The sequence below is a fragment of the Lutibacter maritimus genome (assembly GCF_900116115.1).
GTDB classification, from domain to species: Bacteria; Bacteroidota; Bacteroidia; order Flavobacteriales; family Flavobacteriaceae; genus Lutibacter; species Lutibacter maritimus.
Window position 1 is genome coordinate 246,675 of sequence record NZ_FOZP01000004.1, and the last position, 57,671, is coordinate 304,345.

Below are 57,671 nucleotides of genomic sequence, written 5' to 3' on the forward strand. Positions count from 1 at the left end.
CGTCAGTTCGAGTGTTTCAATGTAGCTCAGCGGAATTGAAATGTATCGAGAACCTGTACGGAAAGCTTCTCAATATAATTTTAGTTCGCTATGCTACTTAATTTTTTGTTTTTTTAGTAACAGATTCCCTTTTGCAAGGGAATGACGGTGCGTCACCCTCAGCTTGACTGGGGGGCTGTTGGTTTCAAAAGCAACAGATTCCCGCTTGCGCGAGAATGACGGATGCAAGGGAATGACGTTTTGTGTTCGTCACCCTCAGCAAAAAGAACGTCACCCTCAGCTTGACTGGGGGTCTCAACTACAGAGTGAAAGATTCCCGCTTACGCGAGAATGACGAATGCAAGGGAATGACGATGTAAAGGATTGATGCAATCAGTTAGCGTAAAAACTATGTAATTATAGCTATGTTTCTAACTCAAATTCCAGCTTTTGATATTCATGTAACAAAGCGTTCCACACCATTTTTTGTTCAAATTTAGTCGTGATTATTTTACGAGTATTGTTCCTCATTTCCTTTAATACTTCAGGGTTTTCTAAACAATAAAGCATCGCTTTATACACTGCCGCTGCATCTTTTACAGGAATAATCCACCCATTTTTACCAGCTTCAATAATTTCATTGCAACCATTAATATTGGTTACAATACTTGGTAATTGCATAGCGCCTGCTTGTAATACTACATTTGGAAAACCTTCTCTATAACTAGGAAAAACTAATACATCTGCAATGGCAAAATAAGGTCGCACATCATCTTGATAGCCTACCGAAATAATGGCGCTATTGGTTTTAATTTCTTGCAACGTTGCCGGTAATAATGGGTCTAATTCAGTTTCTAAAGGCCCTACCAGGATAAGTTTTGAGTGTTGACTTTTGTTTGAGTTTTGTAATGTTTTAAAAGCAGCAATTAATTCATTGATGCCTTTATCTCCCACCAATCTACCTACAAAAATAAACACAACATCCTCCTTTAAAATTCCTAATTCCTTTTTTAAATCTTCATTTTGGTTGGATGCACATAGTTGAGGATTAAAATAGGAAGTGTCAATGCCGTTAATATTGCCATTGGCCAACACTTTTAGTGGTTTTTGAGTAATTTTATATTGTTCCAAATCACTTTTAACGCCTTGTCCTTCTGGATAAATATGGGTAGCACATTTACATAATAGTTTATCCATTGCAACTAAAACAAATTGTAGCCACCCTTTTTTATTAGGAAATATAAGTCCGGTAAAGGTATGCATTCGAATAGGAACTTTTGCAAAATAAGCCGCTACCATACTTAATAACCCAGCTTTTGGTGTGATAGAATGTACAATATATGGTTGTTCTTTTTTAAAACATTGGTACAGTTTCCATAAAGATATTACATCTTTGATAGGTGAAATAGCACGTTGTATTTCAATAGGAATTACGTCTACCTGTTCGCGCTCTTGCACTTTTAGCAATGCATCATCTCCTCCAGAAATCGCAATTATTTGGTAATAATCATTTAAAAAATGAAGTTGTCCCTTTAATAAAACATCAAGCGATAATGAAACTGTTGTTGTTCTAATTAATTTTTTTTTCATTCTTTAAATTTACTATGGTTATAAAAAAGTAAAAGAGATACGGATAAAACATCATTCTCATTCTATTTCCAAGTCCTAAATTGTATAAATAAGATGCAAATAGCACTATTAAAAGTAAACTTGATAGCAATGCAAATTTTAAACCGTTATCTAATCTTTTAAAACGTATCTGTTTTTGAAAGGAAATGTAAATAAAATACATGAAAGAAATTAAAAAATATACACCTTCTACTGAAACCACCATTTGAAACAGATTTTTAATTTCAAAAAACACTGGCAATGGCATATATAATAAATACCATGTGCGACTTAAAATTGTTGTGTTGGTTAAGCTTATAGCAGTATTCCCTTTGTTAATGGTATAATTCAAAAAACTATCATAATAGTTTTTTATGGCGGTAAAATCCAAACCATCAATTTTTAAAAAATACAATGCACTTAATGGTAAACATATCAACATAAATAGCATTGCATACACCATTAATTTTTTTTTATACTTAGCTGTAATTGTGGTATCTGTACTTAAAACAATTAAAAGTGAAACAACTAATACAAAAAACACGTGCGGTCTAATTAAAAAGACTAGTATACACTGAAACCAAAACCAATTATCATACTTTTTATGAGTAATACTTTTAAGTATGTTAACCATAAAAACCAAAAGCAATGCTTCCTTACCTACAAAACCAGTCCAAAAATGTACTGAAGGCACTATAAAAAATAACAAAAACCAATTGATCTTATTTGTTGATTTTTGAAAACTCAATAACTTAAAATATTGTATAAAAGCAGTATAACTTATTGCAGCAAAAAAGGCGAACAACACTGGTAATGTTATTCCTAGTTTTACAAATGGGTATATTAAAAAAGAAATAAAGGAACTTCCAAAATTACATAAACTAAGCCAACTATTAGCATATAAAGCATTTACATAAAAGTTTGTTGCATCATTTTCAGGTAGTTTATCAAGACTTAGAAAAAACACTACCGATGCCACAAAATGCAGTAGCGTTACAGTTACAAAAAATAATTTTTTAGGTGTTATTTTTAGCATTTTAAAGTACTTATAAAATACAATTAAAACACTGCCAATAACGCCTATTAAAAACGCACTATTTATAACTATTTGCACTATTATTTAATTATTTAGTTGTTTTAGCTCCTTTAGCTTGACCTCTTTATTAAAAAATACAAACGAGAAGAGCGCTATAATTCCTCTTACCATCAACAAAAATAAAGCACCTCCAATAAATGTATATTGTACCACCAATACAAAGCCTATAATTAAACCAATACCAGTGGCTATTAATGTAATTTTACTTAAAATTTGATCTTTGTTAAAAACCAACAGCCCATTTACCCCAAATGCTGAAATAATTGCCATTAATAAAGGTGTTGGACTTAAAATTTTTATAATAAAGATAATATCATTTAATATATGAGTATCTTCAATTTTTACCCAATGTTTAATAATATAATCTGCACTTACAAACATCACAACAGACAGTACCAATCCTACACCCATTAATACCGCAAAAGATAATTTAATTTTATGTATCCGTCTATTTACCATAGCATAAAATACTTGTGACAAAATAGTATTTACTGTTGAAAATGCATTTGAAATTTTTACCCCTAACTGCATAATACTCACATGGGTTGGAATACTAAATAAACCTACTAAAAACACAGCTGTATTAGATAAAATTGATGGTATTAATAAATTTATAAACGAACTAAAATTTGCATATAAATAGTTATATGCCTTTTTAACTGAAATAATTTTAATTTCAATAGCATACTCTAATACAATATAAAAAAAACTAATGCCATTGGCTATTAATAATCCAATAAATTCAAATAAAATTATATAGGTATAATGTTTGGGTTGTTGGATAAAAATAACCACCAATAACACATAAATTAAAGTAGCAACTAAACTTATTACTGGTAAAAATTTCATTTTTTCAATCCCTAAAAAAAACCATCGGATTGAAAACACATCACTAATTAATAATAATGATGCCAAACCAAATAACAACTTATGTGATTGAAATTTAGGCACTAATAGTATTAAAAAAACTAAAATTAAATATAACACACACGTAACATATACTTTTACTGAAAACACCTCATTAAATACTTTGCTGATATTTTTTGTTGTTTTAGGTTTTTTTGATAGTTCACGAACAGCTGCTAGATTAAATCCATAATTTGCAATATTTACAAAAAACAACACTAAAGATAAGGCAAAGGCATACAAACCATAATTTTGAACCCCTACTTTATAAATTAAAAAAGGGATTAGAAAAATAGCCAAAGCTAAATCAATAGATTTTAAGGAGAATAAAGAAACTACATTCTCAAAAAAATGAAAAATTTGTTTTTTTCGTAATAAATTCAAGATACTACTTGTTTGTATAAATTTATATGCTTGTTTACCATAGTATCAATATCATATTGCTGTGCACGTTGCATACAAGCCTTAGCTGTAATAGAATATAAGTTGATATCATTCAATAAGTTATTTATTATTTCCGCTAGTTTTTGGGCATCACCCAAAGGAAATAAAATACCAGCACCACCTACAATATCCCTTAAACCTGGAACATCTGATGCCACAAATGGTTTTCCTGAAGCCATTCCTTCAATACTTGCTAATGACAATCCTTCATATTTTGAAGATAATACCACAATATCCGCTGTTTTTAATAATTGAGGTACATCTAACCGAACACCTAAAAATAATACGCGTTTATTTAAACCTAGCCTACTAACCAAGTGCTCACATTCTTGCCGTAATGGTCCATCACCTACCAATACTACGTATACATTTTCAGGCAAGTATACTAATGAATGAATGAATGTTTTTTGGTCTTTAGGTTCTTGAAATGAAGAAACTTGAATAAGTAATTTTGCATTTTTATCTTTTATCCCAAATGTTAATTCTTTATTTAACATCTCGTTTAATTGAATTTTTTTTAGATTAACACCATTTTCAATTAAAACAAGTTTGTTTTTTCCAACTTTCGAGTGGTTAAGAATAATTTTAAAAACATCATTTGTAATACAAACAATTTTGCAATACTTTTTATAAAAGAACGTATCTAAAAAGCCAAAAAAACTATTTCTAATTCTTCTATTAGATGTGCTATGCTCCGTAAAAATTAATTTCGTTTTAGAAAAGGAAATTACTTTTGCAAGTACAACCCAATACTGCGCTGGAAATAAATGTACATGTACAATGTTGTATTTTTTCAGATAGGAAACCAATTTAAAAATTAAGAACGGATTGTATACAGTACCATTACCTAAACTAAATATTTTACAGCAATTATGTTTTTCTAAGGCTTCCCAAAATTGTGTTTTTGTTCCGTTTAAAACTAAAACATCCATTTTTAACCCTTGTTGTACATATAAAGGAACAGTATCTATCAATAATTTTTCAGCCCCCCCTGTATGTAGGCTATTTATTACTTGCAATACACGTATGTTATTTTTTTTTATCATTCAAGTACATTAAAAACCCTAAAGGTAGCATAGTTACATAAAAAAAATGCTTAATATATTTCATTTTTTGAAGCAAGGAAAGTGACGAGTTGTAAGAAAAACGCCAAAAATTAATAGCTGATTTTAATTTTATTAGCAAGGGAACATTGTAATTTGCCAGCTCAGCATAATGGAGCATACTGGCAAATGGTGCTTGCATTCTAATTTTTACAATATTATGTGTTAAACCATCAGGTAAATATTCTGCAACATAAATAGCTTCATTAAAAAATAAGAGGTCGTATTTTTGTGCAATTCTATTCCAAACCAACGCTTCTGGGCAAAACTTTTCATTTTCAATTTCAGGAAAGGGAAAATCTTTTAACACCGCTGTTTTAAAAACCTCTGCTAAATCACCCTGCACATTGTATTTAAACCGTATATCTAAAGAATTACTTATTGTGTTTTCTTTAAATTTTGTAAGTATAAGTTGTTTATTAACAAATGTTTTACGACCAACTACACCCCCAATATTTATAAACTGCTTAGCATACTCAATCTTTTCTTTTAAAATTAAAAGGGCGTTTACAGGTAAATAATCGTCTGAATCTAACATTAAAAAGTAAGTGCCCTGCGCTTCTAAAACACCTTTATTAATGGCAACATGCTTCCCTAAATTTGGTTGCTTAAAATATTTAATTGCAATTTTTCCTTCTACAATAAATGAACGAACCACATTTTCAGTAGCATCGGTACTGCCATCATCAATTAACAACCATTCAAAATCAGGCATTTGTTGTTGCAATAAACTTTTATACACTCTTTTTAACAAGTGCGCTCTGTTATAGGTTGGTGTAAATACAGTTATTAACATGTTACAAAATTAAATTTAACGATATTCCATAAACTCCCATTGCCCATTTCTATTAAAATCTTGAAAAATAGATTTGTATGGCATAAAATCGCCACCATCAAATACTGTTAATAATCTAAAAAACACAAAAGTATAATATACAAAAATGGCGATTTTAAAAGTGCGTTGTAGTTTAAAATCGGTAATAAAGGTATACATATAAGGTAATGCCACTACTACAAAAATAAAAAACACCCAAGCCAAGCGCACAAAAGTGGCATTTGTTAAACTTATTAATATAATTAAAACATATAATAAAAATCCATTAAAAATAACTATTGTAGGGGTTGATTGGTAAAAATGTTTTCTAAATTTTAATGCTAAATACGCTAATAAAACCGCCTCTAATAAGTAAAAAACATTAATAGCAGTAAATTTTTCGCCATATATATTTAGTTTCGCATAATCAATACCCTCTATAAAATAATTTAAAATTAGCTGCCCTAACGGACTTATAGCTATTATAAAAGATGCTGTGGTAATTAAAAATAACTGGTAAGGTCCTAATTTTTTATGCGCAATAACTATAAACGGCAAAAACAAAATGGCACTTTTGTGCATAAAAAAGGCTAAAAGTACTATACATACAAAAGGCATATACCTTTTTTGAATTACATACCTAATACTTAACCAAACCAACCCCATTGCTAAGCCTTGCCGTAAATACACAAAAGACATTAAAAAGAATTTACAAAAAAAAATAAACGCAGACATATAGAGGATTGGACTGTATTTTTTTATGGTGTAAAAATGTAACAATACCATAATAAGTGCGGTTATAAAAAACATAAACTCACGTTGCCCATTTATATAGTTTAAGCCTATAAAGTAGGCAATAAACCCTTTTTCAAAAGTAGAACGTAAGTAGGTATATTTATTAATATATTCATATACTTCACCATAAATGTACACATCATACCCACCAATCATATCTCTAAACCCACTTACCAGTATTAGTAAGCCTATAAATATATAATACCCTATACTGGGTGTTTTTCTGTTAGCAGAAAAATACAGTATGGTTGCTATTAAAAAAAGGGTTAAGTAAATGATCATTTTGTTTTCAATTTCTTAAAAAAAGAAACAGTTAAAAATAGCATTTTGCTATTTACAAACTTTTCAAAGATAAAAAATTTGAAATTAGCCGACTTTATGTTCGTTGGTAAAAGTGTATTGTTTAAATAAATAGAATAGTAGTACTTTACTTCACTAAATGAATAATCAAATTTAAACAAACTATAAAAAAATCCAATAATACTTTTATCCAATATATCTGTAACAATTTGCTTAGAGACTAAGTTACTTATAGTGCAAGTTGTTTTTTTTATGCTTTGATGAACAATCAACGTATCTTTTGCTATTTTGACTAAGTTACTTTTAGTTAAATTTCTAGATGTTGAAGTTTCATTCTCGCAATAATTATATAAACGTTGGTTTATATATACTACCTTATTAGCATGTATAAAATATTTGATTGAAAACTCTAAATCTTCTAAATTTTTTATACCATTTATAAATCTTACATTAAAAGTATCTATTGTTTTTTTATCAAATAATAGTACCCATAAAAAATAAGGCTTATTACTTGATGGGTTTATAAAGTTTACACCGCTAAAAACCTCAAAACCTTTATGAATTATTTGTTTATCAGGTATGTTTATTTCATCCCTATTATTTCTTTTAAAATAATTAAATGCGAATGTATTCTTTTCTCCACTATTAAAAAAATACTTCTCAATAACTTTAAATGCCCCTTGCTGAATATAATCATCAGAGTCTATAAACCAAATAAAGTCTCCTTTTGCTATTTCTAAACCAACGTTTCTCGCAGCTCCTGTACCAGAATTCACTTGATTAACAATTAATAAGTTTGGATGTAATAGTTCATAACCCTTTAAAATAGCCCAAGAATTGTCTAAAGAACCGTCATTCACAACTATTACATCAACAATGAAAGAAAAATCAGTTTGACTAAAAATGCTTTCTAAGCATCTTTTTATAACCTTTTCTCCATTAAACACAGGAATTATTATTGATAACGTTGTCATTATTTTACTATTTTACAAATTTCACCAATACATGAATACCAAACCACCTAAGAACAATAGCAAAACCTAAAAGTAAGTTTTTTTGAATGCTGTTTTTTGAAATTGAAATAGAATAATATAGCTTATTCAACAACTTTCTATGTCTAATTAATAAGTCAAATCTCCTATTTGTATATTCACTTATTTTATCCAAAAAAAACAATGTATTCTCTTTAGCTTTTAAAGGATTTACAACATGGGAAACACTTGCTCTATGGACACGATAAACAGAAAACACTTCGTTAAAATATTTAATTTTTTTATCATCAGCTGCTAAAACAAAAACAGATTGATCACCTGCATGAACTTTTTCAATCCAATTTGGTAACTTAAAATTGTTTCTAAATAAAAATGTTGAGGTATGTGCAAAATTAAAAGCAATGTAATCTTTCAATTTTAATTCTTTATTTATATTAAAAAGTTCTTTGTTCCTCTTTAGTTTATTCGTTGCTTCATAATAAAAATTGTACCTACCAACTGTTATGTTAAAATCTAAATTACTTTCTAAAAAATCAACTTGCTTTTGAAGTCTTAACGAGTTCAACCAATAGTCATCTCCTTCACAAAAAGCTATATATTTTCCTTTAGCCATATTATAAATATTTATAAAATTTGGCATCATTCCTATATTTTGCTCATTATGAATATATTTAATATCTATATTTGAATTAGTATTATTGGCAATTAAACCTAAAATAATTTGATGCGAACCATCTGGTGAGCAATCATTACCTATCACCAATTCACATTTAAAACTAATTTTTTGTTTTAACACACTTAAAATAGCTTCTTCAATATATTTCTCTTGCCCATAAGTTATCATTAGTACAGATACTAAAGGAGTATTTCCATCTAATATTTCAGTTACATTATCCATTTAATGGCTTTTAAACTTGTAAAATAGTTTCAGTAGTGTTTCTACATTAAAAAACAGACAGGTTATTCGTTGAAATCTTGTTTTTAATGCTCCTTTTATTGGATATAGTTTTTTATTTGAAAGTTCATGTATGCATTTTACTTTAAACGGATAACTAACTTCTTTAGGTTTAACTATAAAACGCCACAGCAAATTCCAAATTACACTGTTGTAATTTTTTTGAATTGTTTTAATTACATCTTTATCTTTTATATCATAATTTTTGATATTACTTTTAATCAATTCAGCTACTATAATGGCGTCAGAAAGGTATTTTTCTAATTTCTCTTGACTTTGAGGCAAAGAAATCGTACCAAAATTTCTAAAATAATTATATCCAATTAACTCTGAAAAATAACCACGATGGGCACACAACATTAGTCTTACTGTAAATTCAACATCTTGTTGTGATATTTTAGGTGTAAAAAGCAAGTTATTATCAATTATAAAATTGCGATTTAATAAAAATAAACATGAAGATGAAGGCTGATAACCTTGTGTTAAAAATTCAATTCCTGTATGTATCTTATTATAATTAATCGGGTGTAGTGGTCTTGGAAATGAATCGTCATTATTTTCAAAAAAATAACGCATACCAAAACTTAAAAAATCTAATTTATTATCAAATGTCAAGGTTAGTTGTTTTAAAATAACATCTAAATCAATCCAGTCGTCTGAGTCTAAAAAAAGTAAATACCTGCCATTTGCATTTTTAATTCCTGTATTTCTAGCTTCTGACAAACCTAAGTTCGGTTGTGAAATTATTTTTACATAATTGTAACTATTCCTAAATTCAACTAATTTTAGTAAACTATTATCTGTAGATCCATCATTAATAAAAACAACTTCTATTTTAATTTTATTGTTTGACTTATATACATTAGAGATAGCATTAAAACATCTTTCAATGTACTTTTCCACATTGTAAACAGGAATAATGATACTTAAATCAGTTATTTGATTATTTTCTGAATAAGTCATTTATAATAATACTTTTTAAAAAAATTAATGATTTAAACTTGAATATATAAGCTGTAAAAATATACATTGAACTAAACATTACAAAGCCAATTACTACTCTATAAAAAAGGTTTATATTTATTAATATACTATCTAAAAAAGACAAACCTAATGATAATAATAATGATGTTAAAATAATTGGAAGAATATGTAATACTTGCTGTTTTATTCCATACTTTATTACTTTATTACTGTAATATATGCTAATAATATATTCAATAACTGAAAATATAACTGTAGAAATTAATAAGCCAAAAATACCAAACTGTATTGAAAAAAGTATTAAAATTAAAAAAATTACTTTATTTACAACCTCTGCCTTTAATACTAAATTGCTATATCCTTTTATGCTGCAGCTAGCAATATTAAATGAACTTAGTGGATATAAAATACCCGACAAACATAATATTTTAAAATAAATAACAATTTCAATCCATTTTTTTGTGTAAAGTATTAGAACTATATGCTCTGCATAAGTAAATAAAAAAAATAAAATTGGAGTAATTAAAAAGCAAACCACTTGTATTAGCAATTTATTATTTTTAGAAAAAGCTTCTTCATCATTCTGCATTTTTGCCAAAATTGGATAGGTAACTTTATTTGTCGCAGTACTTACAGTTGTTACCACTAGCTTTTTTAATGAATCAGCTTTAGAATAATATCCAACAATTTCTGGAGTATATGCTTTTCCTAAAATAACATTATACAAATTTCTAACAATACCATCACTTAAATTAGTTAATGTTAATTTATAACCAAATGCAAAATGCTTTTTTAAAACTTTAATTGAGAAAAATTTCCTAGGTTTCCATTTTAAAAAAATAGGCAATAACAAAACACTGAATAATTGACTAAAAACACTAACTGAAACAATACTCCAAACTCCAAAACTGAAATAAGCAAGAATTAAACCAATAATACCCCCAATAAGCCCAGATGCAATAGTTATAAAAGTTATATTTTTAAAAGCTAAATCTCTCATCATTATACTTTCTGGTACAGTTTTCAAAGCACTTAGTATAAAAATTACAGCATAAACTCTAATAATATCAGTTAAAATTAATTGCTTATAAAAAGAAGCAACAAAGGGCGCTGTAAAAAAAACAACACTATAAATAATAATACTAAAAATAATATTTACATAAAATATAGTTGAAAAATCAACATCAGTACAATTTTTAGCTCTAATCAACGAAAATGAAAAACCTGAATTTATAATAACATTACCCAGCGTAAAAATAAAATAAATCATTCCCATTAATCCAAAATCAGAAGGGTCAAGCATACGCATTAAAAAAATGCTTACTATGAATGAAATTATTTGATTTGAAAACTGACCTATAAAAGACCAAATTAATCCAAATATTACCCCCTTTCTTAAATTACTCAAATTTATATATTATTAAATTAAAATGCTGCATTAAAACACCTTCAATAGCTTGTTTTATATAGCTTTCATGATTATATGTAATCATTACTACACTAACTAATGTTATTACTGCCATATAATTAAATATCTAAAGGTTCTAATTGTTTTACAATTTTAGCAGGAATACCAATTACCATAGTATTGTCTGGTACGTTTTTAGTAACTACAGACCCAGCACCTATAATTACATTTTTACCAATGGTGATGTTGGGTAAAATTGTGGTGTTTGATCCTATTTGTGTAAATTCTCCAACCTTAACGTTTCCTAATAAATTAACACTTGGTGAAATTTCAACAAAATCACCAACAATACAATCATGTGTAATATTAGAATTATAGTATACAATGCAACCGCTTCCTATACTTGTACTATTTGAGATATTTACACCATTCATAACTATAGTGCCAATGCCAATATTAACATCATAATTACCTATATTACTAAAAGGGCTAATACAACTTTTCAATTCACCTTGTAACTTTTCAAATTTCAATTTCATTTTATAACGCAACACCGGATTACCAATACCTATGGTAAATTGATTGGATATTGTTTTAAAATAATGCTTCACTTCTTTTTCTGACTTTAAAATTGGGAATGTATTGTATAATGTATCTCCAATATCACTATTCACATCATCATAAAAAGCAATATTTTGCAACTTATTTTGTTGGTGTAGTACTTCTAATACTTCTTTTGCAAATCCTTTTGCGCCTATTATTAACATATATTTTTATTTATGATAGCTACAATATGTTGTAATTCTTTTTCACTTAACCCATTGTACAAAGGTAAACATACAATACGTGCTGCAATATTTTCGGATACTGGCATTGCAGTACTTTTAATATAATTTAAGGTGTTTAATGATGGGTAAAAGTACCTTCTTGGAAAAATATCAGCATTGTTTAACGCTTCTTGTACGTTAAGCAAGGTAGCTTCATCTTTAAATAATACTGGATAATAACTGTAATTCCATTGGGTATGTGCGCGTATTTTTAAGGCACTTACCTTATTAAAATTAAGATGCGTATTGTAATACGCTACTACTTTTTTACGTGCCTTTAAAATGGTATCCATAAAAGGCAATACTGTTAAGCCCATAGCGGCTTGTAATTCAGAAAGCTTCCCATTAATACCTACTCCATAAAAATCTTCAGGTCCGTTATGCCCAAAATTATGGCTGTAAAAGCTTTGCAGTTCAAAGTCTTTAGTATTGCAAAATAAAGCGCCGCCTTCTCCGGTATGAAATAATTTGGTAGCATGAAAACTACAGGTACTTATATCGCCAAATTCAAAAACAGATGTACCTTTATATGTAGTTCCAAAACTATGTGCTGCATCGTAAATTACCTTTAAATTGTATTTAAGTGCTATTGCTTTAATTGCTTCAACATTGCACGAATTGCCAAATACATGGGTTGCTAAAATAGCAGTGGTTTTGGGGGTAATGGCTGCTTCAATTTTTGTTTCATCAATGGTTAAATACTCTGGATGAATATCAACAAACACAGGGGTACAGTTTTCCCATACAATGGCTGATGTGGTGGCTACATAACTAAAAGGTGTGGTAATAATTTCGCCCCCATTGCCCAACAATTTCAAGGCTATTTGCAAAGGTATTGTACCGTTATTGGTACATAACACATGCGGTACTTGTAGGTAATTTTTTAGTTTTTCTTCTAATTCAAGTACCAATTCTCCACGGTTGGTGAGCCATTGGTTGCTCCAAATACGTTGCAGTTGTTTTTGGTAGTCTTCTATAGGTGGAAAAAAAGCTTTGGTTACAGTAATCATGGTTTTTTTATGAGGTTTTTTAATTCCGTAAAAGCAGTCATTTTAAATAGGAATGCCAAAAATACGTATAATAATACGCCAAACAAACCCCCAATGATTAAACGAAAAACATCTAACAATCGTATCTGTTGTAAAAATAGATCTAAAACAACCACCAACGCACTACTAAAAGTTGCTAGTATTATGGTTGGCACAATGTCTTTTGCTTGTTCCCAAGCGGTATAATTTAAAAATTTACCTGTATAATGGGTATTGATAAAAAATGTAAGTACAGAAGTTACAACACTGCCATACAACAAGCCATAAATACCATATTGAAATGAAATAGCAATTACAATGGCAATCATTACTTTTTTAAGGATTTCTAATTTTAAAAATAAATCGCTTCTACCTTTTACTTTTAAAATATTTAAGTTGTAGGAATGAATAGGATATAGAATACCGTTCCAACATATTATTTGAAAGTAGGGTACTGCAGGCAACCATTTTTCAGTAAATAAAAAACGGAATAAAGGCGTTGCCAATGCAGCCATTAGCAATAAGGTTGGCGCTACTAAAAACACCACTACTTGCATAATTTTTTGATACACACTTTTTAAACGGATATCATCGTTTTTAATTGCTGCAAATAATGGAAAAGTTACTTTGCCTAATATTGCACCAATATTTCCTACAGGTAATTGTTTTAACGTATCTGCTCTGTTGTAGAAACCAACTTGCGCAGGAGCAAAAAACTTACCAATAAGCAGTACATAGGCATTGTTAAACAAGGTATCTAACAAGCCTGATAAGGTTAATTTGTATCCGTAGTTAAAATGGTATTGAAATTTTTGTTTGTTAAATACCCACGTTGGTTGCCATTTGGCAACTATCCATAATTGCAAGGCGCTTGCAAATGCTTGTGCTATTGCCATTACTACCAAACTCCACACGCCATACCCTAAATAGGCTAAACTTACACCAACAATACCACTAAAAATAGTTGCTGGAATAGATACTTGTAGCTGGGTTTTAAAATCGAGCAGTTTTGTTAAGCGCGTAGTTTGCACCAAAGCAAAGGCATTGATAATAAATATACTGCCGTACCATCGGATAATTTCAATTAAAATTTCTTGTTGATAGAATGCTGCAATATAAGGTGCTGCTAAAAAAATAAGTAGGTACATGAATACACTCCCTGCCAAATTAAAAAAGAATACGGTGGAATAATCTTCTTGTGTTGGATGGTCGGTTCTAATTAATGAAGAACCTAAACCAGCTTGCATCAACATTGCGCCTATCCCCATAAAAACACCTATCATGGCTATGAGTCCAAATTCTTCTGGAAGTAGCAAGCGTGCTAAAATAATGGAAACAATAAAGCTGATGCCTTGTGTGCTAAATTGCTGCAGGCCAGTCCATAATACGCCGGATAGTGCTTTTTGTTTTAATTGACTCAATTTTTTATTTTTTTATCATGAGATTCCGGATCACGTCCGGAATGACGGTTTATTTTTAATTCGTCATCCTCGCGTAGGCGGGGATCTGTTACTTCTTTTTATAGCATGAGATTCCAGATCAAGTCTGGAATGACGGTTTATTTATTCGTCATCCTCGCGTAAGCGGGGATCTGTTACTTCTTTTTATAGCATGAGATTCCAGATCACGTCTGGAATGACGTTATATTTTTAATTCGTCAACCTCGCGTAAGCGGGGATCTGTTACTTTTTTTTATAGCATGAGATTCCAGATCTAGTCTGGAATGACGTTTTTTTTATTCGTCATCCTCGCGTAAGCGGGGATCTGTTACTTCTTTTTATAGCATGAGATTCCGGATCACGCCCGGAATGACGTTTTATTTATTCGTCATCCTCGCGTAAGCGGGGATCTGTTACTTCTTTTTATAGCATGAGATTCCAGATCAAGTCTGGAATGACGTTATATTTTTAATTCGTCATCCTCGCGTAGACGGGAATCTGTTACTTTTTCTTTTAGCATGAGATTCCAGATCAAGTCTGGAATGACGGTTTATTTTTAATTCGTCATCCTCGCGTAAGCGGGGATCTGTTACTTTTTTTATACCATGAGATTCCAGATCAAGTCTGGAATGACGTTATATTTTTAATTCGTCATCCTCGCAATGACGGTAACATTTAGCAACGCATCATTTATTAAACGGATGTTTTGCCAATGGTTTTAATACAAACGGATGATAATCTCCCACAGCACCAATTGGCGTAGCGTGACGTACATTGTGCACAATTTCAATAGCTTGGCGTGGCGCTTCTAATCCGTAGCCGTTTCCTTTTAAAATTTCTTGGTACGATACGGTGTGTAAATCTGTAAAACCTTCACTAAACTCTAGTTCTGTTCCTTCAATGGTTATTGATCGGAAAGTACGTTGCCCTTTTGCTTTTATAATGTCTGGTAAAACATCATAATTTATAGATAAAAACCAACGCACTCGTGCTCTTTCAAATTCTAAATATCCTGCTGAACGATCGTGGGTATTTACATGAACTTTGTTTTGAGTTACATCGCCAAAAATCCATGAAAGCATATCAAAAAAGTGTACCCCTATATTGGTTGCTATTCCACCAGATTTTGCTTCATCACCTTTCCAAGAAGTATAATACCAATGTCCGCGTGATGTTAAATAGGTTAAATCAATATCATAGATTTTATCTTTTGGCCCGTTGGCAATTTTCTCTTTTAATGCAATGATTGCAGGATGTACACGCAACTGTAAAATATTGTATATTTTGTTACCTGTTTCCTTTTGAATATCATCTAACGCATCCATATTCCAAGGATTTAGCACTAAGGGTTTTTCACAGATAGCATCAGCCCCTTGACGCAAGGCAAAACGAATATGTGCATCATGCAAATAATTGGGTGTGCAAATACTTACATAGTCTAACTTTGCGTTTTTTTCGAATTTTATTTTTGATATGTGACGATCGAAGCGTTCAAATTCTGTAAAAAAATCAGCATTTGGAAAATAGCTATCTATTATACCAACACTATCAAATTTATCAAGTGCTGCTACCAAATTATTATTGGTTTCTTTTATAGCTTTCATGTGGCGCGGTGCTATATAACCGCTAGCGCCTATTAATGCAAAGTTTTTCATTTATTTCTTCTTTTATACCATGAGATTCCAGATCACGTCTGGAATAACGATTTATTTTTAATTCGTCATCCTCGTATCATGAGATTCCGAATCAAGTCCGGAATGACGTTATTTTAGATTCCAGATAAAGTCCGGAATGACGGTTTTATTTTTAATTCGTCATCCTCGCGTAGGCGGGGATCTGTTACTTCTTCTTTTAGCATGAGATTCCAGATCAAGTCTGGAATGACGGTTTTATTTTTAATTCGTCATCCTCGCGTAAGCGGGGATCTGTTACTTCTTCTTTTAACATGAGATTCCGGATCAAGTCCGGAATGACGTTATATTTTTAATTCGTCATCCTCGCGTAGGCGGGGATCTGTTACTTCTTCTTTTAGCATGAGATTCCAGATCAAGTCTGGAATGACGGTTATTATTTTTTGCAATGCTAAACTTAGCCAGCCTTATTCTTTATTTGAAGGTTTGAAGCATATTTATAGCTTATCTCTTCACACTTCACACTTCACACTTCACGCTTTTCCTATCTGATAATATTCAAAACCTTTTTCTTCTATATTAAACATATTGTACTGATTTCGACCATCAAAAATAATAGGGTTTTTTAATTGTGTTTTTATTTCATCAAAATCTGGTGAACGAAACTCTTTCCACTCGGTTAATAATACCAAAGCATCTGCATTTTCTAGGGCTTGATATTTAGAAGCAACGTAGGTAATATTTTCAATTCCTTTTAAATAATGCGTTTGTGCTTCAACCGTAGCTTTTGGATCGTATGCTTGTATTTTAGCACCACGTTTTACCAGTTCTTTAATAATATAAATTGCTGGTGCTTCACGCATATCATCAGTTCCTGGTTTAAAAGCCAATCCCCAAATTCCGAATGTAAACCCTTGAAGGTTTTCACCAAATTTAGCCACAATTTTATTGGCAATTACTAATTTTTGAGCATCATTTACATTTTCAACTGCAGTAATTAATTGGGCTTTGTAATTGTGTTCTTCAGCTATTTTTTTTAATGCTTTTACATCTTTTGGAAAACACGAACCGCCATAACCGCAACCTGGATAAATAAAGCTATAACCAATTCTGTTGTCTGATCCAATACCTATTCGTACCATATTTGCATCAGCTCCTACTTTTTCGCAGATATTTGCAATTTCATTCATAAAAGAAATTTTGGTAGCTAACATAGCATTTGCTGCGTATTTGGTCATTTCAGCAGAACGAATATCCATAGCAATAAAACGATCGTGTGACATGCAGAAAGGCGCATATAATTGTCTCATTTTTTCCATGGCATAATCAGATGCTACACCCACCACAACTCTATCTGGTTTCATAAAATCTTGTATTGCTGCTCCTTCTTTTAAAAATTCAGGATTTGAAACTACATCAAATTCTGTAGTTACACCTCTGTTATTTAATTCTTGTTGAATGGTTGCTTTTACCTTGTCTGCTGTTCCTACTGGAACGGTAGATTTATCAACAACAATAATTCTTTTTTCAATAGCTTGTCCGATAGATTTTGCTACTGCTAATACATATTGTAAATCTGCCGAACCATCTTCGCCCATAGGCGTTCCAACAGCAATAAAAACAATTTGAGCATCTGGTAATACTTCATGCAAATTAGTTGTAAAATGCAAATTACCACTTGCTACATTTTTTAATACCATTGTTTCTAAACCCGGTTCAAAAATTGGTAAGATGCCATTTTTTAGACTTTCAATTTTTTTAGAATCAATATCTACACAAGTTACATGGTTGCCCATTTCTGAAAAACAAGTTCCAGAAACTAACCCTACATATCCTGTACCTATTACTACTATTTTCATTTTTATATTATTTTTTATTTAAACTATGACGAAGACTTTTGACGAAAACTTTTTCTGGGAAGACGAAGACTTGTGACAAAGACTGCTTGTATTACTCTAATGCTTTATATTTAGTCTTAGTTCTTTGTCTTAGTTTTAGTTTTAGTCTTAGTCATCGTCCTTAGTCTTAGTTTTAGTTCTTAGTTTTAATCATAGTCCTATCAACATCACAACTTTCCATTTACTTTCCCTTTCAACACTCCTTTTACATCATAAATAATACCGTTTTTCTTTAAATATTTTTCAAAATCTATCTCCAAAAATTGTGTATGCGCTACTGTTAATACAATTCCATCAAACTTATTTTGGGGCATATTTTTAACGGTTGCCACATTGTATTCTTGTTGAACCTCCTCTGGATTTGCCCAAGGATCAAAAATTACGACCTCACTTCCAAAATCTTGTAAATTTTTAATTACGTCAATTACTTTTGTATTTCTAACATCAGGGCAGTTTTCTTTAAAAGTAATTCCTAACACCAAAACTTTCGATTTTTTTATTTCGATATTATTCTTCACCATTAGTTTAATAACCTCAGAAGCTACAAACAATCCCATACTGTCATTCACTCTCCTTCCTGCCAATATAATTTCAGGATGATAGCCAACTTCTTGTGCTTTTTGTGCCAAATAATACGGATCTACACCAATACAATGTCCGCCAACCAAGCCTGGCTTAAAAGGTAAAAAGTTCCATTTGGTACCTGCCGCCTCTAACACTGCTTGTGTATCTATATTTAAAATATTGAATATTTTAGCCAATTCATTTACAAATGCAATATTAATATCGCGTTGCGAATTTTCTATTACTTTGGCTGCTTCTGCTACTTTTATAGTTGGTGCTAAATGTGTTCCTGCAATAATTACAGAGGCATACAACTCATTCACCATTTTACCAATTTCAGGTGTTGAACCTGAAGTTACTTTTAATATTTTTTCAACAGTGTGTTCTTTATCACCCGGATTAATACGTTCAGGTGAATACCCCACAAAAAAATCTGTATTGAATTGTAATCCTGAAACTTTTTCTAAAATTGGCACACAAACTTCTTCTGTTGCACCAGGATATACGGTAGATTCATAAATAACAATAGCGCCTTTTTTTAGCACTTTACCAACTGTTTCACTTGCTTTTATCAACGGAGTTAAATCTGGTTTGTTATTTTTATCAACAGGCGTTGGTACGGTAACTATATAAAACTGACAATTTTCTATTTCTGCTATTTTAGCTGTACAAAACAATCCCTTTTTAGTAGTTGTACTGGAAACCAAAACTTGTTGTAACAGTTCTTTTTCAACTTCTAAAGTATCATCAATTCCTTGATTTAATGCTTCAATTCTTTTGGTATTTATATCAAACCCTATGACAGGAAATTTAGTTGCAAATAATCTTGCCAAGGGTAACCCAACGTATCCCAAACCTATAATTGCTATTTTATTGTTTTCTTTCATTTTTAATTTTACTATGGTCTAAACTTTAACGTTTATAATCAACTGCACTCAACACAGGTTTTGCTCCTTTTGAAACAGCTCCCCAGTCAAGCTGAGGATGACGGTTCATCACTCATCACTCATCACTCATCACTCTTTTTGAAACAGCTCCCCAATCAAGTTGAGGATGACGGTTGATCACGCTTCACGCTTTTTGAAACAGCTCCCCAGTCAAGCTGAGGATGACGGTTCATCACGCTTCACGCTTCACTCATCACTCATCACTCACCACGCTTCACTCATCACTCCTTATACTTTTCCAAATACCATTTTACCGTTTTCTCAATTCCTGAATCAAAATCTTCTTGGGCTTCCCAGCCTAATTCATTTTCAATTTTTGAAGCGTCAATAGCATATCTAAAATCATGACCTGCACGATCTGTTACATAGGTTATTTGATTTTTATAACTACCTTCTTTCGGTTGTATTTTATCTAATAGTTCACAAATTTTAGCAGCTATATCATTGTTATTTTGTTCATTTTTTCCACCAATATTATATACTTGTCCGCTTACTCCTTTATGAAAAGCAACATCAATACCGTTGCAATGATCTTTTACATATAACCAATCACGCACATTACTTCCATCACCATAAATAGGAATTTGCTCACCTGCTAATGCTTTTCTAATGACTGTAGGAATTAGTTTTTCATCATGTTGTTTTGGACCATAATTATTTGAGCAATTGGTTATTATGGTATTCATTCCGTAGGTGTGATGGTAACTTCTAACAATAAAATCGCTACTTGCTTTGGATGCGCTGTAAGGTGAATTTGGTGCATACGGAGTTTGCTCTGTAAACAACCCAGTTTTTCCTAATGTACCATACACTTCATCTGTTGATACGTGTAAAAAACGGCTTTCTTCAAAACCATTTTTTAGTTGAAAAGGCTTATCCATCCAATATTTGTAAGCTACATCTAATAAGGTAAATGTTCCTTTTACATTGGTTTCAATAAAAACTCCTGGATCTGTAATTGAATTATCTACATGAGATTCTGCCGCTAAATGAATAACATTGTTAATATAATAATGCTGAAAAATACGTTCAACCAAACTTCTATCGCAAATATTTCCGTTTACAAAGGTGAAATTTTTGGCGTTTTGCACTTTTTTTAAATTATGAATATCTCCAGCATAGGTTAATAAATCTAGCACCACAAACTTATATGTTGGGTGTTTTTCTATCAATAGTTCTACTAAATTAGATCCTATAAAACCTGCGCCTCCTGTAATTAAAATTGATTTCATAATTATTATTTTTAGTTAAGAATGTTTTGGTTCACCTTCTTTAATTTCATTTATTTTTTTTAAACAATTTATTAGTGCATCCTGCCAAGTAGGTATGTTTATTTGAAACGTATTTTTAATTTTTTCAGTATTTAATAAACTAAAATTTGGTCGATATGCTTTTGAATTAAATTCTTTTGATGTAATTGGCAGCACTGTACAGTTCCTTTTTGAAATTTTTATAATTTCTTGTGCAAATTGAAACCAACTGCATTTTCCTTGATTTGAGAAATGGAAAATTTCAACATTTTTACAGTCAATTTTAGGTACAATAGTTAAAATTACTTTAGCCAAATCTGCTGCATTTGTTGGTGATCCAATTTGGTCATTTACCACTTTAATTTCATTGCGCTCCTTACTTAATTTCAATATTGTTTTCACAAAATTATGTCCAGAAACTGCATACAACCATGAAGTTCTGATAATAATTGAATTTTCAGGATTTATTTTTAGCAATGCTTTTTCTCCTAAATCTTTCGATTTCCCATATTGATTTTTTGGGTTTGTAAGAACTGTTTCACTATAAGGGATTTGAGAAGTGCCATCAAAAACATAGTCTGTTGAAATATGAATTAATTTTAAAGCGTGTTTTTTGGCGATTTCGGCCATATTTTTAACGGCTTCAAAATTAATTTTATTGGATATTTCAACCTCATCTTCAGCTTTATCAACATTGGTATAAGCAGCACAATTTATAATTATATCAATTTTATTGTTTATAATAAAATTTTCTACTGCACTAAAATTAGTAATATCCAGCGAATCTGTATCCGTTAAAAACAGTTTAAAATGTGGAAACTGACCATTTATAGCTGCCAATTCAGTTCCTAATTGCCCTTTTGAGCCTGTAATTAAAATATTACTCATTTATATTGTGCTCTTTTTCAAACAAATCTGCTTTTGCAAAAGCTGGTTGTATGGTATCTTTTTCAGAAATAATTAATTTATCAATTGGATAATTCCAATCAATATTTAGTTGTGGATCATTAAAAATAATTCCACGTTCACTTTGTTTATGGTAATAATTATCTACTTTATAGCTAAAAATGGCAGTATCACTTAAAACTACATAGCCATGTGCAAATCCTTTAGGAACTAAAAGTTGCTGTTTATTTTTATCGTTTAACTCAATAGCCACGTGCTTTCCAAATGTTGGTGAGCCTTTTCTAATATCAACAACCACATCTAATACACTTCCTTGAATAACACGTACTAATTTTGTTTGTGCAAATGGGGGCAATTGATAATGTAAACCTCTTAAAACACCTTTGGTAGATTTTGCTTCGTTATCTTGTATAAACGCTAATTGATAGCCTAAGGCATTTTCAAGCGTTTCTTTTTTATAAATTTCGCAAAAATAACCTCTTTCATCAGCAAATACTGTTGGCTCTACTAGTAAAACTTGTGGAATATCGGTTTTAATTAATTTCATTTTTATTTGATTAGTTTCAATAAATATTTTCCGTAATCATTTCCTTTATATGCTTCAGCAATAGTAAGCAGTTGTGCTTTTGAGATATAGCCTTTTTCAAATGCAATTTCTTCAATACAAGCAACTTTTAAACCTTGTCTTTTTTCTATCGTTTGAATAAAATTAGAAGCTTCTAGTAAAGAGTCTTGTGTGCCGGTATCTAACCAAGCATAACCTCTTCCCATTTTATTTAATTTTAAATTTTTAGCATTTAAATAGGTTTGGTTAACGGTGGTTATTTCTAATTCACCACGCGCACTTGGTTTGATGTTTTTTGCAATTTCAACCACACTGTTTGGATAAAAATATAAGCCTACAACAGCATAATTACTTTTGGGTTCTATTGGTTTTTCTTCAATAGAAATTACTGTACCTTCTTTATCAAATTCTGCAACTCCGTAGCGTTCAGGGTCTTGCACATAATATCCAAAAATAGTTGCCTTTTGTTCTGTAGATACCGTTGTTAAAGCATCTTCTAATAAATTTTCAAGACCAGCGCCATAAAAAATATTGTCGCCTAATATTAAACAAACATCATCATTTCCAATAAATTCTTCGCCTAAAATAAAAGCTTGTGCTAAACCATCTGGCGATGGTTGTTCTTTGTATGAAAATTGCATTCCTAAAGATGAGCCATCACCAAATAATTTTTTAAAATTTGGCAAATCTTGTGGCGTAGAAATTATTAAAACCTCAGTAATTCCAGATAACATTAATATAGATAACGGATAGTAAACCATTGGTTTATCATAAATTGACAACAGTTGCTTTGATGTTCCTTTAGTGATTGGGTATAGTCGTGTTCCTGAACCTCCGGCTAAAATAATTCCTTTCATATCTATTTAAATATTGTATTGTGCGAAATTAACCAATTCTAACTGAATATCATTACATTCAAGCACCAATTTAAAATTGACAATTATTCGTTTAAAATTTAATTATAGTGTACAAAATAGCATTTTAAATTTTTTTAAAACACTTAGTTTATACTATTTTTTAAAACGTATTGATTACATTTTATTACATTTACAAAAATAAAAATTCATGAAATTAATAAACAACACCGATATTTATACCGTACAACAAAATATTTTAGTTGCTGTTGACTGTATTATTTTTGGGTTTGATTCTAAAAAATTAAAATTATTACTTTTTAAAAGAAAAGTAGCGCCATCAAAAGGTTTATGGTCGTTAATAGGCGCATTTATTAAAGACGACCAATCAGTTGATGAAGGCGCAAAACAAATTTTATTTGAAACAACAGGTTTAAAAGATATTTATTTAGAACAACTTAAAACCTACGGAAATGTACATAGAGATATTGCAGGAAGAGTCATTTCTATTGCCTATTACAGTTTAATTAGTGTTCGTGAATTTGAATTGGAAAGTGTTGAAAAATATGATGCACATTGGTTTGATTTAGATGAACTTCCGAATTTAATTTTTGACCATGGTGAAATGGTTGCAGATGCGATTAAACAATTAAAAACTAAAGCAAAACACCAACCTATTGGTTTTAATTTGTTACCAAAGTATTTTACAATTCCTGAATTGCAAATATTATATGAAAGCATTTACCAACAAGAACTAGATGCTAGAAACTTCAGAAAAAAAATATTATCTCTTGATATATTAACCAAAACCAATAAAAAAGATAAATCTGGTTCAAAAAAAGGCGCTTTTCTATATACTTTTAATAAAGAAAAGTTTGATGCCCTTATTGCTGAAGGACTTAATTTTGAAATTTAATATTCAAGCTAACTTTAGTTAAATGTAATTTTTACGTTTAAAATATTTTCATATCTTTGACCTATTAAATAGCAACTATATGAATCAGCATTTTGACAATACGCCGCACAAACGTTTAAACATTTTAACAGGTGAATGGATATTAGTTTCACCACATAGAACAAAACGTCCTTGGCAAGGCAAAAATGAAACTACGCATACGTTGAAAAAAATTGCGCACGATCCAAATTGCTATTTATGCGCTACAAATACAAGAATTAATGGCAAAATAAATCCAGATTATAAGAACACTTTTGTATTTCCAAATGATTTTGGGGCAATTTTACCAGACAATGAAAAATTTAATTACAACGAAGGTTTATTAAAAGCAGCCAGTGAAACAGGAATATGCCGAGTAATTTGCTTTTCACCAAATCATTCAGAAACATTACCTGATATGGAAATTTCAGCCATTGAAAAAGTAATTGAAGTTTGGCAAAAACAATATAAAGAATTAGGCAGTATGCCTAATATAAATCATGTGCAAATTTTTGAAAATAAAGGAGCTATTATGGGGTGTAGCAATCCACATCCACACGGACAAATTTGGGCGCAACAATCTATTCCAAATGAAGTTCTTAAAAAAACCGAAAAGCAATTAGCATATTTTTCTAAAAATAATAAAAGTTTATTGGTTGATTACATAACGCAAGAATTAGAATTAAAAGAACGCATTATTTTTGAAAACAACACCTTTGTAAGTTTGGTGCCTTTTTGGGCAGTTTGGCCTTATGAAGTAATGATTCTTCCAAAAAGACACATTGAACATGTAGGTTTATTAACAGCAAAAGAAAAAACAGATTACGCTGAACAAATAAAAGTAGTGACCCAGAAATACGATAAATTATTTGACACTTCATTTCCGTATTCATCAGGAATTCATCAATCACCTACTGATAAAGAATACCCAGAGTGGCACTTTCATATGAGTTTTTATCCACCTTTATTGCGTTCTGCAACTGTAAAAAAGTTTATGGTTGGGTATGAAATGTTTGGTATGCCACAAAGAGATATTACAGCAGAAACTGCCGCTAAAAGTTTGAAAGCACTTTAAACTAATATTAATTAAACTGCTGTAAAAATTCAGTTACTCATTCCTGATTATTAATTGAAATGTTGAATTATGTAAATAGTATGATTTTCAACTATTTTATATCGTCTTTTGTTTCTTAAATCTGGCAAACATCACCATTTTCTTTTTAGTATTTATAAAGTAAACTCCTGATAATAAAATAATAGCTGCAATAATTGACTGAGGCGTAATTACTTCATTTAAAAAATACCAGCCAAGTAGCATTGCTATCACAGGATTTACATACGTAGATGTTGCAACTTTCTCTGGAGAAACTGATTTTAGCAAATAATTAAATGAAGTAAAAGCAACAATACTTCCAAAAATAATTAAACCAAGCATAGATAATTGCACATGCGTACTCCAGTTAATTGGATTTGACCAAGATTCCCCAAAAGCTAAACTTGCTATAAGCAACATACTACCACCCGTAAGCATTTGATATCCTGTATTTACAAAAAAATTGGAAGGCAAATCGGCTTTTGTAACAAATAAACTACCATAACCCCAACTTAACATACACACAAAAATCATAATCATTCCAAGTGTCATACCTTCTTTGGCTATCAACCCATTTTGATTTACTAATAAAAATATACCTACTATACCTAAAATAACACCTACAATTGACATGGGCAGAATTTTTTTGCCTTCTAAAAAGCGCATCATTAACAAAACTATTAAAGGTTGTGCTGAAATTTGTAAAGCAGCAAAACTACTATCTACATATTTTAATGCCCAAACCACAACACCGTTACCAAAAGTTAAAAATAAAAAACCTGTAATGGCTGTATTTACTAATTGAATTCTGGTGATACCTAATTTAATACCTATAATTTTAGCAATGATAACAATAAGTAATCCCGCAATTAAAAAGCGTATAGCGGCTAACATAAAAGGCGGTAATTCTGTAACCGCAATTTTATTTAGCAAATAGGTTGACCCCCAAATAACATAAATAGAAAAAAAAGCAATTACAATTAAAATAGGGTTTTTAGAATCCTTCATTTGTTTAAAATAAGAAAGTTCAATATTAAGAAAACTAAATGATATCTTAATAAATAAATATACCAAACTGAAACTTATAGTTTTATCAAAAAATACTATTTTTAACACTCTAATAAAAAATATAAAAATTTATGAAAAATTTAAAAACCCTTAGCTTATTATTTTGTTTAACTACCTTTTTAATAAGTTGTGAAAAAGATGTAACAGAAGTTATAGATACTGCTACGCTTCAAGATACTGAAATAAACCAACTTCAAAATTCTAAAATTTCATTTTTAAACTTACTTAAAAACAAGCAATTATTTTCAAAAAACAGTAATTATACTGCTCAAAAATCCTCCAAATTAAATTCACCACTATTAAGACCTTCTGGTGAAGCAGTAGCGCAATTTTATTTAAATGATGAAGCAGCGTTTGATTGCAGCGGAGAAATGCAAATTGAAGATTTTTCTAAGATTGAAACTTATGAAGATGTTTTGGAAATTTATGACATTGACGGTGTTCTTGATGAAAATACCATATTGGGAGATGAAGAAAACACCTATATTGAACAAGGTGATATTGTAAGTGGTATACAATTTTCTACTTCTGAAGAATATTTATGGTTTATCCTAAATTCAAATTTTGAAGAATTCTTTAATATATCTTTCAATTCTGCTTTTTTCAATGCTTCTTCAGCTCCATTAGAAGTTACTTTTGAAAACAATAACATTAATGCCATCACCATGAGACTACTTTTAGAAAATGGCATTACAACATCTATTTATGCAGTTGATGAGGATGGTAATTTATTAGGAGAAATAGCTATTAGTCCAATGTCTGAAGAATATGAAGAAATTATAGACCAAATGGTATCTATAAAATCCACCCAACCCATTAAAAAACTATATATTATAGCTGAAGAATCCTTTATATACCCTAACTTTTTTGGATTTGATTACATAACTTTTGGAGAATGTATTCCTGATTCTGATAATGATGGTATTTTAAATAATGTAGATCCATATCCAAATTCAAATTTAAGTGAAACACTTTTTATTGATGAAATAAATACATCAATACTAAATAAATTTACGAAAACAAAAGGAGTAACAATGGCTGATGAAATGGATAACCTTATAAATGTAATAAACGCACAATATACAGGAGATAACTACAACCAACTGCACAAAAAGTTTGTTTCAGAAGTTGCAAAATTAAGTTATTACTGGTATAAAAGCAGATTAATTACAAGTAAAGAACGTTCAAAAATTTCTAGCTTTGCTTGGAGTTCAAACGTACCAAGTTTCCAGCAACCAGGATAATTAAAATACCTAAATCGTAAAAAAGCATCTCAAAATTGAGATGCTTTTTTTGTTTACAACCTTATTAAATAAGCTATTGGTTTCATTTTACGATTTAAAAATTGCTTTCGCATTATAATCACTAAATTTAATATGGCAATATCAATTGGTGAATTGCTATACAATGCCCCAATTAATTAAAACCCCACATTAGTTTACAACAAGTATTTTCAGGTAAATTTTTTATTTAAATAAAAAATTTATATCAGTTATATAATCAATTTAATTAATAATTCACACAAAAATGAAATACTTAACCAAACTCACTTTTTTACTTTTAGCAATTTTTTTAATAAGTTGTGAAAAAGAAACAGCCATTACACCTGAATCTAACGAAATTCAAGATTTACAAATTCAATCCAACATACCAATTACCACTTTAATTGCCGAAGGAATTGATTTAAAAACCTATTTCAAGCAACAATCTACAATTAAAACTTTTGAAAGTAGAGCCACTATTCAACAACCAGATGATATGGCTGTAATTTATTTTTATTATGATGCCGATGATTTTGATTGTAATTTAATAAAAGAAGATTTTGAAGAATTTAAATTTATTAACGATGGCATGCCAAGTTTTTTAGATGAATTTACAGATTCTAGAATATTTAGTCCAGGTGATATATTACCAGGTATTACATTTGAGGCTATTGATCATCTTGGATATGAAGAAAATCATGATACATCTAATGGATTATTTATTTGTAACTGGAACAGTATGCCAAATGTTTTGATGAGTAATTATTGGAATACTGATTTAGTTATTAGATTTAAAAACGATAATGTAACCGAAGTAAGCATGAGTTTGTATAATTTATTGAGTACTGATGTAAATATTTCTGTTTTTGGCATTGATGATACTTATCTAGGAATGACAACTGTCTACAATCAGCAGTATTTCGCCAGATATTTAGCTATGAGTGCTTTACAGCCTATTAAAAAAGTAGTGATTTCATCTGATTATTATGGAGGTTATGAAGGTGTTGACTTTATTGGTTTTGGATCTTGCAGTGATGCCGATAATGATGGCTGCCCAAATGCAGAAGATCCATATCCAAATTCAATAATGACCGAAAAGATTGTTATTGACGGAATTGACACTGGAGTTGAAAATACCTATGAAAACTGCGGAACCATGGCAGATGAAATTCAAACTATTCTTAACCAAATAAATAGTGAGTTCACAGGCGATAATTATTACACACTTCATAAAAAGTTTGCAAGAGAAGTAAGTAAACTTACCTATTACTGGTTTAAAGATCGTAAAATAACCAGCAAAGAAAGAACCTCCATTGGTAACGCCATTTGGAATGCCAATATTCCATATTATACCATTACTGAATGATTTTTAAAAATTAATATGATGAAAAATTTAAAATCCATTTTCTTGATTATAGCAGTGTTCTTCTCTAGTTGTGAAAACGAAACAGAAGTTATATACCTGCAAAATGACTTGAATAATCAATCGGCTACCAATAATAAAACAATACAGCCTCTTTTTAATAGAGTTGACAATGAAGTACTTGTAGATGAAGTACCTGCAGGTAGTTTAACAGAATGGACTGTGAATGATACAGGAGGGAATCCTTATTTTACCTATGTTGAAATAGCGTCTCCTTTTGATGGCAGCACTGCAATTAAAACAAGTGTTGTTGGGGTTACAACTTCTTTGTGTCCAAGTCAGAACATTCAAAAAGTGTACAACATACGTGGAAATACAAATGAAACAAAACTAAAAGCCTATTTAGAATTTACATCAACCATGGATTATTATAATTTTCCGTATATCGTAGTATATATTTATGATGAATTTAATAATCAAGTAGGGTTGCAAGTGTTCTACGGCCAAAGTGTAATTAGTGGGTTATATGAGAATTATGTAAACGATGCCCCAGAAAGTTATACAGAGCTTGATACCGCTATAGGCGATGCCATATTAGATCTTTCTAAAATGGGAGCGAATATAGCGTTTTCTTCTGTAAGGATTGTTTTAGCTAATTATGCTTGTGTTGGAGAAAATTCAATTGTATTTGATCACTTAAGAGTGATAAATCAAACTGCAACCGAAGATTCTGATGGTGACTTAATTGCTGATGATGATGATAATTGCCCCGAAACTGCAAATGGTGATCAGGCTGATTTTGATAATGATGGCGTGGGAGATGTTTGTGATATAGATATTGATAATGATGGTTGTTTAAACGATGAAGACCCTTATCCTTATTCCATAATGAACGAAACTATTATTATTGATGAAATAGATACAGGTGTTGAAAATAAATATGAAAATTGCGGAACTATGTCTGATGAAATTCAAACCATTATCAACCAAGTAAATAATGAGTTTACAGGCGATAACTATTACACCCTTCATAAAAAGTTTTCCAGAGAAGTCAGTAAACTTACTTATTACTGGTATAAAAATCGAAAAATAACCAGCAAAGAAAGAACCTCTATTGGAAATGCTGTTTGGAATGCCAATATTCCATATCATACCATTACCGAATAATTTTTAAAAATTAATATGATGAAAAATTTAAAATTAATTACACTTTTAATTGCACTTTTTATGCTATATGTGCAATGTGAACAAGAAAGCATAGACTCAAAAAATAGTGAATCCATTATTTTAAATGAAGAAATATTAGGAGACAAAACAGACATTTTAAATACTGTAAATGAATCTATTTTAGCTAAAAATTATCAAAATAGAGATGCAGTAGAATTCGTTTATACTGGACAGCTATGTGGCTTAAATATTACTGGAATGTATGTAGATGCAACAGCATACCAAAGTTTACACCATTATTTCTTTAATGGAAATGAAGGAGATATTATATCTATTTATGTACCAAGAACAACCATTGGATTTGACTCTGCTTTTACATTATATTTTGGCACAATTGATACTGAACTACTATATGTTGCATCAAGTGATGATGTAATAGCTGATACTTTTGGAGGTTGCTTTAGCGATCCATATATTGGTGATTTTACATTGCCATATTCAGGAACTTATACCTTGGTAATTCACGAAGCAGCTCATTGTGGCTACCCTATGGGTTATGAAATAATAACCACTGGAATAAATTGTAACGATGCAGATTTTGATGGTTGCTTAAATGAAGAAGACCCATATCCAAATTCCATAATGACTGAAACTATTATAATAGACGGAATAGATACTGGAGTTGAAAATAAGTTTAAAAACTGCGGAACTATGGCTGATGAAATTCAAGATATTATCAACCAAATAAACGATCAATATACAGGAGACAATTACTATATTTTACATAAAAAATTATCTAGTGAAGTAAGTAAACTAACCTATTACTGGTATAAAGATCGTAAAATAACGAGCAAAGAAAGAACCACAATTGGAAATGCCATTTGGAAATCAAATATTCCATATTCTATTCGCAGTTAATTTTAAAATATCTAAAAACAAAAAAAGCATCTCAATTGAGATGCTTTTTGCGGTCTGGACGGGACTCGAACCCGCGACCCCCTGCGTGACAGGCAGGTATTCTAACCAGCTGAACTACCAAACCGTTGCTGTTAGCGGATGCAAATATAAGAGTGTTTTTCATATTTGCAAAGCTTTTTTAAAATTTTTTACAAAAACTTTTTTCTACTAATTAAATATGATATCAGCACTTGATGAAAGCCTTTTCTTATATCAACCGGAACATAATCTATTTTATATTGCATACACTTCAATTTCAAATCATTAAAGTATTTTTCAATTTCTATTTTATACTTTTCTTTAACAGAATCAGCATATAAATTAATTTGATCACCTGATTCTACATCTACAAATTTTTTGGGAGTGTTGCCAAAATTAAGGTCATATTCCAATTTTCCATCAAAAGTATGAAACAAAACTACTTCATGTTTGTTGTATTTTAAATGTCTTAAGGCTTTAAAAAGTTCATTTTCATTTTTTGAAATTTGAAACATATCAGTAAATAAAAATATTAACGACCTTTTGTGTATTTTTTCTGAAATCTCATGCAGCGCTTTATATGTATTTGTAGTTGCTTTAGAATTTGATTTCAACATTTTATCTAATTGTGCTAAAATCATCCTTCTATGTCTATCGCTCCCTTTGGCTGGTGCATAATAATCTATTTCGTCGGTATAAATGCTCACGCCAACAGCATCGCGTTGCCTCTTAAAAATTTCCATTAAGGCTGCTGAAGCTATAGCCGAAAAACCAATTTTAGATAGATTTTCTAAAGTAACATTATCAATTAATGGATAGTTCATAGATGCTGAATTATCAATTATTAAATGACAACGTAAATTCGTTTCTTCTTCGTAACGTTTTACAAATAGTTTTTTAGTTTTTGCAAATAATTTCCAATCAATATCTTTCGTGCTTTCACCTTTATTATACAATCTATGTTCAGCAAATTCTACAGAAAAACCATGAAATGGACTTTTGTGCATTCCTGTTATAAATCCTTCTACAACTTGATTTGCAAGCAATTCAAGATTGTTGAGTTCTGATATATGTTTTACTGTTAAGTTTTCCATAATTTAAAAAACTAATATAGTGTATAAAAAGAAAAGGCTCAACAAATTGTTGAGCCTTTTCTATTATTTATGTTTAAATCCTACAAATGTGCATCAATTTTTTGTGCATAGGTAGCTTTTGGAGCAACACCAACTTGTTTTTCAACAATTTCTCCATTTTTAAAAACTAATACTGTAGGAATATTTCTAACTCCATACTTGGCTGCGAATTCTTGATTTGAATCTACATCAACCTTTGCTATTGTAGCTTTTCCTTCATATTCTGAAGTTAATTCATCCATTATTGGAGCAACCATTCTACAAGGTCCACACCAAGCCGCCCAAAAATCAACCATTACTGGTTTGTCTGATTGTAATACCACTTCGTCAAAAGTTGCATCTGTTACTTCTAATGCCATGTTTTATTTTTTTAATTAATAATTTCTATTTGTTATGCAAAAGTACATAAATATTTCACCAAAACAATTTAACATTTATTACTTTTATTTATATAACTATATGCAAAAGTAATATTAAAAAATTTCTTTTGCTATTGCTTTAATATTATCTGATTTTCCCATTGAATAGAAATGCACCACTGGTACTCCGTTTTTAATCAGCTCTTTAGACTGCTGAATTGCCCATTCTATGCCAACTTGCCTAATTTGCTTACTATCGCTACAACTTTCAACAGCATTTATTAAATCTTCAGGTAAATCTAACCTAAATACTTGTGGTAACACTTGTAAATGTCTGTGAACGGCAATAGGTTTAATTCCTGGAATTATAGGCACATTAATACCCATTTTTCTAGCGCTATCAACAAAATTAAAATATTTTTCGTTATCAAAAAACATCTGTGTTACTACATAGTCTGCCCCAGCATCCACTTTTTCTTTCAATCTTTTTAAATCGGTATCCATATTAGGTGCTTCTAAATGTTTTTCAGGATAACCTGCTACACCAATACAAAAATCAGATTTATTAGTAGTTTCTATAATATTATGTAAATATTTACCTTTGTTTAATTCTTTTATTTGGCTTACTAATTCTGAAGCAAACTTATTTCCACCTTCAGTTGGTTTAAAGTAAGGTTCGTGCTTCATAGCATCACCTCGCAGCGCCATAATATTATCTAATCCTAAATAATGGCAATCAACCAACACATATTCAGTTTCTTCTTTTGTAAAACCTCCACACAATACATGTGGTATAGCATCTACATCATATTTATATTTTAACGCAGCACAAATTCCAACAGTTCCTGGTCGCATTCTGGTCATTTTTTGCTCCAATAAACCGTTTTCTTTTTTAATATAAACATATTCTTCTCGTGAAGTTGTAACATCTATAAATGGTGGATTAAACTCCATTAAAGGATCTACGTTATTATACAAATCTTGTATATTTTGACCTTTTTGAGGTGGTACAATTTCAAACGAAAACAACGTTTTCCCTTTAGCTTTGTTTATATGATCTGTTACTTTCATTCTTTTTTATTTAGGCGTTACCTTTCAGGTGGCGCTTTCCGTTATATCTTTTTTTACGTTACACTCCAAAAAAGGATGTCACTGCAATCGCTAACGCAAAAACTATTCTGCTAAATTAGGATTCAACCATTTTTTAGCTTCTGAAATTTCCATTTTCTTTCTATTAGCAAAATCTTCTACTTGTTCCATAGTAATTTTACCAACACCAAAATACTTTGCTTGTTCATTAGCAAAATAATACCCCGAAACCGAAGCAGCTGGCCACATTGCCAAACTATCTGTTAACTCAACTCCAATGGTTTCCTTAACACTTAGTAAATTCCAGATTGTTAATTTTTCTAAATGATCTGGACATGCAGGATATCCAGGTGCTGGACGAATGCCTTTATAACTTTCTTTTATCAAATCTTCATTTGTATATTTTTCATTTACAGCATATCCCCAATATTCTTTACGAACTTTTTCGTGTAAATATTCAGCAAAAGCTTCTGCCAATCTATCAGCCAGTGCTTTTATCATTATAGAATTATAATCATCATGATGTTTTTCAAACTCTGCAGCTAATTCAGCAGTTCCAAATCCAGTTGAGACACAAAATGCGCCAATATGATCTTCAATATTAGTTTCCTTTGGAGCAATAAAATCGGCAAGCGCTATTGATGGAGTTCCTTCTTTCTTTTTTAATTGCTGACGTAATGTTCTTACAGTTGAAGTTACAATCTCTCTTTTATTATCACCATAAATCTCAATATCATCTACATTAGAATTTGCAGGAAAAATTCCAAAAACAGCTTTGGCGGTTAATAAATTTTCATTTAATACTTTAGCTAACAGTAATTTTGCATCAGTAAATAAATTGGTTGCTTCTTTTCCTACAACTTTATCGTTTAAAATTGCAGGATATTTACCTGCCAATTCCCACGTTCTAAAAAACGGTGTCCAATCTATATAATCAACTAATTTCGACAAGTCAAAATCTTCATAAACCTGAATTCCTTCAAAATTTGGTTGCTGTATTTCTGTAGAATTCCAATCAATTTTAAATTTATTTTCACGAGCTTCTGTTAACGACACATATTCCTTACTTGAAGATCTATTTAAAAATCCTTCGCGAACTTTAATATAATCTGCCTTAATATCACCTATATATTTTTGATTTATTCTGTTATTCAATAAATCTCCAACAACAGTAACGGCTCTTGAAGCATCATGTACGTGAACAACTGCGTTTGAATATTGTGTGTCAATTTTTACAGCAGTATGTGCTTTTGATGTAGTTGCTCCACCAATTAATAATGGAATTGTAAAGTTTTGGCGCTCCATTTCTGAGGCTAAATAGGCCATTTCATCAAGTGATGGCGTAATTAAACCACTTAATCCAATAACGTCTACATTTTCAGCTTTGGCAGTTTCTATAATTTTTTCAGGTGAAACCATTACACCTAAATCCACAATATCATAATTATTACAACCTAATACAACACCCACAATATTTTTACCAATATCATGAACATCGCCCTTAACCGTTGCTAACAAAATTTTACCGTTTGCCTTACTTACTTCTCCTTTATCTGCCTCAATGTAAGGTAACAAATAAGCAACTGCACGTTTCATAACACGGGCTGATTTTACCACTTGAGGTAAAAACATTTTTCCTGAACCAAATAAATCGCCCACTACATTCATCCCTATCATTAAGTTCCCTTCAATAACTTCAATTGGCTTGTTAGCTAATTTTCTGGCTTCTTCAATATCTTCAACAACAAATTCATCAATTCCTTTAACCAATGCATGTGTAATTCTTTCTTGTAATGGTTTTTCTCGCCAAGACAAGTCTACTTTATTTTCTCTTGCAGCACCAACAACTGTTTCAGCAAAAGCTAATAATCGTTCGGTTGCATCTTCTCTTCTATCTAAAATTACATCTTCAACGTGTTCTAATAAATCTTTTGGAATTTCATCATAAACCTCTAACATTGTTGGATTTACAATTCCGATATTCATTCCTGCTTGAATGGCATAATATAAAAATACGGAATGCATTGCCTCACGTACTTTATCATTTCCTCTAAATGAAAAAGATACGTTGCTAACTCCACCACTAACACTTACATAGGGCAAATTTTCACGCACCCATTTGGTTGCTTCAATAAAATCGATAGCATTGCGTTTATGCTCATCCATTCCTGTTGCCACTGGAAAAATATTTAAATCAAAAATGATATCTTCGGGTGGAAATTTCACCATATTCACCAAAATATCGTAGGAACGTTTACAAATTTCAATTCTTCTATTATAATTATCTGCTTGTCCAACCTCATCAAAAGCCATGACAACAACAGCCGCACCATAACGTTTAATTAGTTTTGCATGATGTATAAATTGCTCCTCTCCTTCTTTTAAACTGATTGAGTTTACAACGCATTTTCCTTGAGCTACTTGCAAACCAGCTTCTATAATTTCCCATTTAGAGCTGTCAATCATAATTGGCACACGCGCAATATCTGGCTCTGCAGCAATTAAATTCATAAAACGAACCATCGCTACTTTACCATCTAACAAACCATCATCCATATTTATGTCGATAATTTGCGCTCCTCCTTCTACCTGTTGACGCGCAATTGCTAAGGCTTCATCATATTTTTCTTCCTTAATTAATCGTAAAAACTTGCGTGAACCAGCCACGTTAGTTCTTTCTCCAACATTTATAAAATTACTTTCGGGAGTAACCACCAATGGTTCTAAACCAGATAACCTTAAATATTTTTCGTTTTTATTCATTTTATCTTGATGTAATTCTGAAATTATTTCAGAATTACGTATAAATTCAATTTGTATTAATTATTAACTTCAGAAACCAATCTAGGCTTAAAGTCTTTCACCATATCAGCAATAGCTTTAATATGTGCTGGAGTTGTTCCACAACAACCTCCAATAATATTTATTAAATTTTTATCTAAATATTCTTTGATTTGAGCAGCCATCATTTCTGGAGATTCATCATATTCACCAAAAGCGTTTGGTAAACCTGCATTTGGATGTGCAGAAATTTTTAAATTTGAATTTTTTGCCAATACTTCTAAATGTGGTGTTAATTGTTTGGCACCCAATGCACAATTAAAACCAATAGTTAATAAAGGAATATGAGCTACTGAAATTAAAAAAGCTTCAGCAGTTTGCCCAGATAAAGTTCTTCCACTAGCATCGGTAATTGTCCCACTTAGCATAATTGGAATGTCAATATTTCGTTGGTCTTTTACTTCTTCAATTGCAAAAAGTGCTGCTTTTGCGTTTAAAGTATCAAACACAGTTTCTACTAACAATACATCTACACCACCATCAATTAACGCTTCAACTTGTTGTTTATAGGCAATTCGTAAATCATTAAAAGAAACTGCTCTAAACCCTGGATCATTAACATCTGGCGACATACTTGCCGTACGATTTGTTGGTCCAATTGATCCTGCCACAAAACGAGGTTTATTTGGATTTTTAGCAGTAAACTCATTAGCAATTTCTTTTGCTATTTTAGCTGATTGAAAATTTAATTCATACACAAAATCTTCCATTTCATAATCTGCCATTGCGATAGTTGTACTTGAAAAAGTGTTGGTTTCAATAATATCAGCACCAGCTTCTAAATATTTTGCGTGAATTTCTTTAATTGCTTTTGGCTGTGTAATTGAAAGCATATCATTATTTCCTTTTACAGAAATATGAAAATCTTTAAATTTTTCACCTCTATAATCTTCTTCAGTAAATTTATACTGTTGAATCATAGTTCCCATAGCGCCATCAAGCACTAAGATTTTATTTTCTAATATTTTTCGGATGTCTTCCATTTTATCATTTTTACATAAACATTTTGGAAGTTATTAAGAAGTATTACTTTAAAGTGTGTGTTATCTGTCCAAAAAAATGGTAGAACGTAGCACCTTCTTTAGCTTTAAAGGGTTGCTAAGGCTTCAATAGGTCTATTCCCTCTGCCTTTCTTAATAACTAATTTAGTATGTTTATGAACTTTTTTGTGCAAATAAACGGCATATTCTTATGAATTACAAACTGTAGTTCATAATAATACTATTCTACAATAATTTTTCTGTTAATTTATTCATTTCCGCCACTTTATTTGAAAAATCACCTTTAATTTTTTTTCTAAATTCGTTTAAATTTTTAGCTAAATCATCAATATCATTTGGAAGTACATCTTCAAAAAACTGACGCAAGCGTTTTGCCAATGTTGGTGATTTTCCATTGGTAGAAATGGCAATTTTTATATTTCCTTTGGTTACAATTCCGCCCATATAAAAATCACAATACGGCGGATTATCCGCAACATTTACTAAAATATGACGATCTTTACAATCTTTATAAACCTCAACATTTACAGCAATGTTATCGGTTGTTGCAATTACCATATGTTTACCCGTTAAATATGAAACTTTATAAGAATCTTCAATAAGTATAACGTAATGATTTTTAGCCAATTCAATTAATTTTTGATGAAAGTTTGGAGCAACAACAGTAACTTTCGCATTTGGACTCGATTTTAACAAAAATGTTAATTTTTCTAATCCCACATTTCCTCCTCCAACAATCAGCACTTCTAATTGGGTTACTTTTAAAAAAATGGGGTATAATTCGTTTTGCTCCATTTTAATAAAGATTATATGACGAATTATTTACAGCAATTTGCTCATAAAACGAACGTAATTTAGCGCTTTCAGTAACAACTTCGCCAATAACAATAATTGCTGGTGAGCCTAATTTTTGCTGCTCAACAACTTCTAAAATAGAATCGATAGTCCCAACTCCAATTTTTTCATTGGCTGTTGTTCCATTTTGAATGATTGCAGTTGGAACATTGCTTTTATTGTATTTTTTAAAAACAGAAACAATTTCAGGCAACTTACTCATTCCCATTAAAATAACCACAGTTGCGGTAGATTGGGCTGCTAAATACACATCATTTGATAATTTCCTTTCGGTTGTTGTACCTGTAATTACCCAAAAACTTTCTGAAACGCCTCTTTTTGTTAAAGGAATTCCCTGACTTGCAGGAACTGCTATTGAAGATGAAATTCCTGAAACTACTTCAGTCTCAATTCCAAACGATTCTATATAATCTATCTCTTCTGCACCTCTTCCAAAAATAAACGGATCGCCGCCTTTTAACCGCACTGCATTTCCAAATTCAAAGGCATTTTTTACAATTAATTCATTAATTTCATCTTGCGTAAAACTGTGCATTCCTTTTCGTTTACCAACAAAAATTCTTTTCGCCTCTTTAGGAACATACTCTAATAATTCCCTATTAATTAAGGCATCATACAATACAACTTTTGCATTTTTTAGTGCTTTTACACCTTTTACAGTTATTAAATCTGGATCACCTGGCCCAGCTCCAACTAAAGTTACTTTTGGTTTTATATTAAGCTTCATCTGATCCGTTTTTAATTCTATATTCAGTTGCTTTTGCATAAAATAATTGGGCATCGGCTACATATTTATCTGCAAATTGTTTTGTTGGCTCATTTTTTTGAATTTGATATACAAACTCTGAAAATATTGTTGGCAATTCAATTTTATCTGCAAAAACAGTTTCAAATAATGTAATAATGTTTGCTTGTGTATTCGTGCTTTCACCTTCAGTTAACAACATTGCTTTTGCAGTATTTACCATACTTGTATATGCATAATAAATACTATCTGAATATTGATTTAGTTTTAATGCTTCTGAGGCATTTTCAATTTTTTCTTCACTTTCAAATAACAATGTAGCAACTAAATCTATTACAACTCCGGCACATTCACCTACTCCAACAGCCATTTCGTATTGTTCTTCTGAACCCCAATCTATAAAATCGCTTGGCACCAAATTAGAAGTATCTGCTAATGGTTTTAAAATATCATAAAAATATCTTTCTCCTTGCCTGTCGTAATAATTTAAGAAAGATTCTCCCGTTTTAACATTACTTTCATAATCTTTTAAAATAGTTCGTAATGCTTCTGAACCTCTTTTACTCGGAATTTTTATTACTTTATTAGAAACTCGTCCTTCTCCATTTCCTAAAACACCACCGCCTAATAACACTTGTAAAGCCGGAGCAACTAATTTACCAGATTTCACTGTCATTCCCTGAAACCCAATATGCGCCATAGAGTGTTGCCCACAAGAGTTCATACAACCACTAATTTTAATGGTAATTTCCTTATTATTTGCGTATTGCGGAAATTCAGATTTTAATACATTTTCTAATTCTCTAGTAATTCCAGTACTACTTGCTATTCCTAAATTACAGGTATCAGTTCCTGGGCAAGAAGTAATATCTAACGTGCTATTGTAACCAATATCAGCAAAGCCTAATTTCTTTAATTCAACATAAAAGAAAGGCAATAAAGCTTCTTTTACATGACGAATTAATATATTCTGACGAAGCGATAAACGCATTTCATTTCCAGCATATTTTTTTATTAGATCGGCTAATAATCTGGCTTTATCTGTATAAAAATCGCCTAAATGTACTTTTATACCAATAGCAAATAGTCCATCTTGTTTTTGTGGAATTACATTGGATGTTTTCCAAGCATTATATTCTCTTACATTTTCAATTTTTACAGATGGAATCTCTACTGATGGAATTTCTATGGCTTTATCAAACTTTGATGTATCAATTTTAAATGTAGTATGTGATAATGCTTTTTGTTCATCTTCTACTAACTGCACAAAAGCATCAAATCCGATTTCTTTTACCAAGAATTTTAAACGAGCTCTGGCTCTTTTAGCTCGTTCGCCATGTCTATCAAAAACACGTAAAACAGCTTCAGTAATAGGAATAATTTTATCAGCTGAAATAAATTCAAATAAGGTATCGGCCAAACGTGCTTGCGATCCTAAACCACCACCAAGCATTACTTTAAAACCTATTTCACCATTTTTAATTTTTGCTATAAAACCTAAATCATGCATAAAACTTAAGGCAGTATCTTCATCAGTTCCAGAAAATGAAATTTTGAATTTACGACCCATTTCCTGACAAATAGGATTACGTAAAAAGAATTCGAACACCGCGTGTGCATACGGAGATACATCAAAAGGTTCATTAATATCAATCCCAGCCGTTTCAGAGGCGGTAACGTTTCTTACAGTATTTCCACAAGCTTCACGCAAGGTAATATCATCTTTCTCTAACGCTGCCCAAAGTTCAGGTGTTCTATCTAAACTTACATGGTGAATTTGAATATCTTGACGTGTAGTAATGTGTAATCTTCCTCTTGAATATTCATCTGAAACATTGGCAATTCTGTGTAATTGCTCGCTAGTAATTTTACCGAATGGTAATTTTATCCGAATCATTTGAACTCCAAACTGACGTTGTCCGTAAACGCCACGTGCCAAACGTAAACTTCTAAAACGCTCTTCGTCAATTTTGCCTTCGTAATAAAGTGCAATCTTTTTTTCTAGGTCAATAATATCCTTTTCGACGATCGGATTTTCGATCTCGGTTCTGAAACTTTGCATTAAGTATGATTTTTTTAGTTAGTATAAAAATCTTCTACCTCAATCTATTGAAAGAAGTAAAACAATATGTATGCTTTTGATTATTAGAGCTTTGCTTATTCTATAAATCCCGCGCCCGCTGTATTATTACTTTGTGGATCAATTAAAATAAACGCTCCATTTGTTCTGTGCTCTTTAAACGAATCAAAAAATATTGGTTTGTTTAATTGAAATGAAACAGATGCAATATCATTCATTCCTAAACTTGAAATATCTGATTTAATTCCAGAAAAATCGGTTTCAATTTTATGATTTATAGAACTCACCTTTGCTAAAACTTTATTAACACCGTGCTGTAAAACATATTTAGAGCCTGCAGTTAAATTTTTAGCATCCATCCAAGAAACTGTTGCCGTAAATTGCTTTTGAACTTTTGGTAATTCATCAACTTTTACAATCATATCTCCTCTGCTTACATTTACATTATCTTCTAATGTGATAGTACACGATGATCTTCTAGCGGCAGTTTCAAACTTTTTATCATAAAAATAAATTTCTTTAACTCTACTCTTCGTTTCTGAAGGCAATACAATAACTTCATCGCCAACTTTTATTTCGCCTCCATAAACTTTTCCTGCATATCCTCTAAAATCGTGATATTCTTCTGTTTTTGGGCGAATTACATATTGAACAGGAAAGCGAACTTTACCTCTATTATAAATATCTTTTGTATCTAATTTTTCTAAATGTTCTAATAAAGTTTGCCCTTTAAACCAACTCATTACAGTTGACTTTTCTACAACATTATCACCTTTTAAAGCACTAACTGGAATAAAAGTTATATTTTGATCTTCATAATCACTTTTATCTACCAATTTTTGAAAATCTGCTTTAATTTCATTGTATCTTTCTTCAGAAAAATCAACTAAATCCATTTTATTAATGGCAACAATCACATCTTTAATTCTCAATAAATTATTAATGAAAAAATGACGATAGGTTTGCTCAATAACTCCATGACGTGCATCAATTAAAATAATTGCCGCTTGTGATGTTGATGCTCCAGTTACCATATTTCTTGTATATTCTACGTGGCCAGGAGTATCTGCTATAATATAGCTTTTTGTTGCTGTTGAAAAATAAATGTGCGCAACATCAATAGTAATTCCTTGCTCACGCTCAGCCACTAATCCATCTGTTGCTAAAGAAAAATCTAAATAATCGTATCCTTTTTGTTTACTACTACGCTCAATTGCCTCTAATTTATCTGATGTTAATGATTTTGTGTCATACAATAATCTTCCAATTAACGTACTTTTTCCATCATCTACACTTCCTGCTGTTGCTATTTTTAAAACTTCCATTTTTTGGTTGTTTGTTTTTTGTTATTAGTTTTTGTAATTAAAAATTATTCATTTTTAACACATTAAAAGTATCCTTGTTGTTTGCGTTTTTCCATGGCAGCTTCTGAGCGTTTATCATCAATTCTGGCTCCTCTTTCCGAAATACTAGAATCTCTAATTTCAGCAACTACTTGGCTAATTGTAGTTGCATAAGAATCTACCGCAGCTGTACAACTCATATCTCCCACCGTTCTAAAACGCACCCAACGCTCTTCAACCTCCTCATCCTCATCTCTATATACATGTTCTGAAGCCGACCAAATTAAACCATCTCTTAAAAAAGTTTCACGTTTATGTGCAAAATAAATTGAAGGAATTTCTAGATTTTCACGTTCAATATAGGTCCAAACATCCAACTCTGTCCAATTTGAAATTGGGAAAACTCGTACATTTTGACCTAATTCAATTTGACCATTTAACATATCAAATAATTCTGGGCGTTGATTTTTTTCATCCCACTGACCAAAATCATCACGAACAGAAAAAATACGTTCTTTTGCTCTGGCTTTTTCTTCATCTCTACGCGCACCACCAATACAAGCATCAAATTTAAATTCTTCAATGGCATCTAACAATGTTGTTGTTTGCAACATATTTCTACTAGAGTATCTTCCGGATTCTTCTTTTACTTTTCCTTGATCTATGGAGTCTTGAACGTTTCTAACAATTAATTCAACACCTAATTCTTCCACCAATTTATCTCTAAATTCAATAGTTTCAGGAAAATTATGTCCTGTATCTATATGCATTAATGGAAAAGGAATTTTTGCTGGAAAGAATGCTTTTTGCGCCAATCTTACCAAAGTAATTGAATCTTTTCCTCCAGAAAATAACAATACTGGTTTTTCAAATTGCGCTGCAACTTCTCTAAAAATATAAATTGCTTCGTTTTCAAGTGCGTTAATATGTAACTTCTCTGTCATTATCTTTATTTTATGAATGCAATCCGCATTCTCTGTTTTCTAAAACTTTTGTTGGGTCGAAATATTTAAATTCGTTCGGTAAATTATGTTCTTTTAAATATGTATCTAATTGTTCATCAGACCAATGATAAAAAGGACTCACTTTTAAAACCCCATCTTTACTTACAGAAACAATATCTATACTATTTCTAAAAGCTGTTTGACCACTTCTTAAATTTGTAAACCAAACTTCTGGTTTATGTTCTGCCATTGCTCTATTAAAAGGTTCTAACTTTACTTGTTCTGTAAAAATTTTATGCAATGGATCTTCAATTTGAGGTATTCCTATAGTAGCATCTCTGTGAGCAGCCGTTTGCTGAGGAACATATAAATGAACATTTAATTTTAATGTGTCAATTAATTCATTTGCATGTTTATAGGTTTGTGGCGTGTTATAACCAGTATCGCACCATATAACTTTTAATTTTGGATTTACTTGTGTAGTTGCGTGTAAAATTGCAACTTCATAAGGTCTGAAATTAGTGGTTACTAAAGCATTTTTTGTAATACTTAAAGCCCAGATTATTATTTCAGCTGGCGATTTATCTTTTAAATCTTTATTGATTTGTGTTATATCTAAATTTTTCATGTGTCTTTATTATTATTTCTTAATGGTCACATGCTGTTCGCTTTTAATCATTCCGTTTTGTGATAAAATTTTGAACATGCTCGTTTCATTTTTTGCCCCATTTTACAAGATTCCAAACTCTTTCATGGAAAAAGTATAATACCATTTTTGTAATAACTTCAACCATACCTATTGATAATGCCATTTTAATTTCTCCAGTAATAAAAAATGAGATTACAATTGTATCAATAGTACCAACCATGCGCCAACTTATTGCTTTCACAATACTGCGGGTGGCGTTTTCTGAACTTTTAACTTTTTGAAAACTTTTTTCAGTTTCTTTTTCATTTGAAGTTAAAATTTGATCTAAAATCATTTTTATAAATTATAAATATTTTTGACAATGCAAACATACGGCTTTTTTTATTAGTCTACCAAACCGATAGACTTATAGGTTGTTAAAAATTAAAGAATTAACATATTCGTAAAAATCGATAGTATTTTTTAGTTATTTAATGCTTGATTTAGGTCTTGAATTACATCATTCACATGCTCTAAACCAACCGAAATACGCACTAACCCAGGAAAAATACCTGCAGATAATTGTTCTTCTGATGTTAACTTACTATGCGTTGTAGATGCTGGATGCGTAACTATGGTTCTGGTATCACCTAAATTTGCCGATAACGAACACATTTTTATAGCATTCAAAAATTTTCGTCCCGCTTCAATTCCTCCTTTTATATCTATTGCAATAATATTTCCTCCTAATTTCATTTGCTTTTTAGCAATTTCATATTGAGGATGCGATTTTAAAAAAGGGTATTTTACTGTATTTACTTTTGGATGATTTTCTAAAAATTCAGCAATTTTTAACGCATTTTCGCAATGTTTATCTACTCTAACTGCCAAGGTTTCCAAACTTTTACTCAAAATCCAAGCATTAAAAGGTGACATTGCTGGGCCTGTATTTCTTGAAAACAAATAGATTTCACGAACTAAATCTGAGCTTCCAACTACAACTCCACCTAAAACTCTTCCTTGCCCGTCCATTAACTTTGTGGCAGAATGCACCACTAAATCTGCTCCAAATTTTATGGGTTGTTGAATGTATGGCGTTGCAAAACAGTTATCTATTATCAATAACAAATTGTGCTTTTTGGCAATTGTGCCTAATAATTCTAAATCTATAATATCAACTCCTGGATTTGTTGGAGATTCAGCATATAAAATTTTTGAGTTTGGCTGAATAAATTGTTCAATCTCTTCTGGTTTATTAATATCAAAATAAGAAGTTTCAATTCCCCATTTTGGAAAATATTTTGTAAACAATGTGTGTGTTGAACCAAAAACCGAACGCGCAGAAACAATGTGATCTCCACTACTTAATAAAGCTGCAAAGGTTGAATAAATGGCAGCCATTCCTGTTGCAAACGCATAACCATCTTCAGCACCTTCCATTTTAACTACTTTTTCTACAAATTCTGTAGTATTTGGATTGCTAAATCGAGAATATATATTTCGTTCCTTTTCTTCAGAAAAAGAAGCTCTCATATCTTCTGCATCTTCAAAAACAAAGCTAGATGTAATGTACATTGGCGTTGTATGTTCCTGAAATTGAGATCTCTCCAACTGAGTTCTAACTGCTTCTGTTTCAAAATTTTTATGGCTCATTTGTTTGGTATTTCACTTATTTGTAAAAATATATTGACAGATTCTGAAACAAGTTCAGAATGAGGTTTAAAAGTTATTTGAATTAATTTTTTTCTGCTAATCTTAAAATATCTCCAAAAACGCCACGCGCTGTAACCGCTGCTCCTGCTCCTGCTCCTTGAATTACAATTGGTTTTTCGCCGTACGATTCTGTAAATACTTCAAAAATTGCGTCGGCTCCTTGTATTTGTCCTAATGCACTATTTGCAGGAACAGAAATTAATTTTACTTCTAAAATTCCTTTGTCTTCTTGCAAATTACCCGATAAATCACCAATATATCTTAACACATGATTTTCTTTTTGCGCTTCTTTTTTAGCTTGGTAATACGCATTCATTTCTTCTAATTTACCTAAAAATTCTTTTGCAGAACCTTCTCGTAAATTTTCTGGAATTAAATTTTCAATAATAACATCCTCAAATTCATTTTGCAAATCTAACTCTCTGGCTAAAATTAATAATTTTCTTCCTACATCATTTCCGCACAAATCTTCTCTCGGATCTGGTTCAGTATAACCGTTTTTAATAGCTTCACCTAAAACTTCACTAAAAGGCCTGTTTTGAACAGAAAAATTGTTAAACAAATAACTTAAGCTCCCTGAAAAAACTCCTCTAATTCTTGTAATATTTTCACCAGAATCATGCAATAATTTAATCGTATCAATCAATGGTAAACCAGCACCAACATTGGTTTCGTACAAATATGCTTTTTTAAATTCTTTTAATTTACCACGCAATTCTTTGTAAAATGAATAGCTTAATGTATTGGCAATTTTGTTTGAAGAAATTAAATCGAAACCATTTTCAACTAGGTTTATATAGTTTTTTACAAATTCGCTATTTGCGGTATTATCTATAGCAATTAAGTTTTCTAAATGATTTTTTTCAGCAAAATCTAAAATATTCTGAATATTATTTTCAACTGTACTATTTTCTAAATCTTTAGCCCAATTTTCAGAAACACCATTTTTATTAAACAATACTTTTGATGAGTTAGCTACTGCAAAAATGTTTAAATTGATATTTTTTCTATTGATAATGTTTTCTTTGCTTTTTAAAATTTGATTGATCAGCGTTCCTCCAACTAATCCTTTTCCAAAAATGGCAATATTTATGTTTTTAGAAACACCGAAAATTTCACCGTGAATTACATTTACCGCTTTGTTTAAATCTGATTTTTTTACCACCAAACACACATTTTCGCCGGTTACAGTATTGTTAATTAAAATTGGCGTAATATGGTTTTTAATTAAAGCGCTGTATGGCTGATTAAAAGAGTACAAACTTTGCCCGATGATTGAAATTACCGAAACTTTTTCTGTAACATAAATCTGACTTACATCTTTGGTTTGAAACTCATTACTAAACTCATTTTCCAACACCGTTTTTGCTTTGTAACCATTTTTAGCTTCCACTACAAAACCAATTCCACGCTCTGATGATCCTTGTGAAATAATACTGATACTGATATTTTCTCTCCCTAAAGCACCAAAAATTCGTCCATCAACACCAACCTTCCCTAATAAACCTCTACCAATTAAATTTACCAAAGCAACATCTTCTTGCACAGATAACGATTTAATTCCGCCTTGCTCCGATTCTGAACCAATTAAAGTTCCAGGATTTTCAGGATCAAACGTATTTAATATTCTTAACGGAATATTCTTTTCTATTAATGGAATAATGGTTTTTGCGTGTAAAATATTTGCTCCAAAATTGGCCATTTCATTAGCTTCCTGATACGAAAGTTTTTCTATCTTTTTTGAATTTTCAACCAAATCCGGATTTGCAGTATAAATTCCGCTTACATGTGTATAATTTTGAAACTCTTCAGCATTTAAAAAGTTTGCTATTAATGATGCCGTATAATTACTACCATTTCTACCCAAAGTAGTTGTTTCCCCATTTAAATTTGATGCAATAAAACCAGTAATTATTTGCGTAACATCACCATTATTCTTTCTATAATATTCAATCACATTTTCTTCTGAAACACTTTCAAAAGGTAAGGCTTTTCCAAACTGATTATTAGTTTTTATCAATGTTCTAGCATCTACAAAATTGGCTTTTATACACAATTTATTTAATAAATGAGTCAAAGTTTTTGCAGATAAAATTTCTCCTTGCGCCAACACCTGATCTTTTACTTTTGGAGTGTAATCTCCTAGTAAATTTACACCTCTAAAAATTTCATCTAATAATTGAAATTCAGCACCTAAATCCACCGAATTATCAATTTCTAATTGATAGCTTTTCAGTTTTTCAAACTCATCAGCATATGGCAAATTATTTTTTGCTTTTTCTAAAATAGACTCTAAAGAATCTGTAGTATTTCCTCTTGCTGAAACCACCACAGTTATTTTTTCTCCATTTTTAATTTTATTAGCAATAATTTGTAAAGAACTCTCAATTCCAATACCGTTTGCTAATGACTTTCCTCCAAATTTTACTACTTTCATTTTATTTTTTTTAGAACTTTGATTAAATATTGGCTCTATAATTTTACTCAATTGTTGATATTCCATTAAAAAAGCGTCGTGCCCGTGTACAGAATTTATTTCGTTATAGGTAACTTTTGGGTTTGTTAATGCTAAATGTTTGTGTGTTTCTCTATTTTCTTCCGCAGTAAAAAACAAATCAGAATCTACTCCAACAATATGAATATTTGCTTTAATTGAATCTAAAATTGTTGCTTCTCTACCTTTAGTTACATCAATTGTTCTTAATAATTGATTCATTAATTTATAGGCCGAAAGCTGAAAACGTTCTTGTAATTTTTTACCGTGATGCAACAACCAACTTTCTACATTAAAAATTTCTAACTCTTCATTTTTTGATCGTTGGAAACGTTCTTTAAACGATTCTGGAGTTCGGTAACACAACATTGCATGCATACGAGCATCGTGCACCGGATTGCAAGAATTTGATAAAAACTGTTCCTGAATTTGGCAATTTGCAATTAACCAATCGGTAGATTTCCAATCGGTTGCAATGGTTATTAAGTGTTTTGTAATTGTTGGATTTAACACTGCCATTTCCCACGCAATTCCACCTCCTAATGAACCTCCTATTAATGCAAAAAGTTCCTTCAATTTTAATTCTTGTAAACCAATTAAAAATATTTTAGCAATATCTCGCGCCACAAAATCTTTATAATTTTCAATCACAAAACCATCAAAACCATTTCCAGGAATATTGAATGATAAAACAGTATATTTATTGGCATCAATTACTTTATTTCCACCAACCAAATCGCACCACCAACCATTTTCACCGGCAACATCACTATTACCTGTTAATGCGTGATTTACTAAAACTACCGGTGCAGTATATAAATCTTGTCCAAATAGTTGATACGAAAGATTTATATCCTGACCTAAAGTTCCTTTTTCAGGAATAAAATTGGTTATTTTAATATGTTTTAACTTACTCATTAAATTATTTATTCATTGATTAAAAATCAAAAAACTGACTTTAGTTGCTTAAAAAATAATGTTATGAGAAATTGCAGAAATTACCGAAAGTAATTATTGAGTTATCTATCCAAATTGGGTAGAATTTAGCACCTTCTTTAAAAATAAAGGGTTGCTAAGGCTTCACTGGGTCTATTCCCTCTGCCTTTCTTGATAACAATTGTCAATTAGTTTATGAACTAAGGCGCAAATTAACGTAATAATTTTTTCTCACACAAAAAATTTCAGCATAAATTAAATTTGCTTAAAAGCCTCTTCTAAATCTTGCTTTAAATCTTCAATAGCTTCTAAACCTACAGACAACCTAATTAAATCTTGAGTTACTCCAGCTCCAGCTTGTTGCTCAATCGTTAATTGTTGGTGCGTTGTACTTGCCGGATGAATTATTAATGATTTTGTGTCACCAATATTGGCTAATAATGAAAATATTTTAGTAGCATCTGTCACTTTTTTAGCAGCTTCAAACCCTCCTTTTAAACCAAAAGTAACTAAACCACTTTGTCCGTTTGGTAAATATTTTTTAGCCAATTTATAGTATTTACTACTTTCTAAACCAGGATAATTTACCCAAGCAACTTCTTCTTTGCTTTCTAACCATTTTGCCAACTCCAATGCATTTGCACTATGTTGTTTTATACGAACTGGCAACGTTTCTAATCCTTGTATAATTTGAAAAGCGTTAAACGGACTTAAAGCACCACCAAAATCACGTAATCCTTCTAAAATTAATTTAAAAGTAAACGCAGCTGCTCCTAAAGCTTCGCTATAAATTAAACCATGATAACCTGCTGATGGTTCAGTAAATTCAGGGAATTTTCCATTGGTCCAATCAAAAGTTCCGGCATCAATAATGGCGCCACCTAAAGAGTTTCCTTGTCCGCCTATATATTTTGTTAATGAATGGATTACCAAATTTGCTCCGTGTTTTATTGGATTTAACAACGCTGGACTTGCAACAGTATTGTCAACAATAAATGGCACTCCAGCTGCTTTTGATTGTTCTGCAATAGCTTCTAAATCTAACACGTCTAATTTTGGATTTCCTAAAGATTCAACAAAAAAAGCTTTTGTATTTTCTTGCACTGCATTTTTAAAATTTTCTGGGTTTGAAGCATCTACAAACGTAGTTGTTATTCCCAATCTTGGTAAGGTAACATTTAGTAAAGTAAATGTTCCGCCATACAAACTACTTGAAGCTACTATATGATCACCAGCTTTTAATAAGGTTAACAATCCTGTAGAAATTGCCGAAGTTCCTGATGCAAAGACTACCGCACCAACACCACCTTCAATGGCGGCTAAACGTTGTTGTAAAATATCATTGGTAGGGTTGTTTAATCTGGTATAAATAAATCCTAATTCTTTTAATGAAAATAAATTTGCCGCGTGTTCTGTATCATTAAAAACATACGATGATGTTTGATAAATTGGAACAGCTCTCGTTCCTCCTGTTTTAGTTGTATCGTGTCCGGCGTGTAATGCTTGTGTTGAAATTTTTTGAGTACTCATTGTTATATTTTTTATATTTTAATTCTAATGTATTTTAATAAAAAAGTCCCTTTGGTTTTAGGTATTACCAAAGGGACTTAAATCTATATCGATTTTATTTTTTCCATTTATTTTTGGCAATACCATTTCATTGTGCTACGCATCATTTGCATAGACATTTCTGATAAGTTGCACATATTTTTTGGAAAATTTAAATTCATTTTATTACTTTTTTGATATAAAAAAACCTCTGAGTTATCAGAGGTTTCTATTTGTTATATTTTATTACATTTTAAACAATAGCATCCTCTGTGTAAATTTTACACATCATTGTACGCATTTTGTTAAACATAATTTTCATTTTTCTTTATTTTGATGTGACAAATGTAAATACATTTTTTTAATATGCAACAAAAAAATTAATTATTTTAATTCTGCCGTACCAAAGCTAACTGAAAAATCAACACACCAAATATTTACAATTTTATACTTCGCTACATCTGTATTTTCAGGAATTGTGTACGTAAAATCACCTGAAATTCCTTTTAAATCGCCCAAGTTTACAAATTCTGTAGAATTCACATCTGTAGATAAATACACTAATAATTTTGGCCCATTATCCGTTTTAAAATTTGAGAAACTTAATACTGTTATATCAGCATTTACAGATGCTTTTCCAGATGTTGGATGTGCTCCATTTACAAAATCTCCCATCACAAAAATGTTTCCATTTGTTGGGTTATCATCTTCCATTTCCATTTGCTGTACAATTGTTTCCATTTCATCGTTTCCCGAGCAATTACTAAATATTAAAGCAAAAAGTACCAATACAGTTATTTTCTTCATAATATATTTAAGTTTTATAAACTATAGTCTAAAAAAGATTAAAATCATTACAAAATATTCATTAAAAAATTATTTGATAGTTAATTAGTATTTAGTTTTTAAATTTTCATAACTTTGCAAACGAAATATTCAAGAGGAAAAATTTGAACTGATTGCAACCTCATTAAAAAATGCTAAAGCAGTAATTATTTACTCTCTTTAGCGACCAACGCAATCAACAAAATTTTCTTCAAACAATTTAAAATTAAATAATTATGTCATATTTATTTACATCCGAATCAGTTTCTGAAGGACATCCAGATAAAGTTGCTGATCAAATTTCGGATTCATTAGTAGATAACTTTTTAGCTTTTGATGAAAACTCAAAAGTTGCTTGTGAAACATTGGTTACAACTGGTCAAGTAGTATTAGCTGGAGAAGTAAAATCTAACACATATTTAGATGTTCAAAAAATAGCACGTGATGTTATCAATCAAATTGGTTATACTAAAAGTGAGTATATGTTTGATGGAAATTCTTGCGGTGTTTTTTCTGCAATTCACGAACAATCGCAAGATATTAATCAAGGTGTTGATAGAGCAACCAAAGAAGAGCAAGGTGCTGGTGATCAAGGAATGATGTTTGGTTACGCAACCAACGAAACCGAAAATTATATGCCTTTAGCATTGTATTTAAGTCATTTAATTCTACACGAATTGGCTGCTTTAAGACGCGAAAATAATGAAATAACCTATTTACGTCCAGATTCTAAAAGTCAGGTTACTATTGAATACACCGATGATAATGTTCCTTTTAGAATTAAAGATATTGTAGTTTCAACACAACATGATGATTTTGGACCAACAGACGAAGCTATGTTAGCTAAAATTAAAAGTGATGTTATTTCAATTTTAATTCCTAGAGTTTTAAAACAATTACCAGCTAATATTAAAGCATTGTTTAATGATAATATTACATATCACGTAAATCCTACCGGGAAATTTGTAATTGGCGGACCTCACGGAGATACAGGGTTAACAGGAAGAAAGATTATTGTTGATACTTACGGTGGAAAAGGAGCTCACGGTGGTGGAGCTTTCTCTGGAAAAGACCCAAGTAAAGTGGATAGAAGTGCTGCATATGCAACGCGTCATATCGCTAAAAACTTAGTTGCTGCTGGTGTTGCAGATGAAATTTTAATTCAGGTTTCTTATGCCATTGGTGTTGTAAAACCAATGGGGATTTATGTAAATACGTACGGAACTTCAAACGTAAATAAAGGTGATGGCGAAATTGCAGAAATAGTAGAACAACTATTTGATATGAGGCCTGCAGCAATTGAAGCACGTTTAAAACTACGTCAGCCAATGTATTTAGAAACAGCCGCTTACGGACATATGGGACGTGACAATAGAACTGTTACAAAAAAATTTACAAATGTTGATGGAACAGAAAAAGTAATTGATGTTGAGTTATTTACTTGGGAAAAGCTTGATTATGTTGATAAAGTAAAAGCAGCTTTTGGACTGTAATTATTTTATTTTTTAATAAAAATTTAAAATCTTCACTACTTTAGGTTCTCCTAAATTTTTGAAGATTTTTTTAACTTTTTTTCACAAAAAAAGCCTCTCAAAATTGAGAGGCTTTTTTTGTGCGGGCGGGGAGACTCGAACTCCCACACCTTGCGGCACCAGATCCTAAGTCTGGCGTGTCTACCAATTCCACCACGCCCGCGTGGTAATTGTGGGTGCAAATATACACAATCCTAACAAATTGCAAAGTAGTTATTAAATATTTTTTTAATCAATTTTAATCAAAAAAAAAATGTGTAATTTTGAGTAAAATAAATACTACTCTTAATGGAAAATATTAAATCATACGTAACTAATAATAAAGAAAGATTTATACATGAACTTATTGAATTATTGAAAATCCCATCAATAAGTGCAGATTCAGCTTATAGTCAAGATGTGTTAAACACTGCCGATGCTGTAAAAGATGCTTTAGAAAAAGCAGGATGTACTGCCGTTGAAATTTGTGAAACTCCTGGTTATCCAATAGTTTATGGTGAAAAAATTATAAACCCAAAACTTCCAACTGTATTAGTTTATGGACATTATGATGTGCAACCTGCAGATCCAATTAACTTATGGACCTCTCCTCCTTTTGAGCCTGTTATAAAAGTAACTGATAAACATCCTGAAGGAGCCATATTTGCTCGTGGCGCTTGTGATGACAAAGGTCAAATGTATATGCATGTAAAAGCATTAGAATATATGACCGTTAATAATGAGTTACCTTGCAACGTAAAATTTATGATTGAAGGTGAAGAAGAAATTGGCTCATCAAGCTTAGCTTGGTTTGTTGAACGCAATCAAGAAAAACTTGCAAATGATGTTATTTTAATTTCTGATACTGGAATGATTTCAAATTCACAACCATCAATTACAACTGGCTTACGTGGTTTAAGTTATGTTGAAGTTGAAGTAACTGGTCCAAACAGAGATTTACATTCCGGTTTATATGGTGGTGCAGTTGCAAATCCAATCAATATTTTAACAAAAATGATTGCATCCTTACACGATGAAAACAACCACATAACAATTCCAGGATTTTATGATAAAGTAGAAGAACTTTCCCTGGAAGAAAGAGCTGAAATGGCAAAAGCTCCTTTTTCATTAGAAAATTATAAAGATGCACTTGATATAGAAGATGTTTATGGTGAACAAGGCTACACAACAAACGAACGAAATTCTATCCGTCCAACTTTAGATGTCAATGGAATTTGGGGAGGTTATACTGGTGAAGGAGCAAAAACTGTAATTGCCAGCAAAGCTTATGCAAAAATATCTATGCGATTAGTTCCAAATCAAGATTGGAAAGAAATAACAGAATTGTTTAAAAATCATTTTGAAAGTATTGCACCTAAAGCTGTAAAAGTAAAAGTTACACCTCATCATGGTGGGCAAGGTTATGTAACTCCAATTGACAATATTGGTTATCAAGCGGCAAACAAAGCGTATACTGAAACTTTTGGCATTCCAGCAATTCCACAACGTTCTGGAGGAAGTATTCCTATTGTTGCGCTATTTGAAAAAGAATTAAAAAGCAAAACTATATTAATGGGATTTGGTTTAGATAGTGATGCTATACATTCACCAAATGAACATTTTGGAGTATTTAACTACTTAAAAGGTATTGAAACAATTCCTTTATTTTACAAATATTTTGCTGAGTTACATTCCTAATAAAAAAGGGTTTCAATATATATTGAAACCCTTTTTTATTTAACTTATATTTTAATTAACTGGAATATAAATTTCTGTAATCCATTTAGCCGGATTGGATGTGTTTTCTGGTCCTACTTTGTAAATTTCAAAAGGCTCAGCATTTTCTGTTGCAATTAATCCTGCATCTGAAATTGCCTTGCTAGCAGCAATCCAAGCTTCATTTGAAAATTTATAATCACCTATAAATTCGGTTTTAAACGTTTTTACAGGCTCTTGAAATCCTGTTAAAATATTCCCAGTAGTTATAATTCTTACGTTTACAGGAAAACAAGCAGAAAACATAACTGTTTTATTTTCTTCATCCCATTTATGGTATAAAACAAAAGGATTTCCATACTTTTCTATAGTATTTTCATCCATAAAATTAGAAACATTTGCCATCATTTCTCTCATGTTATCATTAAATAAATCCATTTTACACGATGTTGTTTGATATAAATAAAAACCGCCGCCATAATCAACTATACCTTTAAAATTAAAGCTATGTTTTTCCATTTCTTTTGTTAAATATTGATCTAATAACTCCAAACCTCTGTTATACATCGGAGTCATATTTTTTTCTATTCCACCTTTAAAAAGCCAATATAATTTTTCACTAAAACTATTTTTACCACGCATTCCCCACGTTACTTCAGTACCATTTTCAACTGCATTAAATTTCCAATAAACCTCTGGGGCACTTCCTGAACCAAAATCTATTTGTTGAATAATTTCTTTATTTGGTATTATTGAAATAGTTTTCATTGAACCACTTCCTTCTGCTCCAGTCCAAGAATATGACGCTCCAACTCCCGAAGTTATTTCAGGATACGATGCAACAATTGAACTATCCATTTCTAACCAAGGCCCCCAATTATTCCAGTTTTTATAATCGTTTATTTCATTAAAAACCATCTCAATAGGCACTTTTATTGTACGTGTACTTTTAGTATTGTAATCTGCTTTTAAAGTAGCTATATAAATAGACCCTCCAATTATAAAAATTAACAAAAAAAGTACTATATATTTTAAAGCTCTCATAATTATCATATTAGTTTTTAGCTTAGCTAAATTAATAAATTAATCGGTGAAATTTTAGTAAATTTGGAGTTCAATCAAATTTTAATAATATGAAAATTAAATATTTAGTGTTTTCGATACTATTTGTGTCGATTTTATTTTCTTGTAAAAAGGAAAAAGAAGCAATTGTTGAAGAACCATTTCAGTATGAAGTAGAACAATTTGCAGATGTAAAAATTCTTCGTTATCAAATTCCTGGTTTTGAAAACCTTACTTTAAATCAAAAAAAATTGGTGTATTATTTATCTCAAGCCGGAATGGAAGGAAGAGATATTATGTACGATCAAAATTACCGTCACAATTTAAAAATAAGACGCGCTTTAGAAAATGTGTATCAAAATTTTAAAGGAGATAAAACTTCAGAAAACTGGAAAAATTTCGAAATTTATTTAAAAAGAATCTGGTTTTCAAACGGAATTCATCATCATTATTCTAACGACAAATTTATTCCAGAATTTACAAAAGAATATTTTGATAGCCTATTAAAAGAAACAAATACAGAACTTTTAGGTGAAGCGTATGATGTTATTTTTAATGATGCTGACGCTAAAAAAGTAAACTTAGATGAAAGCAAAGGTTTATTAGAAGGTTCTGCAATTAATTTTTATTCGCCAAATGTTACTGCTGCGGATGTTGATGCTTTTTATGCAACTAAAATTGATGAAAATAATGCAACACCTGTTGAATTTGGTTTAAACTCTAAATTGATTAAAAATGACGACGGTACTTTAGAAGAAAAAGTGTGGAAAGTTGGTGGAATGTACAGTGCATCTATTGAAAAAATAGTGTTTTGGTTAGAAAAAGCTGTTGAAGTTGCTGAAAATGAAAAACAAGCTGAAGCCTTAAAATTATTAATAAAATATTACCAAACTGGCGATTTAAAAACTTGGGACGACTATAATATTGCCTGGGCTACTAGCACCGATGGTGATATTGATTATATCAATGGATTTATTGAAGTTTATAACGATCCGAAAGCATATAGGGGCTCTTACGAAACAGTGGTGCAAATCAAAGATTTTGATATGTCTAAAAAAATGGCAGTTTTATCGGAAAACGCACAATGGTTTGAAGATAATTCAACATTGTTACCAGAACATAAAAAGAAAAATGTTGTTGGAGTTTCATACAAAACTGTAAATGTAGCTTCTGAATCTGGAGATTCTTCACCTTCAACACCAATTGGAGTGAACCTACCAAATAGCAACTGGATTCGTCAACAACATGGTTCTAAATCTGTTTCTTTAGGTAATATTATTGAAGCATACAACCAAGCTGGTGGAACTGATAAATTAAAAGAATTTGCTTTTGATGAAGCTGAAATTGCTGCTGAAATTGAATACGGACAAACGGCTGATAAATTACACACATCTTTACATGAAGTTATTGGTCACGCAAGCGGACAATTAAATGAAGGTATTGGACAACCAAAAGAAACTTTGAAAAATTATGCTTCAACTTTAGAAGAAGCGCGTGCTGATTTAGTTGGTTTGTATTATTTACCTGACGCAAAATTAGTTGAAATGAAAATTTCTCCAAATGCAGAAGGAATTGGAAAAGCAGCGTATGATGGTTACATTAGAAATGGTTTATTAACTCAATTAGTTCGTTTAAATTTAGGTGACGATATTGAAGAAGCACATATGAGAAACCGTCAATTAGTTGCTGCTTGGGCTTTTGAAAAAGGACAACCTGAAAATGTAATTGAAAA

General features: G+C 30.9%; 48 protein-coding genes, 2 tRNA genes and 2 riboswitches (1 of these 52 only partly in view). Of the genes, 9 read left to right on the forward strand and 41 right to left on the reverse strand.

Annotated elements, in window-relative coordinates:
• Positions 1 to 402: 402 nt before the first annotated feature.
• The 21 genes from BM335_RS08295 to rfbA all read right to left on the reverse strand — a co-directional run bounded on the left by BM335_RS08295 (position 403) and on the right by rfbA (position 23,296).
• The gene (locus BM335_RS08295; protein WP_090225326.1) at positions 403 to 1,569 is read right to left on the reverse strand and encodes a glycosyltransferase family 4 protein; all 1,167 of its coding nucleotides are present in this window, start codon (positions 1,567 to 1,569) and stop codon (positions 403 to 405) included.
• On the reverse strand, positions 1,550 to 2,623 hold the full coding sequence (locus tag BM335_RS08300) for a hypothetical protein (RefSeq protein ID WP_090225329.1): 1,074 nt from the start codon (positions 2,621 to 2,623) through the stop codon (positions 1,550 to 1,552). Before BM335_RS08300 ends, BM335_RS08295 begins: the two co-directional genes overlap by 20 nt.
• Before the next feature lie 84 nt (positions 2,624 to 2,707).
• Positions 2,708 to 3,973, reverse strand: a complete 1,266-nt coding sequence (locus BM335_RS08305) for an oligosaccharide flippase family protein (protein ID WP_177219182.1) — start codon at positions 3,971 to 3,973, stop codon at positions 2,708 to 2,710.
• A complete protein-coding gene (locus BM335_RS08310) occupies positions 3,970 to 5,079 on the reverse strand; it encodes a glycosyltransferase (RefSeq protein WP_245780643.1) in 1,110 nt (369 codons plus the stop codon). The genes BM335_RS08305 and BM335_RS08310 overlap by 4 nt, the downstream gene beginning before the upstream one ends.
• The gene (locus tag BM335_RS08315; RefSeq protein WP_090225335.1) at positions 5,063 to 5,932 is read right to left on the reverse strand and encodes a glycosyltransferase family 2 protein; all 870 of its coding nucleotides are present in this window, start codon (positions 5,930 to 5,932) and stop codon (positions 5,063 to 5,065) included. Before BM335_RS08315 ends, BM335_RS08310 begins: the two co-directional genes overlap by 17 nt.
• Positions 5,933 to 5,947: 15 nt before the next feature.
• Positions 5,948 to 7,027, reverse strand: a complete 1,080-nt coding sequence (locus BM335_RS08320; protein ID WP_090225338.1) for an EpsG family protein — start codon at positions 7,025 to 7,027, stop codon at positions 5,948 to 5,950.
• Positions 7,024 to 8,019, reverse strand: coding sequence for a glycosyltransferase family 2 protein (locus BM335_RS08325; RefSeq protein WP_090225341.1), 996 nt, complete (start codon positions 8,017 to 8,019; stop codon positions 7,024 to 7,026). Before BM335_RS08325 ends, BM335_RS08320 begins: the two co-directional genes overlap by 4 nt.
• A 7-nt stretch (positions 8,020 to 8,026) precedes the next feature.
• The gene (locus BM335_RS08330; RefSeq protein ID WP_090225344.1) at positions 8,027 to 8,935 is read right to left on the reverse strand and encodes a glycosyltransferase; all 909 of its coding nucleotides are present in this window, start codon (positions 8,933 to 8,935) and stop codon (positions 8,027 to 8,029) included.
• On the reverse strand, positions 8,936 to 9,955 hold the full coding sequence (locus BM335_RS08335; RefSeq protein WP_090225346.1) for a glycosyltransferase: 1,020 nt from the start codon (positions 9,953 to 9,955) through the stop codon (positions 8,936 to 8,938).
• Positions 9,936 to 11,384, reverse strand: coding sequence for a lipopolysaccharide biosynthesis protein (locus BM335_RS08340; RefSeq protein ID WP_177219183.1), 1,449 nt, complete (start codon positions 11,382 to 11,384; stop codon positions 9,936 to 9,938). Before BM335_RS08340 ends, BM335_RS08335 begins: the two co-directional genes overlap by 20 nt.
• Positions 11,377 to 11,499, reverse strand: a complete 123-nt coding sequence (locus BM335_RS15830; protein ID WP_143102403.1) for a glycosyltransferase family 2 protein — start codon at positions 11,497 to 11,499, stop codon at positions 11,377 to 11,379. Before BM335_RS15830 ends, BM335_RS08340 begins: the two co-directional genes overlap by 8 nt.
• A 4-nt stretch (positions 11,500 to 11,503) precedes the next feature.
• On the reverse strand, positions 11,504 to 12,151 hold the full coding sequence (locus tag BM335_RS08345; RefSeq protein ID WP_090225353.1) for an acetyltransferase: 648 nt from the start codon (positions 12,149 to 12,151) through the stop codon (positions 11,504 to 11,506).
• Entirely contained in the window at positions 12,145 to 13,221 is a 1,077-nt protein-coding gene (locus tag BM335_RS08350) for a DegT/DnrJ/EryC1/StrS family aminotransferase (protein WP_090225356.1), read from the reverse strand. The genes BM335_RS08345 and BM335_RS08350 overlap by 7 nt, the downstream gene beginning before the upstream one ends.
• The gene (locus BM335_RS08355) at positions 13,218 to 14,660 is read right to left on the reverse strand and encodes a lipopolysaccharide biosynthesis protein (RefSeq protein WP_090225359.1); all 1,443 of its coding nucleotides are present in this window, start codon (positions 14,658 to 14,660) and stop codon (positions 13,218 to 13,220) included. The genes BM335_RS08350 and BM335_RS08355 overlap by 4 nt, the downstream gene beginning before the upstream one ends.
• A 704-nt stretch (positions 14,661 to 15,364) precedes the next feature.
• The gene (locus BM335_RS08360) at positions 15,365 to 16,333 is read right to left on the reverse strand and encodes a Gfo/Idh/MocA family protein (RefSeq protein ID WP_090225361.1); all 969 of its coding nucleotides are present in this window, start codon (positions 16,331 to 16,333) and stop codon (positions 15,365 to 15,367) included.
• A gap of 509 nt (positions 16,334 to 16,842) precedes the next feature.
• Positions 16,843 to 18,168, reverse strand: a complete 1,326-nt coding sequence (locus BM335_RS08365; RefSeq protein ID WP_090225364.1) for a UDP-glucose dehydrogenase family protein — start codon at positions 18,166 to 18,168, stop codon at positions 16,843 to 16,845.
• Between the two features lie 206 nt (positions 18,169 to 18,374).
• Complete coding sequence (locus BM335_RS08370; protein WP_090225367.1) at positions 18,375 to 19,658, reverse strand: nucleotide sugar dehydrogenase; 1,284 nt, start codon at positions 19,656 to 19,658, stop codon at positions 18,375 to 18,377.
• Positions 19,659 to 19,939: 281 nt separating this feature from the next.
• The gene (gene rfbB / locus BM335_RS08375; RefSeq protein WP_090225371.1) at positions 19,940 to 20,950 is read right to left on the reverse strand and encodes a dTDP-glucose 4,6-dehydratase; all 1,011 of its coding nucleotides are present in this window, start codon (positions 20,948 to 20,950) and stop codon (positions 19,940 to 19,942) included.
• Positions 20,951 to 20,965: 15 nt separating this feature from the next.
• A complete protein-coding gene (gene rfbD, locus BM335_RS08380; protein ID WP_090225373.1) occupies positions 20,966 to 21,856 on the reverse strand; it encodes a dTDP-4-dehydrorhamnose reductase in 891 nt (296 codons plus the stop codon).
• The gene (gene rfbC / locus BM335_RS08385; protein ID WP_090225375.1) at positions 21,849 to 22,421 is read right to left on the reverse strand and encodes a dTDP-4-dehydrorhamnose 3,5-epimerase; all 573 of its coding nucleotides are present in this window, start codon (positions 22,419 to 22,421) and stop codon (positions 21,849 to 21,851) included. Before rfbC ends, rfbD begins: the two co-directional genes overlap by 8 nt.
• 2 nt (positions 22,422 to 22,423) lie before the next feature.
• A complete protein-coding gene (gene rfbA / locus BM335_RS08390) occupies positions 22,424 to 23,296 on the reverse strand; it encodes a glucose-1-phosphate thymidylyltransferase RfbA (protein ID WP_090225377.1) in 873 nt (290 codons plus the stop codon).
• Positions 23,297 to 23,504: 208 nt separating this feature from the next.
• Between rfbA and BM335_RS08395 the strand changes: the two genes are divergently transcribed.
• On the forward strand, positions 23,505 to 24,209 hold the full coding sequence (locus BM335_RS08395; protein ID WP_090225381.1) for an NUDIX hydrolase: 705 nt from the start codon (positions 23,505 to 23,507) through the stop codon (positions 24,207 to 24,209).
• Between the two features lie 79 nt (positions 24,210 to 24,288).
• On the forward strand, positions 24,289 to 25,302 hold the full coding sequence (locus BM335_RS08400; RefSeq protein WP_090225383.1) for a UDP-glucose--hexose-1-phosphate uridylyltransferase: 1,014 nt from the start codon (positions 24,289 to 24,291) through the stop codon (positions 25,300 to 25,302).
• Between the two features lie 96 nt (positions 25,303 to 25,398).
• Here BM335_RS08400 and BM335_RS08405 read toward each other — a convergent pair whose 3' ends face one another.
• Positions 25,399 to 26,328 (reverse strand): EamA family transporter, encoded by a 930-nt coding sequence (locus BM335_RS08405; RefSeq protein ID WP_090225386.1) that lies wholly within the window; start codon positions 26,326 to 26,328, stop codon positions 25,399 to 25,401.
• A 131-nt stretch (positions 26,329 to 26,459) separates the two neighbouring features.
• On the opposite strand from BM335_RS08405, the gene BM335_RS08410 reads away from it, so the two are divergent.
• The 4 genes from BM335_RS08410 (at position 26,460) to BM335_RS08425 (ending at position 31,098) form a co-directional block, all read left to right on the forward strand.
• On the forward strand, positions 26,460 to 27,632 hold the full coding sequence (locus tag BM335_RS08410; protein WP_090225388.1) for a hypothetical protein: 1,173 nt from the start codon (positions 26,460 to 26,462) through the stop codon (positions 27,630 to 27,632).
• 283 nt (positions 27,633 to 27,915) lie between these two features.
• Positions 27,916 to 29,016: a hypothetical protein gene (locus tag BM335_RS08415; RefSeq protein ID WP_090225391.1), complete on the forward strand. Its 1,101-nt coding sequence runs from the start codon at positions 27,916 to 27,918 to the stop codon at positions 29,014 to 29,016.
• A gap of 18 nt (positions 29,017 to 29,034) precedes the next feature.
• Entirely contained in the window at positions 29,035 to 30,180 is a 1,146-nt protein-coding gene (locus BM335_RS08420) for a thrombospondin type 3 repeat-containing protein (RefSeq protein WP_245780644.1), read from the forward strand.
• A gap of 18 nt (positions 30,181 to 30,198) precedes the next feature.
• Entirely contained in the window at positions 30,199 to 31,098 is a 900-nt protein-coding gene (locus BM335_RS08425; protein WP_090225395.1) for a hypothetical protein, read from the forward strand.
• Between the two features lie 50 nt (positions 31,099 to 31,148).
• Here BM335_RS08425 and BM335_RS08430 read toward each other — a convergent pair.
• From BM335_RS08430 to BM335_RS08510, 17 genes are all read right to left on the reverse strand, one after another.
• Positions 31,149 to 31,222, reverse strand: a tRNA-Asp gene (locus tag BM335_RS08430).
• Positions 31,223 to 31,286: 64 nt separating this feature from the next.
• A complete protein-coding gene (locus BM335_RS08435) occupies positions 31,287 to 32,210 on the reverse strand; it encodes a DUF58 domain-containing protein (protein WP_090225398.1) in 924 nt (307 codons plus the stop codon).
• Between the two features lie 80 nt (positions 32,211 to 32,290).
• Positions 32,291 to 32,608, reverse strand: coding sequence for a thioredoxin (gene trxA / locus BM335_RS08440; RefSeq protein WP_090225400.1), 318 nt, complete (start codon positions 32,606 to 32,608; stop codon positions 32,291 to 32,293).
• A 114-nt stretch (positions 32,609 to 32,722) separates the two neighbouring features.
• On the reverse strand, positions 32,723 to 33,679 hold the full coding sequence (metF, locus tag BM335_RS08445; RefSeq protein ID WP_090225403.1) for a methylenetetrahydrofolate reductase [NAD(P)H]: 957 nt from the start codon (positions 33,677 to 33,679) through the stop codon (positions 32,723 to 32,725).
• Between the two features lie 102 nt (positions 33,680 to 33,781).
• Entirely contained in the window at positions 33,782 to 36,487 is a 2,706-nt protein-coding gene (gene metH, locus BM335_RS08450) for a methionine synthase (RefSeq protein ID WP_262493864.1), read from the reverse strand.
• A gap of 29 nt (positions 36,488 to 36,516) precedes the next feature.
• Positions 36,517 to 37,521, reverse strand: coding sequence for a homocysteine S-methyltransferase family protein (locus tag BM335_RS08455; protein ID WP_090225409.1), 1,005 nt, complete (start codon positions 37,519 to 37,521; stop codon positions 36,517 to 36,519).
• 57 nt (positions 37,522 to 37,578) lie between these two features.
• Positions 37,579 to 37,681, reverse strand: a riboswitch (SAM riboswitch).
• Between the two features lie 83 nt (positions 37,682 to 37,764).
• Positions 37,765 to 38,334, reverse strand: coding sequence for a precorrin-2 dehydrogenase/sirohydrochlorin ferrochelatase family protein (locus BM335_RS08460; protein ID WP_090225411.1), 570 nt, complete (start codon positions 38,332 to 38,334; stop codon positions 37,765 to 37,767).
• A 1-nt stretch (position 38,335) separates the two neighbouring features.
• Positions 38,336 to 39,121 (reverse strand): uroporphyrinogen-III C-methyltransferase, encoded by a 786-nt coding sequence (cobA, locus tag BM335_RS08465; RefSeq protein WP_090225607.1) that lies wholly within the window; start codon positions 39,119 to 39,121, stop codon positions 38,336 to 38,338.
• The gene (locus BM335_RS08470; RefSeq protein WP_090225414.1) at positions 39,111 to 41,201 is read right to left on the reverse strand and encodes a HEPN domain-containing protein; all 2,091 of its coding nucleotides are present in this window, start codon (positions 41,199 to 41,201) and stop codon (positions 39,111 to 39,113) included. The genes cobA and BM335_RS08470 overlap by 11 nt, the downstream gene beginning before the upstream one ends.
• Positions 41,202 to 41,296: 95 nt before the next feature.
• Positions 41,297 to 42,544, reverse strand: a complete 1,248-nt coding sequence (locus BM335_RS08475; RefSeq protein ID WP_090225416.1) for a sulfate adenylyltransferase subunit 1 — start codon at positions 42,542 to 42,544, stop codon at positions 41,297 to 41,299.
• Positions 42,545 to 42,606: 62 nt separating this feature from the next.
• Complete coding sequence (gene cysD / locus BM335_RS08480) at positions 42,607 to 43,506, reverse strand: sulfate adenylyltransferase subunit CysD (RefSeq protein ID WP_090225419.1); 900 nt, start codon at positions 43,504 to 43,506, stop codon at positions 42,607 to 42,609.
• Between the two features lie 10 nt (positions 43,507 to 43,516).
• Positions 43,517 to 44,134 carry a phosphoadenosine phosphosulfate reductase domain-containing protein gene (locus BM335_RS08485; RefSeq protein WP_090225421.1) on the reverse strand — a complete coding sequence of 206 codons (618 nt, stop codon included), beginning with the start codon at positions 44,132 to 44,134 and terminating at the stop codon, positions 43,517 to 43,519.
• An 85-nt stretch (positions 44,135 to 44,219) separates the two neighbouring features.
• On the reverse strand, positions 44,220 to 44,489 hold the full coding sequence (locus BM335_RS08490) for a DUF2061 domain-containing protein (protein WP_090225424.1): 270 nt from the start codon (positions 44,487 to 44,489) through the stop codon (positions 44,220 to 44,222).
• Positions 44,490 to 44,617: 128 nt separating this feature from the next.
• Positions 44,618 to 45,787 carry a trans-sulfuration enzyme family protein gene (locus tag BM335_RS08495; RefSeq protein ID WP_090225426.1) on the reverse strand — a complete coding sequence of 390 codons (1,170 nt, stop codon included), beginning with the start codon at positions 45,785 to 45,787 and terminating at the stop codon, positions 44,618 to 44,620.
• Between the two features lie 82 nt (positions 45,788 to 45,869).
• Positions 45,870 to 49,259 (reverse strand): bifunctional aspartate kinase/homoserine dehydrogenase I, encoded by a 3,390-nt coding sequence (thrA, locus tag BM335_RS08500; protein ID WP_090225429.1) that lies wholly within the window; start codon positions 49,257 to 49,259, stop codon positions 45,870 to 45,872.
• 98 nt (positions 49,260 to 49,357) lie between these two features.
• A riboswitch (SAM riboswitch) is annotated at positions 49,358 to 49,458 on the reverse strand.
• A 74-nt stretch (positions 49,459 to 49,532) separates the two neighbouring features.
• The gene (locus BM335_RS08505) at positions 49,533 to 50,807 is read right to left on the reverse strand and encodes an O-acetylhomoserine aminocarboxypropyltransferase/cysteine synthase family protein (protein WP_090225432.1); all 1,275 of its coding nucleotides are present in this window, start codon (positions 50,805 to 50,807) and stop codon (positions 49,533 to 49,535) included.
• 402 nt (positions 50,808 to 51,209) lie between these two features.
• A complete protein-coding gene (locus BM335_RS08510) occupies positions 51,210 to 51,632 on the reverse strand; it encodes a DM13 domain-containing protein (protein WP_090225435.1) in 423 nt (140 codons plus the stop codon).
• A 254-nt stretch (positions 51,633 to 51,886) separates the two neighbouring features.
• On the opposite strand from BM335_RS08510, the gene metK reads away from it, so the two are divergent.
• Positions 51,887 to 53,143 carry a methionine adenosyltransferase gene (metK, locus tag BM335_RS08515; RefSeq protein WP_090225438.1) on the forward strand — a complete coding sequence of 419 codons (1,257 nt, stop codon included), beginning with the start codon at positions 51,887 to 51,889 and terminating at the stop codon, positions 53,141 to 53,143.
• A gap of 120 nt (positions 53,144 to 53,263) precedes the next feature.
• On the opposite strand, the gene BM335_RS08520 is transcribed toward metK, so the two are convergent.
• Positions 53,264 to 53,345, reverse strand: a tRNA-Leu gene (locus tag BM335_RS08520).
• A 125-nt stretch (positions 53,346 to 53,470) separates the two neighbouring features.
• Here BM335_RS08520 and BM335_RS08525 point away from each other — a divergent pair.
• Positions 53,471 to 54,859 (forward strand): dipeptidase, encoded by a 1,389-nt coding sequence (locus BM335_RS08525; protein WP_090225440.1) that lies wholly within the window; start codon positions 53,471 to 53,473, stop codon positions 54,857 to 54,859.
• 51 nt (positions 54,860 to 54,910) lie between these two features.
• Here the strand turns inward: BM335_RS08525 and BM335_RS08530 are convergent, their stop codons facing one another.
• Positions 54,911 to 55,921 (reverse strand): SRPBCC family protein, encoded by a 1,011-nt coding sequence (locus BM335_RS08530; RefSeq protein WP_177219184.1) that lies wholly within the window; start codon positions 55,919 to 55,921, stop codon positions 54,911 to 54,913.
• Between the two features lie 89 nt (positions 55,922 to 56,010).
• Here BM335_RS08530 and BM335_RS08535 point away from each other — a divergent pair, with 89 nt between their 5' ends.
• Positions 56,011 to 57,671 carry the 5' portion of a dipeptidyl-peptidase 3 family protein gene (locus BM335_RS08535; protein ID WP_090225445.1) on the forward strand. 358 nt of this gene lie beyond the right edge of the window, so 1,661 of the gene's 2,019 nt are visible here — the first part of the coding sequence; it begins with the start codon at positions 56,011 to 56,013; its stop codon lies beyond the right edge, outside the window.

Bases quoted from the DNA above. Each gene is read 5' to 3' on its own strand.
- BM335_RS08295 (WP_090225326.1), bottom strand. From the start codon at position 1,569: ATGAAAAAAAAATTAATTAGAACAACAACAGTTTCATTATCGCTTGAT.
- BM335_RS08300 (WP_090225329.1), bottom strand. From the start codon at position 2,623: ATGCTAAAAATAACACCTAAAAAATTATTTTTTGTAACTGTAACGCTA.
- BM335_RS08310 (WP_245780643.1), bottom strand. From the start codon at position 5,079: ATGATAAAAAAAAATAACATACGTGTATTGCAAGTAATAAATAGCCTA.
- BM335_RS08315 (WP_090225335.1), bottom strand. From the start codon at position 5,932: ATGTTAATAACTGTATTTACACCAACCTATAACAGAGCGCACTTGTTA.
- BM335_RS08320 (WP_090225338.1), bottom strand. From the start codon at position 7,027: ATGATCATTTACTTAACCCTTTTTTTAATAGCAACCATACTGTATTTT.
- BM335_RS08325 (WP_090225341.1), bottom strand. From the start codon at position 8,019: ATGACAACGTTATCAATAATAATTCCTGTGTTTAATGGAGAAAAGGTT.
- BM335_RS08330 (WP_090225344.1), bottom strand. From the start codon at position 8,935: ATGGATAATGTAACTGAAATATTAGATGGAAATACTCCTTTAGTATCT.
- BM335_RS08335 (WP_090225346.1), bottom strand. From the start codon at position 9,955: ATGACTTATTCAGAAAATAATCAAATAACTGATTTAAGTATCATTATT.
- BM335_RS15830 (WP_143102403.1), bottom strand. From the start codon at position 11,499: ATGGCAGTAATAACATTAGTTAGTGTAGTAATGATTACATATAATCAT.
- BM335_RS08345 (WP_090225353.1), bottom strand. From the start codon at position 12,151: ATGTTAATAATAGGCGCAAAAGGATTTGCAAAAGAAGTATTAGAAGTA.
- BM335_RS08350 (WP_090225356.1), bottom strand. From the start codon at position 13,221: ATGATTACTGTAACCAAAGCTTTTTTTCCACCTATAGAAGACTACCAA.
- BM335_RS08360 (WP_090225361.1), bottom strand. From the start codon at position 16,333: ATGAAAAACTTTGCATTAATAGGCGCTAGCGGTTATATAGCACCGCGC.
- BM335_RS08365 (WP_090225364.1), bottom strand. From the start codon at position 18,168: ATGAAAATAGTAGTAATAGGTACAGGATATGTAGGGTTAGTTTCTGGA.
- BM335_RS08370 (WP_090225367.1), bottom strand. From the start codon at position 19,658: ATGAAAGAAAACAATAAAATAGCAATTATAGGTTTGGGATACGTTGGG.
- rfbB (WP_090225371.1), bottom strand. From the start codon at position 20,950: ATGAAATCAATTTTAATTACAGGAGGCGCAGGTTTTATAGGATCTAAT.
- rfbD (WP_090225373.1), bottom strand. From the start codon at position 21,856: ATGAGTAATATTTTAATTACAGGCTCAAAAGGGCAATTAGGAACTGAA.
- rfbC (WP_090225375.1), bottom strand. From the start codon at position 22,421: ATGAAATTAATTAAAACCGATATTCCACAAGTTTTACTAGTAGAGCCA.
- rfbA (WP_090225377.1), bottom strand. From the start codon at position 23,296: ATGAAAGGAATTATTTTAGCCGGAGGTTCAGGAACACGACTATACCCA.
- BM335_RS08395 (WP_090225381.1), top strand. From the start codon at position 23,505: ATGAAATTAATAAACAACACCGATATTTATACCGTACAACAAAATATT.
- BM335_RS08400 (WP_090225383.1), top strand. From the start codon at position 24,289: ATGAATCAGCATTTTGACAATACGCCGCACAAACGTTTAAACATTTTA.
- BM335_RS08405 (WP_090225386.1), bottom strand. From the start codon at position 26,328: ATGAAGGATTCTAAAAACCCTATTTTAATTGTAATTGCTTTTTTTTCT.
- BM335_RS08410 (WP_090225388.1), top strand. From the start codon at position 26,460: ATGAAAAATTTAAAAACCCTTAGCTTATTATTTTGTTTAACTACCTTT.
- BM335_RS08415 (WP_090225391.1), top strand. From the start codon at position 27,916: ATGAAATACTTAACCAAACTCACTTTTTTACTTTTAGCAATTTTTTTA.
- BM335_RS08420 (WP_245780644.1), top strand. From the start codon at position 29,035: ATGAAAAATTTAAAATCCATTTTCTTGATTATAGCAGTGTTCTTCTCT.
- BM335_RS08425 (WP_090225395.1), top strand. From the start codon at position 30,199: ATGAAAAATTTAAAATTAATTACACTTTTAATTGCACTTTTTATGCTA.
- BM335_RS08435 (WP_090225398.1), bottom strand. From the start codon at position 32,210: ATGGAAAACTTAACAGTAAAACATATATCAGAACTCAACAATCTTGAA.
- trxA (WP_090225400.1), bottom strand. From the start codon at position 32,608: ATGGCATTAGAAGTAACAGATGCAACTTTTGACGAAGTGGTATTACAA.
- metF (WP_090225403.1), bottom strand. From the start codon at position 33,679: ATGAAAGTAACAGATCATATAAACAAAGCTAAAGGGAAAACGTTGTTT.
- BM335_RS08455 (WP_090225409.1), bottom strand. From the start codon at position 37,521: ATGGAAGACATCCGAAAAATATTAGAAAATAAAATCTTAGTGCTTGAT.
- BM335_RS08460 (WP_090225411.1), bottom strand. From the start codon at position 38,334: ATGGAGCAAAACGAATTATACCCCATTTTTTTAAAAGTAACCCAATTA.
- cobA (WP_090225607.1), bottom strand. From the start codon at position 39,121: ATGAAGCTTAATATAAAACCAAAAGTAACTTTAGTTGGAGCTGGGCCA.
- BM335_RS08470 (WP_090225414.1), bottom strand. From the start codon at position 41,201: ATGCAAAGTTTCAGAACCGAGATCGAAAATCCGATCGTCGAAAAGGAT.
- BM335_RS08475 (WP_090225416.1), bottom strand. From the start codon at position 42,544: ATGGAAGTTTTAAAAATAGCAACAGCAGGAAGTGTAGATGATGGAAAA.
- cysD (WP_090225419.1), bottom strand. From the start codon at position 43,506: ATGACAGAGAAGTTACATATTAACGCACTTGAAAACGAAGCAATTTAT.
- BM335_RS08485 (WP_090225421.1), bottom strand. From the start codon at position 44,134: ATGAAAAATTTAGATATAACACAAATCAATAAAGATTTAAAAGATAAA.
- BM335_RS08490 (WP_090225424.1), bottom strand. From the start codon at position 44,489: ATGATTTTAGATCAAATTTTAACTTCAAATGAAAAAGAAACTGAAAAA.
- BM335_RS08495 (WP_090225426.1), bottom strand. From the start codon at position 45,787: ATGAGCCATAAAAATTTTGAAACAGAAGCAGTTAGAACTCAGTTGGAG.
- thrA (WP_090225429.1), bottom strand. From the start codon at position 49,259: ATGAGTAAGTTAAAACATATTAAAATAACCAATTTTATTCCTGAAAAA.
- BM335_RS08505 (WP_090225432.1), bottom strand. From the start codon at position 50,807: ATGAGTACTCAAAAAATTTCAACACAAGCATTACACGCCGGACACGAT.
- BM335_RS08510 (WP_090225435.1), bottom strand. From the start codon at position 51,632: ATGAAGAAAATAACTGTATTGGTACTTTTTGCTTTAATATTTAGTAAT.
- metK (WP_090225438.1), top strand. From the start codon at position 51,887: ATGTCATATTTATTTACATCCGAATCAGTTTCTGAAGGACATCCAGAT.
- BM335_RS08525 (WP_090225440.1), top strand. From the start codon at position 53,471: ATGGAAAATATTAAATCATACGTAACTAATAATAAAGAAAGATTTATA.
- BM335_RS08530 (WP_177219184.1), bottom strand. From the start codon at position 55,921: ATGAGAGCTTTAAAATATATAGTACTTTTTTTGTTAATTTTTATAATT.